Raw genomic sequence first — 57671 nt, 5'->3', positions numbered from 1 at the left:
ATCATCAAAACGTAGTTGGTTAAATCCTTCACCTTGATATTCTTTGGATTTAATCCCTGATAATTTCTTGGTATCAGGTAACTGACCTGCATTATCAAATTTTGTTGGATAGCGTTGTGCTTCGTGGATTCTTCCCACTACAAAAGGGCGATCAATATTGCCATCAAAAAAATCAATAACTACGATTTCATCAATACGTGGTAAGAACCGAGCTCCATAACCTTCACCAGCCCAAGGGGTTAGTACATCTACCCATGCTGAATCGGTGTCATTATGATTGGCACCAGCACCACCATCATGATTATGGTCTTCTTGTCTAGTAAATAGAAAACGAACTTTTATACGTCCCCATTCATCAACATGGATTTCATCTCCACTCGGCCCTACTACTTGAGCACGTTGTGGTGATACTGCTGGGCGATGTTGTAGTGGATGATATTCGGGCACAGTTTTAATACTTCGTCGTTGTAAAGACAGTGTATTTCCTTGCCGCTCTTCTGTATTTATCTTAGTAATAGAGCTTTTCCAATGACTTTGTTCAAGTAATTGCTCGATTTGTTGATTTAGTTCTTTGGGTAAATTGTTTTGGTTATAAAAGTTTTTACCTGTAATTAGAAATTCTTTGTCTGAACTGATATGTTGGTCGATTTCAGGGTGATCAACTAATGCAAACCAGTATCCAATTTGTGTATCGCGTACAGTCGTCTTTGCCGTAAAGTATTTAGATTTTAGGTTATGGTACTGTCCTAAGTTTTGGTTGAATTTCTCTATTTGTGAATTACCTGAGGTTGTAGCTCCATCTTCACCATTCAAATCTTGAATCCATGCAGGACTGAAATGCCATGCATCTTCTAATTGTAGGCTGGCATTATTATATTGATTACTGTGTTGATGTGTACTTTGAACACTACCTGCACCTTGTTCTTGTTCAAGAGCATCGGCTTGCCAGCGTTGAATATGTACCGCTGTCGGTTGTAGAGAACGTTCAGCGATAAGGCTGGTCATGCTATCGTATTGTTCTGTTGCACTACTACGATGGTAACGAATTGACCTTCTATCTAAGGCTTGGTAATGACTATTATCATCAATTAATCGTAACTTTTGGGGTTGGATTGGGCTCAAGTTATTTGTAACAATAAGTTCTACTTCATCAACAAGCCAATTGATACCTTCACTACGTAACAACCGAGTTAGAAAGTCATAATCCGTTTCATTGTGTTGCATAACAAACGGACGGACATCATATTCTTGATTTAACCCATTGAGATCAAGCACTAGTGTTGATGCAAACAAAGGACTTTTTTGTTGCCATTCTTTAAATAAGATTTCCACTACATCAATCGCAGTTTTATTCATAAATACACGGCTATTGCGGCGTTTTTTCCACAATGCAGTTGGGTCTTCTAGGGTGAGTTTATAGAGTGTGAGACTTCCATCAGATTGCCCTTGAAGTGCTTGGGTAATTATCCCTGTAGTACGAAATAATTTTCCTGCATCAGTCACCTGATCAATCGCAACATGACAACCAATAAATTGTTTTAATGGAATCATTACATTAGTTGACAAGCATAGTAGCTCAGCGATTAGCCCATCATTGATTCGATGTTCACCATCAATGCGTTGTAAAAAGACTTGGGAATTTAAATATTGATTAGAAAATTGAATATGTAAGGCACGTTTTTGTGAAGTTATACCTAGGCTTTCTAAGACACGAAATATATGATCTAACATCTCTTGTTATTAAAAATCACTCAAATTTCGGCGATCATAAACAAAACAGAACGGTTTGTCTAATTTGTATAGCTATCGTTATTCTTTGTGGAAATATAGTTTCTAATAAGTCTTTTGGTATCTATAACCACAATTTAGCAGACTAAATTCTGATAATTAAATTTTAAACTAGTAATAACAATAAAAAGCCCTAGCAATCTAGGGCATTTTTATTTCAATTTTTCTTAAACAAAACGAATCGGTTTAAATTCAGGTTCATTCTTGTGATGATCGTCATCACATTCCTCACCTTCTTCTTTTGTACCACGATCGATATAACCGCTACGCTGTTCTTCAGGTAAATTTTCCATTTCCCAAGCGTATACAGCTTGCATACAAATCTCGCGCTGCTCTTTAGTCAATGCAATACCATTTGGCCATTTACCAATTTCAACAGCTGTTTTAAGACGCTCAACGATTTCAGGATTTAAAATAGCGAGCATTTGTTCAATATTCATGATTCATCCTGTTGAAAAGATTCAAAATCTTGATTCCAACCCAGTTTAGTACGGCAAGCCATATAAAAATCATAACCAGGTGGATGTAATAAGCTTAGTTTAAACGGATGTTTACGAATATGCACTGTGTCGCCAACATTTAATGCCACACTGTGTTGTCCATCTGCGCTCACCATCGGTAATACGCGATTTTCTCGTATCGTAATTTTAACTTCACTGTGCCCACCAACGACGATTGGTCTTGATGAAAGCGTATGTGGGTGCATCGGAACTAAAGCGATCGCATCCATGCTCGGATGTAAAATAGGTCCACCACCAGATAAAGCATATGCTGTTGAACCTGTTGGCGTTGAAACAATTAAACCATCACTATGTTGTCGATAAACATACTGACCATCGATGCTCAGCTCAAAATCAATCATATGAACTGATTTTCCTGAGTGCAAAACTACATCATTTAATGCAATTGCATCATAAATCGTTTCATTGTTAGTTCTTACTTCCATTTCTAATAAGAAACGGCGATCTAACTGAAAATGTCCTTGCAAAACTTGATCAAGTTTAAAAATTGCTTCAGCAGGTTTGATGTCAGTTAAAAATCCTAGTCGCCCTCGGTTAATCCCAATCACTGGTGTGTTGTAACGAACTAAAGCACGTGCTGCATGGAGTAAAGAACCATCCCCTCCTACAACAATCACGAGATCTACAACTTCACCAAGTAAATTTCGGCTAACTGTTTGTCCATGACTATACGGAACTAGTTGTGCAGTTTCTTGGTCGAATACAGGGTTTAAACCTAAAGTGATCAAATGATCATGGATTAAACATAACGTTTCTACAACAGAATACTTGTCTGGTCGCCCAATTAGACCAATATTTCGAAAGGATTTATGTGAAATTTGCACGAATAATTCAGCTCCGTCGCGATTCCTGCCTATCATATCATTAACAGTGCAAATTTCGTTGATGATTGATTAAAAAGTATAAAAATGTATATCCGTTGTTTTTTTATACGAATAATGTCAACACTTTCTTAAAGTTTTTATTTCATGTTGCTATTTATTGACAGTTTTATGATTGCAAATTGCTTATAAGCTATCGCATCATTACCCTCATTGTTTTGGTTTTATCGCAAATCTATGAAGTGTGAACGTGGTATCGGTTTTCTAGCACTAATTTTTTCAATTTTAGTGATCGGTGTATTTATTGCTTTTAGTATCTATTTGATCCGTTTAGATAATATTATCCGCAATAAGTTTGAGGGGCAGCGTTGGGATATTCCTGCCAAAGTATTTGCTCGTCCTTTAGAAATCTATGCGAACGCGCCGATTACTCAAGAGAATTTTACTCAAGAGTTAAAACTCTTGGGCTATAAAAACACTTCTAATTACGATAAATCTGGAAGCTATGTTGTTCAAGGTAATCAAATGTATGTCCACACTCGTGGTTTTGATTACGGTGATACAACTGAACCAGAGCAAGTGCTTGAAGTTGCATTTATCGACGGTCAAGTGAGTGAAATTAGATCAACTAAACCATCAAATACGGGTGTTGCTCGTTTAGAGCCTTTATTGATTGGTGGTATTTACCCTCAACATAATGAAGATCGCGTACTCATAAAATTAAATAAAGTACCAAAACCGTTGATTGAAGCACTCATTTCAACAGAGGATCGAAATTTTTATCAACATCATGGTGTCTCGATTCGTGGTACAGCTCGTGCTTTAGTGAGTAACGCAACTGGCGGAAAACGACAAGGTGGTTCAACACTAACACAACAATTGGTCAAGAACTTCTACCTTTCTCCTGAAAAAACGCTCAAAAGAAAAGTAAATGAAGCGTTAATGGCTTTATTGATTGAACTTCATTACAGCAAAGATGAAATTCTTGAAGCGTATCTAAATGAAGTTAATCTTGGACAAAATGGCAACTACTCAATTAATGGTTACGGTTTAGCTTCACAATTTTATTTTGGTTTACCATTACGTGAACTTAATATTTCTCAGCAAGCATTCTTAGTAGGTTTGGTTCAAGGTCCATCATTATACAATCCTTGGCGCAATCCAGAATCAGCTAAAAAACGTCGTGACATCGTATTGAATAACATGTTGGTCATGGGCTATTTAACAGAAGCTGAATATCAAGATGAAATTGCACGTCCTTTAAATGTTGTCAGTAAACCAACTTTAGGACCTGCTAAATTCCCAGATTTTCTTGATATTGTTCGTCGCCAACTACGCACAGAATATCAAGAAAGTGATATTACCAATCAAGGCTTAAAAATCTTTACGACACTTGATCCAATAGCTCAAACTCAAGTTCAAAGTGCTTTTAAAAGCTCTGTAGAACGCTTAGCAGGTAGCAACCCTTCTCGTTTAAAGAACCTTCAAGGTGCTGTTCTTGTTGCCCATCCTGAAAATGGTGAGTTAATCGCAGCTGTTGGTTCTACTCAAGATTTTACTGGATTTAACCGCGCACTTGATGCTAAACGTCAGGTTGGTTCATTACTCAAACCAATTATCTATTTGAATGCAATAGAATCTGGTCGCTACACATGGGCTACCCCTATTGAAGATACTGCTGTCAATATCCCTATTGATGGAGATAAAAGTTGGACGCCTAAAAACTATAGTGGTGGCGAACATGGCGTAGTACCAATGCAACAGGCATTAGCAAATTCATACAACTTATCTACAGTACGTCTTGCCAATGAGTTTGGCTTATCAACCTTTAGTAATAAATTAAAGCAATTTGGAGTAACTTCAGACATTCCAGCTTATCCTTCAATCTATCTAGGTGCAGTCAATATGTCACCGATGGAGGTATTAAGTATTTATGGAAACTTCGCTACTGGTGGTTTCAAATATCCACCTCGCTCAATACGCACTGTTGTTGATGCTAAAGGTCGTTTATTAGAACGATATGGTCTAAACGTACAACAAACGATTGACCCTGCTGCGGCATATATTTTGAATTATGGTTTACAACAAGTAATGCGTTCAGGTACAGGTCGTTCAGCATATAGCAGTTTACCTGAGTCTCTAAATTTAGCTGGTAAGTCAGGCACAACAAATGATACGCGTGACTCTTGGTTCGCAGGATATTCTGGTAATCATGTTGCGGTAGTTTGGTTAGGTTTAGACGACAACAAAATAACAGGTTTAACAGGTTCATCAGGCGCTTTACCTGTTTGGACGAATGTCATGAAGCAACTTCGCCAAGAACCCGTGAATTTACGTCAAACAGATAATGTTCAATGGCAATGGATTGATAGTGCTAGCGGTGATTTATCTGCTCAAGGTTGTGATGGTGCAATGTATATTCCTTTGCTTCGCCAAACAGTTCCCCGTCGAGCTACTACTTGTGGTTTATCGCACTATGAAGTTGAACCGACTTACAACCCATCGACTGAAGACAATCAAGGCAATGAAAGCGATGGTATTAGTAACTACATTCGAGAAAGTGAAACAGAAATGGACAATGATTTATCAAATCACTCCTCTACAAGAATTATTTCTAGCGGTAGCTACAACGGCGAGAATTAAACTCAAAGGAATGATTTGAAATGATGAAAAAAGTAACAGTACTTACTGCTATGTTAGTTATGGGTGGCTGTACCCTAACACCTGAAAAGAGCACTTCAAAACCGACGAATCAGTCACCAACCACCACAACTCAAAAGAAGAAGGTTACACCACCTTCTTCGGGTGTAAAAATTACACCTTATGAGCAAAAAGAAATAAAACGTAAAAATGTGGAGGTTGTTGTACCACAACAAAAAGTACAGCAGAAATTTAACGACGGGAGTCAGTTACCTGCATTTAGAACATTAATGCAGAAGACTCAAGCGGCATATAAACAGAAGCAACTCGCTGAAGCTGAACGATATGCTTTGCAGGCTCAGCGTATTGCACCTCAAGCGTCTGAAACTTACCTTTATCTAGCCTTAATTGCAGATCAACGCAAACAGTATGCAAATGCTGAAGCTTTAGCACGTCGTGGGTTAAGTTATGCACAAAGCAACTCAATGAAAAAACAACTCTGGATGATCGTACTTAAAGCCAGCGAAGCACGAAATCATCCTGTCAAAGCTCAAGAAGCACGTCGAGCAATTCAAGCTCTTTAATTGGTTAAATTGAACTGAATTGTCGTATTCCAGCAAGCCCATAAGCATTGTGTTTTTGGGCTTGTTCTAAATCTGCTGGTGCAACACCTCCTAGAGCAAAAACTGGAATATCACTCTTTTGAGCTAATGCTGCAAATCCATCCCAACCAAGTACTTTGCTATTTGGATGAGTTTCTGTCGGATTTACAGGGCTTAAAAAAATCGCATCACACCCAATCTGATGCGCATGTTGTACTGAAACAGCATCATGGCAAGCAGCGATATAACGTTTAGCTACAACCAAATCACCCTTTTTCAGTTGCATTAACTGAGATTGTTTAAGGTGGACTGTTTTAATTTTTTCTTGCAACACTGTATTTAATTGTTGCCAAACATCCACATTAACAATCAACTTCAATAATTGCTGTTCAGACAATTTAATTAATTGCTGTTGAAGTTTTTCAATGTCTTTACTTTCTATACGTAAATACATTTGTGAATTAGTTTTCGGTAATTCATCAACTTGATCACTAATTTTGATCAAGTGAGACCAGATCAATCGCTCTATAATCGTTGAATTTGCTTTTGGAAAGTTTAAGTACGCGAGTTGATCTCTACTAAACCAAGACCATGGTTGATGGATTAAATTTAAAAGCTCATCAGGAACATACGCATGGAATATATGTAAAGTAACAATAATATCGTCATATTCATGTCGAATAACATCGAACTGATGCCACTCCTTTAATCCGATTCCTACCTCCTCATAGACCTCTCTGCGGCAAGCTTGTTCAGGTGTTTCACCTTCCTCAATTTTCCCACCAGGAAATTCATGCTTATTACCTTGATGTTGGTTTGCTTGTCGCCATCCAACTAGCACTTTAGATTTATGTAATAGAATTGCGATTGCAACATCAACAGTAGCTTTTGCCATAACCATCTAAAATCCTTGATATTTTAAAATTCATTCTAATGAGTTTGTAACCCAATTCACATGTCAAAGAATAAATAATTTGATCATTTTGTAAAATAATGAAATTTGCATTGACAGGCCTATTCGATAATGATTATCATTTAAAACATTAAAAAACACACCACGGAGCATAACAAATGAACGCACCTTTTAATCTTTTTACTCGCAGTACAGATTCAGCTCAATCTTTGCCAATGTTACATTCAAACAACTTGTTTGCCTTAGGACGTGAAATTCGTATCATGCATGCAGGTGAAGAGTATCGCCTACGCCTTACTCGTAACAATCGATTAATTTTAACTAAATAAGATTAATAGAAGAATAAACGTATAAGAACAATAAACGTGGGAATAGCAGTATGTCAGCGCGTACTGCTCTTTTTGTTCGTTAAATAGTTTTAGGCAATTGTATTTGTACCTTTAATCCACCAATTGATGATTGTGCAAAAGTGATCCTACCACGATGAAGTTCTATTATTTTTTTACAAATTGATAACCCTAAACCTGAACCTTGTGTTTTCGTTCCCAACACCCTAAAGAATCGCTCACCTAAACGTTCTAACACTTCTGTATCGAGTCCAGCACCTTGATTTTCGATTGTTAAATTAATGTAATCTGAATCATCATCAAATCTTATATGAATTAGATAATTTGCTTCTGAATATCGAATTGCATTATCTAAAATATTTCGCAGGCAGGTATAAATTAATTGTTCATTAGCAAAAATATCTAACTTCTTATCAATTAAGATATTTTTATAAAAAATTTCCAAATTTTTTGTTTCGATCGCAGTTGAAAAGTCAGATAAAAGAAGTTTCATCATCTCATTTAAATCAAAATATGTCTTTGGCAAATGTTCTGGATGTTCAGGATCTAAACGCGCGAGTAAAAGTAAATTTTCCAGCGTTTGAATTCCACGAGAGACATCTAATTGTATGCTATCTAGCTCTTTTGCACGTTCTGGATATTTTCGTTGTAATAATTGTAGGCGCAACTGAATCGCAGAGAGCGGTGATCTTAGCTCATGGGAAGCATCAGCAGTAAAGCGTTGTTCTGCTTTTAATGAATTATCTAAACGTTTAAGCAAATAATTCAATTGAGCTAGGATTGGTTGTAATTCTTTCACCTCAAATTCAGCAAACTTAATGGGACTTAAGTCTTCTGCATTTTTTGCTGAAATTTGCGTAGAAAGTTGATGTACTACTTTAAACTGTCGCTTAATTAAAAAATATAAGATCATCCATTGTAATGACCACACCATAAGCAGAATCAAAAAGTAAGCTGCAAAACTATGCAATAACTCCTCAAATCTTTCCTCTAACGGTTGTATCACCAATACATTCATATTTGCTTGATGATCTTTCGCAACATAACTCCGCCACAATTGATGATTCTGCCAAAAGAATCCGTACTGATGATGATCATTAGGAAAAATGTGAGGTTCTTGATCTAATGGAAAACCTTCTGATTGTGTTAAAACAAGTTGTGAATTTTTCAATCTGTATTGAATATCAAATTGTTCACTTAACTCATCAATTTGCTTCCCTGAGCTCGTGGTTAGGTCAGAAAGAAGCAGCATATCTGATATCTCATCCATGATTTCATCTTGCACATGCATGGTTTGGTAAACAGAGACAATTACAAATATGAGTAGCGCTAAGCTGCCTACCATGACTGAGCTGATTAAAGAGGTCTTAATTAATTGATTTTGCAATGAGACTGTTTTCATTGGTTCAACCCAAGTTCATTCTGTAACCTAAACCACGAATAGTTTTGATTAGTTGGCTACCAATTTTTTTTCGAATTTGATATATAAAGACCTCTATCGCATTACTCTCAATCTCCTCTCCCCAAGCATATAATGATTCTTCGAGTTGCTCACGGGTGACAATATGATTTGGATTTTGCATTAACTTATATAAAATTTGAAACTCTTTAGCAGTTAAATTTACCGTTTCACCTGCTTTCAAAACGGTCTTCGCATTAGGATCGAGTTTTAAATCAGAAAAACAAAGATATGCTCCTGTCTGCTTCTGAGATTGTCTTAGTTGTGCGCGGATTCTTGCAGAAAGTTCCTCTAAGTTAAAAGGCTTAACTAAATAGTCGTTTGCTCCTAAATCTAATCCCTCCACACGATCATGAATATGGTCCTTTGCAGTGATAAAAATCACTGGAATCAACAAATGTTGTTCACGAATACGCTTCAGAATGTCATCACCTGATGCATTAGGTAAACCTCTGTCCAGCAAAATACAATCATAGTGATGCTGTTTTACTGCCAAGATAGCGTGGTCGCCTCGTTCAACCCAATCAACACTATAACCATCCATTTCCAGCCAGTCTTTAATACTTTCAGCCTGAGAAGCGTCATCTTCTGCTAATAAAATTCGCATAATAAGGTTCTCATAATGAATGACTACAATCTATGATGCCTTGAAAAGATCAAACTAGCAAAAAGCCACATGATTTCTCATATGGCTTGTTTAATTTAATCAGTTAAAACTGCACTTGATCGACATCAACTTCAACACGTTTCATAGGCTTATAATCGATATCAATCTCACCGATCAAAGTCACAGGAGTTTTAGCAGATACTGGTTTACCTTTCCATAAATCATCATCAATATCGACAGTCATAGAACCTGTTTGGTCACTAAACTGGTATTTTTCATCACCGGTTGCTTTCACAATATAACCTTTGAGCATAACAGGTGAATCATCTTTAAGTGTCAAAGCTTGTTTAACTGATGTCGTTTGTGTTGGTGCTAAAGCCTGTTGATTAACTGCACCCGTGTTCGCTAAAGCAAATGTTGTTGTGGCAACTAAGCCTGAAATTACAGCAATTTTAGAGAACATATTCATCTATTTACCCTTGTTTATGTATTCACTTTTGATAAAGCTATTTAAACAAAGCTAGATGAGGTGAATCTTAAGATTGCTATTTTGCTTAACTCAATGGTACGACACGGAGTACTTCTTCCAAAGTTGTTACGCCTTCAATCACTTTACGTGCACCTGCAATTCTCAAAGGTTCAACACCCTCTTTTTTTGCCTGTACTTTTAAATCATTCAAAGTTCCATGTGCACTAATCAAAGATTTGAGTTCTAGACTCACTGGCATAAACTCATAAATTCCTACACGACCTTTGTAACCTGTATGACGACAGGTTTCACATCCAACCGCCTTATACATCGTTTCAGGCATTTCCATAATGTAATCAAAAGTCAGGTGTTCCCACTCTTGTTCATTCATTGAGGTTTCTTGTTTACATTGCGGACATAAACGACGGACCAACCGTTGTGCCAACACACCAAGAATGGTAGCAGCTGTTAAAAATGGTTGAACACCCAAATCATGCAGACGAGTTAAACTTGAAGGTGCATCATTGGTATGTAAAGTTGAGAGTACCAAATGTCCTGTGAGTGCGGCTTGAATTGCCATATTTGCAGTATCGTGATCACGAATCTCACCCACCATGATGATATCGGGGTCTTGACGCATCAAAGCTCGTACACCATCTGCGAATCCCAATTCAATCGTTGGATTAACCTGCATTTGGTTAAAACTCGGCTCCAACATTTCGATTGGATCTTCAATCGTACATACATTCACTTGTTCAGTAGCTAACTGCTTCAATGAGGAATATAGAGTTGTGGTTTTACCAGAGCCTGTTGGACCTGTTACTAAAATAATCCCATGACTATGTTGCGTTAATTGCTGCCAACTATGTAATAAATGTCCTTCGAATCCCAGTTGTTGAAAACTTCTAACCAATACTTCAGGATCAAAAATACGCATTACCAACTTTTCACCAAATGCTGTAGGCAAAGTTGATAAACGTAACTCTGTTTCTTGTCCTTTAGGTGTTCGTGTTTTCAAACGACCATCTTGTGGTTTACGTTTTTCAGCGACATTCATTCGACCAAGAATTTTAATCCGTGAAATCACTGCTGTGAGAGTATTTGCAGGCATATTATAAATTGTATGTAATACACCATCGATACGAAAACGTACCTTACCCTTTTCCTTGCGAGGTTCTAGATGGATATCGCTAGCACCTTGCTCGAAAGCAAATTGCAACACCCAATCCACCAATTTAACAATGTGCTGATCATTAGCATCAGGATTTTGGGTATCACCAAGCTGTAATAGAGCTTCAACACCCTTATTATCTCGATCGAAAGGACTAGAGTTTTGAGAGGAATTTACAGCTCGACTGACTTGATAATACTCAACCAAATAGCGACGAAGCTGTTCAGGATTGAGGAGAACGGGTTCAACTTTTTTAGGACTGAGGCTCCTCTCTAAATTATTTTTCCACTCCAAAGAAAATGGTTGATCCGTACCAATCAGAATACGATCTGCATGTACTTCAACAGCAAGAATATGGTTCCGTACAGCAAACTCCTGCGACATAACCCCAGTTAAAACTGCTACGTCAGCTTTTAATGGATCAATAACAAACAAAGGAACTTGAGACTTTTCAGCCAACCATAGACATAACCGATTTAGTGTTAAGGTTTGCCCAGCATTTAGCTGGTCTTTTAAATTAAAGTTTGCTATCCATTGAAGAGGATGCCATTTCAATTGTTCTTTTTGGCGATGTGTAGTTTGTACCAATAATTTATCACGCTCATTAATTCTTCCGTCTTTTTGTAATTGTTCTAAACACCAAAAAATATCGATTTCAAAGTTAAACGTCATTGTTATACCCCAACTAATTTCTATAATATAACAGAGAACCAGCAGAATCTGTCAGATCATTTTGTAGATTCCAACTCAGTAAATACGCCTTGAAAACATAGACATAAGTTCAATAATTTGACTATAAACTTTGTAAAATTGTGATATAAGTTTTAGAAACTATTAAATATTTGAAATGTTTCATCCTTCCATATCAATGCTGCATGATGAACATATAACAACAGAGATAAACTATGGCTGAACTCATGAATTATTCGATACAAAATACATCATTCAGCCAACTTATGATGATTTTTGCAGTGTCTTTGGGCTGTGGATTATTGATTGGTTTAGAACGTGAACGCAGTAAAAGTAGACATAAAACTAAAACATTTGCAGGTTTTAGAACTTTTGCAATCACCTCACTTTTAGGTACGTTGTGTTTTTTATTTAACTTAGAAATTGGAATCACGGGGGCAATTCTAGTCGGTGCAATTAGTATTGCATCGCTACGTAATCAACAAGATGATCCAGGGGTTACAACAGAACTTGCCTTTATCATGACCTATTTTATAGGTGCAGTATGTATTTGGAATATCAATTTAGCGGCAGGTCTTGCTGTCACTTTGACTATACTGCTCTTTGCAAAAGAAACATTACATGGATTAGCTAATCAATGGATTAGCGAGACTGAATTAAGGGATGGTGTTTTATTATTGGCACTTATTCTTATTGGATTACCTTTAGCACCTGATAAAGCGTATTGGGGACCCGTTTTAAATCCTTATACGATTCTCAAGTTACTCAGCTTGATTTTATTGGTTCAAGCGTTAGCTCATTTTGCTAAACGCTTGTTATCTTCTAGAAATGCGATCGTGTTTTCCTACTTAGCTTCAGGCTTTGTATCAAGTACTGCAACTGTCGCAAATTTAGGTATGGAAGTTCGTAATAATCATGCCGACCCTAAAATCAATGCAGGTGCTGCGCTCATGTCATGCGTTGCAACTTTAGTTCAAATGCTGATTATCGTCGCTAGTATCAGCATGGCATGGTTAGAGCTTCTTTTAATACCCAGTTTAATTTCGACCTTATTACTATTTGCATGGTCTATTTACCTGTTGCGTAAATCTACCAAAAATGAGCTAAATCAAAAAACTGATGAAAGTCGTATGTTTAGTTTTAAAAATGCGATTGTCATTACAGTAGCATTATCCACCATACAAGCAGCCGTCTATGGCTTAAATTTATGGTTAGGTAATAGCGGACTTATTATTGGAACATTCATCGCCTCTTTATTTGAAATTCATGCGGCAATTGCCGCAATAGTCGTCCAAGGCGATCCAAATACGGCTCAGGCAACGCCATTGCTAATTGCTTTAATGGTTGGTCTATGTGCCCACGCGATATCAAAAAGTATTAATGCTGGACTTACAGGCGGTTATAAATATGCACTTGCATTCGTTCCAGCACAGATTCTTCATATGGCTATTTTAGTTATTTTAGTTTGGGTATCCCGCTGATAAATATAATAGCCAAAGCTGACATTAAAGTTTCACAATTTCGATGGTATTCGCTATGACTTTGAAGTTTACATCGAATTGGGAAAACTTCATTTTATAAATCCGTTCAGCATCCTCATGATATGCAGGTCTTGGGTCCAAAGCCAATACTTGCTCCATTTCATTAAATATGCGAATAGGTATTTGGTCTTTTTGGATAAATTGTTGTCGTTGATGCAATGCGATCTCACTCCAAACAACTTGCTTACGCTGAGGCTCTGCTTGAGCATATCCACTTAATGCATTTGCAATAGAATCTGAATATTGAATATAAGGTTTAATGTCTACAATCGGCGTACCATCTAACAAATCTGCACCTGTAACATAAATTCGAACACGATCTGATAACTTTTCAATACGCAAGAATTGCACTACAGATAGTCCAATCGGAGATGGTCTGTACATACTTCTTGTGGCAAAAACACCAATTTTTTGATTACCACCTAATCTAGGTGGTCGAACTTGTGCTCGAAATTTATGTCCAGCATCAGTGTTGTTTGCTTGATGCTTATTGTCATGGAACTGCCAAAGTAGCCATAAATGACTAAATTCATCTATCCCTTCAAAAGCCAATATGTCGTTATAAGGCTCGATCATTTCGATATATGACTCCACCTGAACCAAATTTGGTTGTCGTGGAATGCCAAATTTTTCACAATAAGGTGAATGCATATAACCAATGATCGGAATTGTAACAACGGGATTCATCACTTTTTCTTATAAAGACAATTAAATATATTCAGTTTATAGAGAATGATTTTAGATTAGAATAGCAATCTGTTTCTTTTAACTGTGATCGAGACCTTTAATGGCTGCTTTTAACGTTGAACGCATTACTCATGTTCACCACTGGAATGACACGCTTTTCAGTTTTAAAACTACACGCGATACAAGCTTACGTTTTAAAAATGGTCAGTTTGTGATGATCGGACTTGAAGTGAATGGTAAGCCTTTAATGCGTGCTTATTCGATTGCGAGTGCGAATTATGAAGAAGAATTAGAATTCTTCTCGATTAAAGTACCTGATGGTCCTTTAACTTCTATTTTACAAAAAGTTCAGGTTGGTGACGAAATCCTTATTTCAAAAAAACCAACAGGTACTTTAGTACATGATGATCTATTGCCTGGTAAAAATTTATACCTTTTATCTTCTGGTACTGGTTTAGCGCCTTTCCTTTCACTTATTCGTGATCCTGAAACTTATGAAAAGTTTGAGAAAGTGATCGTTGTACACGGTACACGTTATATTTCTGAACTTGCATATCAAGATTTGATTCTTAATGAGCTTCCAAATCATGAATTTTTCGAAGAGCTAGGAATCAAAGATAAACTCGTATATTACCCTACAGTTACACGTGAACCATTCCATACACAAGGTCGTGTGACTACTGCTATTGAAACAGGTCAATTATTTGAAAAAATTGGTTTGCCACGTTTCAATCGTGAAACTGACCGTGCAATGTTATGTGGTAGCCCTGCTTTCTTGAAAGATGTAGCTGCACTTTTAGATGAACATGGTCTCGTTGAATCACCACGTATGGGTGTAATGGGTGATTATGTAATCGAACGTGCTTTCGTAGAAAAATAATACCTATGCATTAATAAAAAAGCCGAGGAAGATATCCCCGGCTTTTTTATTATTAAATCTTATTAATAGCTTATTTAGTGATCTTTAATAATATTATTTAGAGCAATAAAACTATTTATTAAGCAGCTTCTAAAGAAATTAATCGCTCAATATAATACCAACACTCTTCAATTTGAACATGATCTTGATTTACCTTTGCAAGTGTCGTCATCCCATCAAGAATATTGATATACATCGTAGTTAACACATGAGGTTGAAATACTTTTGCCTTTTCAAATAGATCTTCAACTAAATTCATTAACCAATTTCTATAGTCGACAATTGGACCAATAATAGATGGGTATTGTTGTAAAATTTCCAATGAAGCCTTTTGAAACATACAACCATGGAAATCATCCGAGTTAAACCATGACACATGCCAAAAATATACTGCTTTAATTTTTCCTAAATAATCACCCTCATCAATCTGATTTAATTGTTGCTCAATCGCTTGCTGAATGCTTTTATTTCTTCTAGATAAACACTCTTCGATTAGACTCTCTTTAGATGGGAAGTACTTGTAGAAAGTCATCTTAGCGACGCCTGACTCACTGATAATTCGATCAATTCCTATAGAACTATAGTTATGACGGTTAAATAAATTCAGTGCCGTTGTAATAATATCTTCTTTTTTTGACATTTTATTATCCTTTAGAATTTTATCAAAAAACTTAATGTATTATTTAGACATAGTAAATGCTGGATAATTCTGGCTACTATGCTTATTCATATTATTTTAAGAGTATTATCGAAAATATGGAAACTTTTCTTAAACAACTCATGATTAAGTTAAGCAAAAAAGTAGGAATACACAAGATAATTTGTAAAAAAATTTTTCTTATAAATAAAACAGTCATTATTGTGTGCATTAAATCACTTTTTTACAATAATAAATTAGCTAATTAAGTACATCCCTTTGTTTTCAAAAACGAGAATCAATTGCTTTCAAAAAAAATCGTCTTATATTTTATTAATCCAATAAAAAGATTTTTGGTTGAACTAAAAGATATATTTATAAGCGACCAAAAGAAATCGGCAATATATAATTGGAAAAAGCAATAATATTAATTCATTGAGTAGAAGACTATGCCAAAAAAATTTGAAGATTTTGATAACCCAAGACAGAAAGCTATAGACGGAATGAAAAATAGTATTTCTGAGGATTTATGGAATAAGAACGTGCAGTTTCTCAAAACTTTGCGCGAAGAGATTTCACAACATCCTGTGTCTAAACACCCTGCAATTCAGCTATTAAATGATGGCTCAATTGATAAAGAAACCTTAAAACATATTCATCTTGAATACCGACATGCCATAGTGCAAGTATTTACAGATGCTTTATTGATGGCTCAATTCCAAACCAAACAACTCGAACCTCGCCTGAAATCAGGTTCAAAGATGTATGCCCGCTTCTTACTCAACCTCAATGTCTTAGATGAGTATGGCTATCGTCCGGCCTTAGATATCAATGGATACTATGCTGGTAATCCTGATTATGCACACTATCCTTTATTTGAAGATGTACTCGATGATTTCGAATTAACACAAGCAGAGCGCAACAATTATCAGCCCTCGATTATTGCTCAACAAGTGAAGAACTATCTTGAATATGCTTTCGATCGTTATGAAGCCGTAACAGCGTTATTGGCTGTTGCAGAAGAAGAAGTTATTCTTTTTAGTCCTGCCTTGCGTCAAGCAACTAAAGCTGTAGGCTTTAATGTAGATAGTGGTTACTACTATGTACATGGTGTTTCACAAGATGAAACTGCTGAAGCTGCTGACGATGACCATGAAGATGATCTCTGGTTTGTTCTAGCTCAAGCCTGTGTAGAATCTGACTATCCTTATATCCGACAAATTTGTTTAGAATATTGTGATTTATGGCAACAATTCTGGGATGAACAAATTGCAACTTATCAATTTGAATCGTTTAGAAAACTTGCATAATTTTCTTCTTAATAATAAGGTCATCTCCAAATCAAGGATTAAGATGACCTTAAAACTTTCGCCAATCATAGTGAGCTTGAAGCGAATCTTTTTAGTGTTTCTGAATGATTCTGCCTTTTAACAGCGAAGTTTACATAAGCTGTCAAACTTGTAGCCAATTGCGTTACAATTCAAGTTTTATTACCTTTCAATCCAATGTTTGCACACTTCGATTTCAATCTTCTAGTTTTGCTGATCTTATTAGGATTTGGTGTTTTCAGTCAAAATACGGCTGTTATGATTGCAACAGCTGTACTAATCATCGTGAAAATCACTCCGCTCAATCAGCTTTTTCCTTACATTCAGCAACATGGTTTAAACATCGGAATTATCATATTAACCATTGGTGTTCTTTCCCCAATCGCAAGTGGAAAACTCAGTGGTGAAAGTATTTTAAAATCATTCCTAAGTTACAAATCTCTATTGGCAATTGCTGTTGGCGTATTCGTGGCTTGGTTAGGTGGACGAGGTGTGAAATTGATGAGTCACCAACCAGACGTTGTAGCAGGATTATTGATTGGAACAGTCGCGGGTGTTGCATTATTACGTGGAGTACCTGTTGGTCCCCTAATTGCAGCAGGCATATTATCGATATTGATTGGTAAGAGCTAATATCTCAAACCAATCAGATAACATGCTGTTATAAATTTACCAAATCTATAACGCAGAGTTTAAAACGATCAAATTAACGTTCGTAATACATCACACGCTTTTGTGAGAATTTTTCTAATTGCTTTAAAAAGCCTTCAAAATAGCTTTTCTCTTTTTCGTCAGTACGATAACCCGCATAGAGCGTTCTTCTCAAACCTTTTGGTGAAACACAATCTAAGCGACGACTCACCACCCATCCTTTTTGCTCATATTCATTCACAACCCAATCAGGCAAAGCTGCAATACCACGCCCACTCGCTACCAGTTGAATTAACATCTGAGTCAAATCAGTAGTCCGAATGTGTTTTGGCAAAATATTCGCGGGTAAAAACAGATGAGCCATAATATCCAAACGATGCTTATCGACTGGATAGGTAATCAAAGTCTCTTCAGCCAGATCTTGAACGGTAATATGTTCTGCTCTCACCAAATGATGTGTATTTGATAAAACTAGACGTGATTCATACTCAAAGATTGGAAAGTATTCTATACCTTTTAGCGCAATTGGATCTGCCGTGATCAGTAAGTCAAATTCAGCGTTTTGAAGAAGTTCATGCGGGTTTGACTCAAAACCTGCAGCAAAGTCTAAATCTACGTCAGGATATTGTTGACGATATTGATTTAATAAAGGCATGAGCCAATCGAAACAGCTATGACATTCAGAAGAAAAAATTATGCGACCTGTTTGCCCATGTACGATTCGAGTGATATCAGTCTGTGCAATTTGAACTTGTGGTAACACATCATCAGCTAATTTGAGGAGACGCTCACCCACATTAGAAAAACTCACAGGACGGCTACGTCGATTGACAACTTCTACACCATACCAATGGTCTAATTCTTTTAACTGATGAGAAATAGCAGATGGAGTCAGACATAAATCTGCCGCTGCGGCAACCAAAGAGCCATGCTCTCTTAAAGCGAGTAGTGTTTTTAAATGTCTAAGCTCTAACACAGCACCAACCATTATTGAATTTATTTCATCTTAGCACAAAATTAATGAGTTAGCCTCACTATATGTTCCTGCTATTCCAAATGTCTAAAAAACGTCTTATATCATATACATCATGTGTCAAATTCATGTGAACATAGGACACTAATTCTTTGAATTAACAAATGCCTTGAGTTAATTTACGTTCCTTTTCACATTTTTCAACTGTCTTGAATATAATAGTAGCGTCACTTTTTCCTTAACATGTTATGTCATCTCCCTCAGAATTGAATCAAACAAAACAATATTCCTTATTTCTTGTAATTTTCTCCTTGGCTGTTGGTAGTTTCTGTATTGGTACTACTGAATTTGTCGCAATGGGTCTTATTCAAGAAATTGCAACTGATCTTCATGTCAGTGTCCCACATGCAGGTTATTTCATCAGTGCTTATGCATTAGGTGTGATGGTGGGTGCTCCTATCATTGCGATCTTAGGTGCTAAAGTGCCTAGAAAAACTTTATTATTATCACTAATGCTGTTTTACGGTCTCGCAAATGCTGCTACTGCTTTTGCCACGTCTTCAGATGCAATGCTTATTTCTCGATTTATTGCAGGATTTCCTCACGGCGCATACTTTGGTGTAGCAGCATTAGTCGCGGCTGAGCTAGCAGGTAAACATCGTCGTGCAACAGCGATTGCACAAGTTATGATGGGCTTAACTATTGCGAATGTGATCGGTGTTCCTATAGCCACTTGGTTAGGACAACAGTTTGGTTGGAAGGCTGGATTTGAATTTTCTGCGACAATCGCTTTCATTACACTGATAGGCGTAAGTTTATTTGTACCCAATATCCCTTTGCAAAAAACAGCTAGCATTAAAGCTGAATTAGCTGGGCTAAAAAATATTAATATGTGGCTGACATTGGCAGTTGGAGCAATTGGTTTTGGTGGCATGTTCTCGGTATATAGCTATGTGTCTCCGATACTGACTGAATATACACATGCAGATATCAGCATTGTGCCAATCGCTTTAGCAATATGGGGAACAGGCATGGTCATCGGAGGCTTAGTAGCTGGTTGGTTGGCTGACAAAAACCTATTCAAAACCATGATTGGTATTCTTATAAGTTCAGCATTGGCCTTTGTATTTGCAAGCTTTATGATGACAAATCTTTATACTGCCATCCTTGCTTTATTTTTAATTGGATTCACCGTAATTGGTTTAGGCAGTGCCTTACAAACACATTTGATGGATATTGCGGGTGATGCACAAACTTTAGCAGCATCTTTGAATCATTCAGCATTCAATTTAGCAAATGCCTTAGGTGCATTTCTAGGTGGATGGGTATTGAGTCACAATATGGGATGGTTAGCGCCAATATGGGTTGGCTTTGTTCTGAGTTTAGGCGGATTAATTATTTTATTAATCGCCCTTGCCTACGCTAAATATTCAGCAAATAAACAGTCTGTTATTCTCCAATGACAGACTGACGAATTTTTTCGTTAGTGTACTAACTTATAAAGCTGTCGGTCATGCCATTTTGACAACAAAAACAAAGCACTGACCGATCCAATCAAGGCGAAAAACATATCTGACTGGGTATCCCACTCATAACCTTGTGTTCCTAAAAACTCTTCTGCACCTTCACCAAGCGTAAGTGCTGCCGCCCATTCTATTAACTCATAACTAGCACTTATCGCAAGCACAATAGAAATGACAATAAAAATCAGCATTTTTCCATGCTTCAAGATGCCATTTCTCAGCAAAATTTCACGTGCTGCAATTGCTGGAACAAAACCTTGCATAAAATGCCCAATTTTATCGTAAGGATTTCGGTCTAAACCAAACCATGCAGCCATTTCAAATCCAAATGGCACACGTGCATAGGTATATGTTCCACCAACAATCAATACCATGCAATGAATAAAAATCAATACATAGAGAAGATTAGTCAAAGGAAATCTTTTATAAGTGTGAATCAATAGTGGAACGACAATTAATACAGGTAATACTTCCATGAACCATGTACCACGGTCAAAAGGATCAATTCCTGAAATAATTAAACTCAAAACTAAAAAGAGCATCGCAAACAACAACACTAATTTTTGATTCATCATCGCCCCTCAATTCTTTAATTTTTTTAAGGACATTCTTCATGTCCATATTAATCTGTATTTAGATCGAAAAGAAAAATTTAAATGACTCAACAATCGGCGATACCACAGAGATAACCAATAATAATGCCATAGCTGTATTAAAATATTGAACCTTCTTCTGATCATTCACAATACTTTGTAAGCGTTGCCCCATATAGGCCCAGATTCCAACACAAGGAATGCTAACCAATCCGAAAATCGCACCAATAAAAACAAACTCAGCTAAATGGCTATTTACAGAGCTATAGGTTGCAATCGCACCCAATGCCATAATCCAAGCCTTAGGATTAACCCACTGAAATAAGGCAGCCCCCATAAAACTTAATGGCTTTTCAGGCTTTTCTTCTCCATCTACTCGTCCTGCACCATAAATTTTATAAGCTAGATAAAGTAAATATACGATCCCAACTATTTTCAGTATTTCATACATCAAAGGAGATTGTCCAAGTGTGGCTCCTATACCGAACCCAACAAGCATAACCATCACACCAAAGCCAAATCCGATGCCTAAAATATGCGGAATACTTCGCTTAAATCCAAAATTCAAACCTGATGCCGCCAACATAATATTATTGGGTCCAGGTGTTATAGACGTGACAATAGAATAAACAACAAAAGAAAAAAAGGTCAGTAAACTCATATACAAAATCAAAGCAATTGTTCAAATTTACACTTACTATAACAGCCAATTAAGTCAGTTTATTTCAAACAATAAAACTTTTTATTCTGGTAGCTTTTCGCCGCAATAAGGACAATAGTGTTTCTTTGAGTTTTGTTGCTCTTGTTCTTCTAAGACATGCTCTCGCAAAAGTTGGATAATAATTTCATGCATTTGCTCTTTGGGTAATCCTACTCGCTGTCTTAACTTTTCTAATTCGATCGTATTGTGAACCACCTCAAAACCCTGCGCTTGAACAAGCTCACGGAACTCTTGTTCCAAACGCTGATTTCGTTGATTGAGTTCATTAGCCAAACCAGAAGCCAAAATACCCGCAGGTAAAGCTGCAATCCCCACACCTAAAATCGTAATAATTGCACCTAAAAACTTACCCATATTTGTGATAGGCGTAACATCACCATACCCTACTGTTGTAAGCGTAACGACTGCCCACCACATCGCGTGAGGAATTGAACTAAATGCTTCAGGCTGTGCTTTGTTTTCGACTACATAGATACCAGAGGCAGCCATCACGATAAGAATCACTAAGATAAAAATAACAGCTTGGAATGATCCTTTTTCACGCTTGATGACCCTGAGTAAAATTTGTAATGACACAAAATAGCGGGTTAATTTAAGTAGTCTCAACAAACGTAAGATTCGCAGCACGCGTAAATCAATTGGCACGAAGAAATTAAGATAAGCAGGTAAAATTGCAACCAAGTCGATAATAGCCCCCCCGCTACGCATCCATTTCAAACGCTGTTGGCTTGCTGGAAGACTAGGTTCCTTTTCAACAATACTCCACAGTCTAAGTACGTACTCGATGGAGAATAGAGCGATTGATATATTTTCAAACACATCAAAATAGACTTGGTACGCCAAATACAGTTCAGTGATCGACTCCAAAATAACTGCCGCAACGTTTCCAACGATTAAAAAAATCAAAAAATAGTTTACGCACAAACTAAAGGTGCTTTGATGATCATCATTTTGTAAATTGTTATAAACAAAAAGTCTTAACCGTTTTATTGAAAGCTTTGCCATACCATACTTATAGTTATCTCAACCAAGACAAAAATGTATCATGTTGATCAAGCACTGGATACGATATTTGGGCATTTCCTGAATTATTTCGGTAAATCACATTGCTAAGAATAAAAAATAACTTTGCAGCAACAGTAGTTTGCTTGCTTATAAATTATCATTTAATCAAGTTCATATCTCAAAAATGATTTGAACCTATCACTTTTATAAAAACAAATTCCATCTTACACATGAACAGAACGAGAAATTTATATGGGCTTTAAACCTATTCCCACTTTGATTTCAATTGGTATCGCTTTAATCATATGGTTCATTATTCCTGTGCCGTCAGGTGTTAGTCCTCAGGCATGGCATCTGCTCGCTATGTTTATTGGTGTAATTGCCGCTATTATTGGTAAAGCTATGCCGATCGGGGCTATTGCAATACTTGCTATCACTTTGGTTGCCGCTACAGGTGTCACTAGCGACAATCCCAGTGATGCTATAAAAGACGCTTTAAGTAGTTTTGCTAATCCGCTCATTTGGCTGATCGGTATTTCTATCATGATCTCCAAAGGATTACAGAAAACTGGACTAGGTGCTCGCTTAGGCTATTTATTTATCGCTGTTTGGGGCAAAAAGACCATCGGGATCGGTTATAGCATGGTGCTATCTGAGCTGATACTTGCACCAGTTACTCCAAGTAATACTGCACGTGGTGGTGGAATTATTCACCCGATTGTACGTGCAATTTCTACCAGTTATGACTCTGACCCTACAAAGGGAACTCAAGGTCGTATGGGGAAATTTTTAGCTTTGGTGAATTACCAAGCCAATCCAATTACTTCAGCAATGTTTATTACAGCTACAGCACCTAATCCATTGGTCGTTGATCTCGTGGCGAAGGCAACCAATAGTCAGATTTCATTAAGTTGGAGTACTTGGGCGATTGCAATGGTACTCCCTGGTTTAGTTGCATTAATCGTCATGCCATTGATCATGTACTGGATGTATCCCCCTGAAGTGAAGGAAACTCCAAATGCAGCTCAATTTGCAAAAACAAAACTCAAAGAAATGGGCGCAGTGAGTAAAGATGAAATCATTATGCTTGGTGTTTTCGGAATCTTATTGCTGTTGTGGGCAGGTATTCCTGCCATGATCTTGGGTTCAGCGTGGGCTGTTGATCCAACTACCACAGCATTTATTGGTTTGACTTTGTTGTTACTCACAGGTGTTTTAACTTGGGAAGATATCCTGACGCAAAAAAGTGCGTGGGATACCATCACTTGGTTCGCAGCTTTAGTGATGATGGCAACTTATTTAAATAAACTCGGGTTAATCACTTGGTTTTCAGGTATCTTGGAAAATAGTATCGGTTCATTAGGTCTAGGCTGGATGCCTGCGTGTCTATTGTTAATGCTCGCCTATTTGTATGCACACTATATGTTTGCCAGTACCACAGCTCATATCACAGCCATGTTTGCAGCTTTTTATACGGCTGGACTCGCATTGGGTGCGCCACCGATGTTGTTTGCCTTAATGATGGCAGCCGCTTCCAGTATCATGATGACCTTAACCCATTATGCGACTGGTACATCCCCTGTGGTTTTTGGCTCAGGCTACACCACACTTGGTGAATGGTGGAAAGCTGGTTTTGTGATGAGTGTCGTTAATATCATCATCTTTGTGGTGATTGGCGGACTGTGGTGGAAAGTATTGGGTTATTGGTGATTTGATTTACACGAGTATTTCACTCCAATTGAAATGCCCGTATAACTAAAAAATACTATTTATATTTCAGGAAGTAACGATATTAATTTTTTCCGTGCAGCCAAAGCCGCTACTTTTCCTCTAATCGTAGATGGATGCTGTATTCTGTAACACAAGTATTTTTGATCATATATAAATTTATAGAGTTGATTTTTATCTATGCTTTCACCTTTATAATCCTGCCCTTGGGAATATAATTTTGGATCAAAAAACTCCCTTCTATAAATAGTATTCTGGCTTCCATTTGCTAAAATAATGATATTAGGTTCAAAATACTCAATTTGTGCATTTAGTAGTTCAAATGAAATACTTTTTATCTGTTCGAAATATTTTGATTTTATTGGGCTTTTTTCCTTCCATGCAAAACAAAATAAATTACAGTAAATTAATCCTTCAACACCAGATTTGTCCGCAATAGCTCGCGTGAAATCATGAAAGGTAACTTTCTTAGTTCTAGGTTCAAGCATCATTTTTTGGAAAAAGCTCTTATTCTTTTCAATTGATTTAACTATGTAGTGGTCTAAAGAATACACTTGATCTAACGTGATGTTCCATCCCCTAGTTTCAGCACCCACAATCATAATTTTATTCTTAGCAGTCCAGTAATGATCTGGCTCACTAGCAAGAAAAAGACCAGATAATCCTTCTTTATACTTACTATAATCATGTAGTGTATTAAAAAAAGACTCGTCAACTTTAGAAAGTATTTTTAAGTATTTTTGTTCTAAGTCATAAAAGTTTTTCATTCTAATTACTCAAAAATAAGGGCTGATTAATCAGCCCTTATTTTTAACTCATTAAAACTTAATTATCAATAAATTAAGTCAATTGAGCAGCTTGGATTTTCTTGGTATCAACTTGATCAGCTTCTTTTGTATATTCGCTCATCTTGTCGAAGTTTAAGTATTTGTAGATGTCAGCAGAAGCGCTGTCGATTTGCGACGCGTACTGTTGATATTCTTCTGGGCTTGGTAATTTACCAAGTACCGCAGCTACAGATGCAAGCTCAGCAGAAGCTAAGTAAACGTTTGCACCTTGACCTAAACGGTTCGGGAAGTTACGAGTAGAAGTTGATACACATGTTGTGTTCGGTGCTACACGTGCTTGGTTACCCATACACAATGAACAACCTGGCATCTCTGTACGCGCACCAGCACGACCATAGATGTTGTACATGCCTTCTTCCATCAATTGGTGCTCGTCCATACGAGTTGGTGGAGCCAACCATAAACGAGTAGATAATGAACCACTCGGTACTTTATCCAACAATTGACCCGCTGCACGGAAGTGACCGATGTTAGTCATACAAGAACCGATGAATACTTCATCAATTTTGTCACCTTGAACGTCAGAAAGAAGTTTTGCATCATCTGGATCGTTCGGGCAGCAAAGAATAGGTTCTTTGATGTCAGCAAGATCGATTTCATATACTTTCGTATATTCAGCATCAGCATCAGCTTTTAATAAGCTTGGGTTATCTAACCACTTCTGCATGTTTTCAGCACGACGAGCAAGTGTACGAGCATCGCCATAACCTTCAGCGATCATCCACTTCAACATTGTGATGTTAGAACGTAAGTATTCAGCAACTTTCTCTTCAGAAAGAGTGATTGAACAGCCAGCTGCAGAACGTTCAGCAGATGCATCAGAAAGTTCGAATGCTTGCTCAACAGTCAAGTCATTTTCCATTTCTGTTAAGTCGATCTCAAGGATACGACCAGAGAAGATGTTTTTCTTACCTTTCTTCTCTACAGTTAAGTCACCAGCTTTGATCGCATAGTAAGGAATCGCATGTACAAGGTCACGTAAAGTGATACCAGGCTGCATTTTACCTTTGAACTTAACAAGTACAGACTCAGGCATGTCAAGTGGCATAACACCAGTAGCTGCTGCGAACGCAACAAGACCTGAACCCGCTGGGAATGAAATACCGATTGGGAAACGAGTATGTGAGTCACCACCAGTACCTACTGTATCTGGAAGTAACATACGGTTTAACCAAGAGTGGATAATACCGTCACCAGGACGTAAAGATACACCACCACGGTTCATGATGAAGTCAGGTAATGTATGGTGAGTTGTTACGTCAACTGGTTTTGGATACGCAGCTGTGTGACAGAAAGACTGCATCACTAGATCAGATGAGAAGCCCAAGCACGCTAAGTCTTTTAACTCGTCACGAGTCATAGGACCAGTTGTATCTTGAGAACCAACAGTAGTCATCTTAGGTTCACAGTAAGTTCCTGGACGGATACCTTGACCTTCAGGAAGACCACATGCGCGACCTACCATCTTCTGAGCTTGTGTAAAGCCTTTACCAGTGTCAGCAGGTTGTACTGGAGTACGGAATAAAGTAGAAGGCTCAAGACCTAATTCTTCACGCGCTTTAGCTGTTAAACCACGACCAATGATCAGGTTAATACGACCACCAGCACGTACTTCGTCTAAAAGTACTGGAGTTTTAAGTTCAGCTTCAGAAATTTGTACGCCATCTTTAAACGCTGTAACTTTTGCAGCAGCGTGATCGATTTTCAATACAACTTCGTCGCCCATGTTCATGTTCGCAACGTCGATTTCAACAGGTAATGCACCTGCATCTTCCATTGTATTGAAGAAAATTGGAGCGATCTTAGAACCTAAGCACACACCACCATCTTTTTTGTTTGGAATGTGTGGAAGTTCGTCACCGAAGAACCAAAGTACAGAGTTAGTTGCAGATTTACGAGAAGAACCTGTACCAACAACGTCACCCACGTAAGCAACTTGGTTGCCTTTCGCGATCAATTCTTTGATTTGGCTTAATGGACCAACTTCACCTGGTTTTTCAGGGTTGATACCATCACGTTCGTTTTTCAACATTGCGTTAGCGTGTAACGGAATATCTGGACGGCTCCAAGCATCTTGAGCTGGAGACAAGTCATCAGTATTCGTCTCACCTGTTACTTTGAACACAGTGATTTTGATTTCTTCTGGAACGTCAGGACGGCTTGTGAACCATTCTGCTTCAGCCCAAGATTGCAATACAGCTTTAGCAGCAACGTTACCTGCTTTAGCTTTGTCTGCTACATCATGGAATGCATCAAATACAAGAAGTGTTTTTTTCAATGCTTCAGCTGCTAATTCAGCAAGCTCAGCGTTATCTAAAAGATCAACAAGAGGAGCTACGTTGTAACCACCAAGCATCGTGCCTAGTAAGTAAACTGCGCGTTCTTTAGTTACAAGTGGAGAAGTCGCTTCACCTTTCGCAACCGCAGATAAGAAAGCAGCTTTAACGTATGCAGCTTGGTCAACACCCGCTGGAACACGATTTTCAAGCAAATCTACTAAATATGCTTCTTCGCCTGCTGGTGGATTTTTTAATAAAGTTACAAGTTCAGCAGTTTGAGCATCATCAAGCGGCTTCGGTGGGACTCCGAGTGCGGCACGTTCTTCAACGTGTTGGCGGTAAGCTTCTAGCACAGTGTTATTCCTCTTTTTTAAAAAATTACTTGTAAGTTCCAGCTTTTTTCAAGCTCTACAAGTAATATGGACAGCAAAATTTTACTAGACTTCGACTTAAAAGTTAATGGAACTACCGTATTTCTACGTGATGCCCATTATTTTATAGCGAAATGTTTGTCACTTTTGAATACCGCTTTGGTCTTAGATCAAAGCCTAATAAAACAACGAATTAGGTACATAAAAAAAGACAACTCTTGTTGTCTTTTCAATGGTCAAATTAAAATGATTTATAGTTCGGTAACTTATCATGTGGTGTTACCAAACATTGATCCGTAAATTTCTTCTTTAAATCTTCACGGATCGTATCAGGATCAGACTTCATCTGATCTGCTGGAAGTCTATAAACCGTTTCAATAATTTCGAAAATAAATTTACTCGTCATTTCATCTTCAATCTTGCTCGCATGTTCTTTTGCTTGCTTTTCTTCAATTCCATTCTGACGATCTAGTGCAATAGAACGAGCTGCATTGCCAATACTTACGCAATAGCCATGCCACTGTTGTTCAGGTGTTAAAGGCTCTTTCTTACCACAACCCATCAAAATCAAACCGAGTGCAATCAATACAACCTTTTTCATCTTCATACTGCAGCTAATTAGATGTAGACATCATACTCAAACTCAAGCATTTTGCAAAAAAGATGCATTTAAAAACATCAGCTATCGCTAAAAAATTACATATCATTTTGTACACGACATGTTGTTTGATGTTTTGAGACATTTGCCACCAGTCGAAGAGAGATATGTATTGCCTTGTACTAGATTGTAAGCCTTACCTTTAGTGTCCCAACAACGAACCCCATTACAATTCTTGATCGGAATCAAAACTTCTGTTTTTGCTGTAAGTGCTACATTTTTAGTTTGAGGTGTTGTTGCAACTGCTGCTGTTTTTGTTTCTTTAACCACTTGAGCCTGTGCTTGAGTTGGTACAGCATGATTGGCTGTGTTTCCAACCGTCATATTTTGTTTGGATGTATCAAGTTGAGGCTCTTGTTTCTTGGTGGGTGGTGGTGTCGCTGAATATGTAGTTACACCCTTCGCATCTACCCATTTGTAGTATTCTTTCGCATTAAGTTGAAATGAACTACTCATCAAACCAATACTAACGATTGCCAAAAGCTGACTAAAAGTGACACATTTCATCCCCTTTCTCCAAAAAATGTCATTTATCTATATTTTTCAATTACTTATATACAATAATATCACATTTATATTGTAAAAGTACTATAAAAAAACCTGCCTTATCTAAACAAGGCAGGTTTTATAATGTTTATCTAGAAGCGCCAGTTGTAGAATAAGTCAATAGCTCGTTCTAAGGACTGACTTGCTTCCAAATAAAGTCGACGATTCATTTGATATCGCAAAGTCAATTTATTGACAGGTGTAAATACACCGATACCATAGCGAATAAATAAGTCTGGGGTAATATAACCCGTTAAACTCACTTGGGTATCATCACCAGTTCCCTGAGCATCTAATGCCAATCCACTTAAGCCAAAAGTTCGCCCAATTTGATTCGTTAAAGCTCTAGTTCCACCTAAGCCCATGCTGATTCCAGCGGCAGCGATTGTATTATTAACATCAGATTTGAATCCTTCAGTGTTACTTAAACCACTACCACCTTCATTAATACGTCCTGTTAATAAAGCATTGAGTGCTTCTTGCTCAGACAGACCTGCATCATTGTACACTTGAACATTAGGGACGGTCGCAGTACCCGTAACACGCACACCAACCATGCTTCCTTGTACAGGTTTATTTGCATCAATATCTAAGGTTGGGTTTGCTAGAGGTCCATTAAAACGAGCAATTGCACGATTCAAGTCGAGACTCTGACCATAAGCTTCAATCTTCACTTTTTGGCTTACACCAATTGCACCATTTGCTCGCATGGCTGTTTCTAAACCACGTTGTGACAGATGTAGACGTCCGACCAATGGGATATTACTTTCAAAGCCTTGGAAAATAACTTGATTACCGAGATTTACCGTCATATCAGCACGGATATCCCATGGTTTCGCTGCTTTTAAAGTAGCGAGTAGATCTTGTCCTTGATGCACCACACGTACATCAGGTGAAACATTCACCACCGTTGCTGAACTTTCTGGCATGGAAATGCGAGCACGAGGAACATCAATCGTACCTTTTAAACTTAAACGTTGAGCAAATGGATAAACATCCAAGCTTAAATCGGGTTTAACAATCGCTGTAATCATTGGTGCTTGGCGAACTAATAGATTATCGCCTTTAAGTGTTAATGCTAAATGAGGATCATTTTTCCAGTCAAAGCTACCTTTTAAACGACCTACACCTTGTCCACTATTAAATGCACCATCTATGCTTGCTGAATCTTGTCGAATCGAAGAGTAAAGCTGAATATTATTTAAATTCACAGGTAATGAAATCATACTAATAGCGCCATTTTTCAATCGCATTTCACCTGTAAATTGTGGTTGTGTTAAAGTTCCGTCCACTTTTCCAGCAAGTGATAAGGTGCCAGCCATAGAACGTACATCTTTAATAAATGGCTTAAATACTTTGAGCTGAACTTCATCAAAAGCAATTTCACCGCGCATTGGCATATTTGTTTGGAATGGATTAATAATCACATTGGCATAACCTGTTCCAATATCAGGTGTTTTCATATCCACTCTGAATAACAATCCTTCACCAACGCTTTTTGCGATCAAACTAAGTTCATCATAAGTAACCGTTGTTGCAGGATCTTGGGGATCAGCAGCAGCAAGACCAATTTCACCTTTACGGGTTACTAATGTCGCATCTAATTTTGGTCGCGTACCATTTGCCCATGATGCACGTGCATAACCATTTAACTGTCCTGTAACAGCTAAACCTTCTGGCATAAATGCGGCAAAATCATTTAAATCAAGATTTTTTGTGAGAAAAGAAACATTTCCTTTAGTTTTACTTATACGTGCAGCCTGATCAAGGCATAACTGGCTATGAGAGCTTGACCAACAATGCTGTCCCACAAACAGTTCAGCCGCAGATGAGGTATATATAATCGGCGCACTTTGATTTTGTACTAGACTAATTCTACGCGAAGTGAAATTACCTTTTTGCAACTGACCTAACCAATCGTTGTTTTGATTAAATCCACCTGCGAGTTGAACATAAAAATTAGACTGCTTATTTTTACTTTCAACTTTTAACAAATGCGCTTTGCGAGTACCAGCGAGATTCACAACTGCATTTTCAATTTCACGATTTCCATTGCGTACTTGATTTACCTTCGCAGTTAAAATCGTTGGTGTGGTCTCTGAAGTTGGTAGTTCACCTTGCACACGTAATGACTTAATACTAACTAGGTTGTTAAATGCAAAATTATCTACAGCGATGTTTGCTGTTGCTTTCAGTTTCGGTTGAGATTGTATATTTAAATTACCATACGCTCGACCTTGCAATCCCGGATAGATTTCATACAAAGCTGGTGCGTTTAATTTAACTTTCAAACTTTGTGCATTACCTGTTGCTTGTAATTGGTTTTGTGCATATGCAAAAAATAAATCATTTGCTTCAAACTGTTGTGGTAAGAACCCTTTTTGATTTGAATCAAGCAAAAGTGTTAAATTACCTCGTCCTCGAACAGGTTTATTGTTAATAAAACCTGCGGCATTGAGTTGACGTATATCAACTCGTTTTAGATCATCAGACCACACTCCCTGTGATTTGACATGTCCTGAAATTTCACCTTTGACACTAGAAACAAAATATTGGGGCTTGAAACGAACTAATGAAGTTTCGATATTCCAACCTAATTTATCTTTTAAATTGACTGAACCTGTTGCAAATAATTTACCTGCCACACCATCATGCTTTAACTCATTAATTTTCACGTAATCAGGCGTGCCAGCAACATCAATTTTTAATAATCCATTTGCCTGATTTAAAGCATTTAATGAACCATCATACTGAACCGCATAACTCTTAAATCCACCACCATTTTTTTGATCATGAAAAAGTAAAGCCGCAGTACTTTTCCCTTTAAGTGCAATTTTTTCAGATGTATTTGATTGGGCTAACTGACCATTTAGATCAATATTATCAAATTGAATAATCTGCTGATTCGGTTTAGCAAAACCTTTAGCAACAATTTGTCCATTTAATAAATTTACTGGTGCAGCTGTAGCTACAGTTTGTGGATTGAAATTATCTGCTTTAAGCGTTGCACTCCATGAGAGTTGCTGTTTTTCAGTCGGAAGTTTAATTTTTGCTAGACCCGATAAGCTTCCATTTTCTGCCTGATAACGAAAATTTTCGATATCTAACAAACTACCTTTAACATCTAAGCGAGCATCATATTTACCCGTTGGCAATACTGTTTTTTCATGTGGCTTTACAGTAGTCGAAACAAAGATATCCTGCTGACCTTCTTTAAGTGTAATGTTGGTTTGACCATTATCACTACTTAGCCAACCAATATATGGCACTGCTCGATCAATTCCTTGCCAAGCAATATCAACTAACATCGGTTGAGGTTTATTGGATATCGCTTTTGCTTGATTAAGTTTTACATTCCAAGTCTCGTATTGATCAAAAGCTAGTTGTGCATTCAATGCCAACCCTTTTTCCATAGAACCAATTGAACTCAGATTTGCGTCCAACGTTGGTGGCAAAAAGTCCTGAGCTGCCTGAGGGATGATTTTATTTTTAGGATTAAGTCGATCAAGTCGACCTTTAATGTCCCATGCAACATGATCTTTCCAACTTACAATCCCTTTTAGTGAAACGCTACCATTCATCACCTGACCATTAAAATCCTGAATATTTAACTGGTTTCTAAGGTCCGTTTCCATCAAAGCATTATATTTCCCTTCAGGAATTTGCTCACCTTTAAGATCGGTATCTAAACTTAAAATAAGTTTTTTGATGTTACCGTTAAAACGTGCAACACCATCTTTAGCAAATAATTTTTGTTCTTTTAATAAAGGCAAATGATAGTTTTTGAATAAAAGCTCACCCTGCATTGGCACACCATCACGTACTGGATGTAAAACAGTCCAGCCTGTTAGCAAATCTGGTGTTTGCGTTGCTACACCTGCTTTTAGCGTATCTAATGTACCTGAAGCAACTACCTTTATGACATTGATATCTAAACTTTTAAGAGATGGAATAATAAGATCAGCTTTTGCATCAATCGGATATTTACCACTAAAATCCATCTGACCTGTCGCATTTTTTACAGCCAAATATCCCATGTCCATATGTGAGTCTTCAAACTCTAATTTGGTACCTGACCATAGGGCATCTTTCAAATAAATATCATTAAACTTTACTTCAGATGTTGTTGTCTTAATGACTAAATGATCTAAATTCGCCTCATCAACTCTTAAAACAAAAGGAAGCTTGATTGCATCAAATGCAAATGGTTTTCCTGATGGTGGCTTTTTATTAATAACTTTTAGATTTTGAACATCAGCATGGCTTAAATGTATTTCTTTTTTGAATACTGCACGCCAACCCAAAGATACATCAGCACGATCAAGCGAAACATCTACAGCTTTCAGTTGGACAAGAACATTTTTTAAAATGATTCCTGAAAGTAAATTACCACTTTCATATTCATAACGAATCATCTTTTGACTTTGCAAAACACGATCAAGTAGAAAACGGCTGCCTTTATCCGTAGACATCATGACAAGTAATGAACTGATAAGTACTACAAGCGTCATTAACAGGACTAAAACAATAGTTCTAATCGTATGACGCTGTTTTTTCGGTCCATTTGAAGGCGTTAATTGCTGTTCTACTTCCGACATAATCAACCTGATTTTTTAACCTTTGAATAGGTTTTGTTTAAGATTATTAAAGTTGTGGACCAATAAAAAAGTGTAAACGAATTGGATTATTGTCGTTGGATATACCAGAAGCGACATCCAGTCGAATTGGACCAATTGGTGAGCGCCAACGTATACCAACACCTATACTATATTCTGTAGGGTTGCTAAATTGTTTATCATAAGCATTACCAAAATCGGAAAATACGGCTGCTCGCCAACCATCTTTAAATTGATAATTGTATTCAAATGAGCCAACACCTAGGGCTTGACCACCAATTTTATAGCCATCTTCTTCAGGTGATAAACTTTTATAGTCAAAACCACGTAATGATTGATCACCACCTGTAAAGAATCTTAAATTATAAGGAACTTTATTGAAATCATCGGTAAAAATATAACTAGCATCGCCACGACCTACAAACTGATGGTCTTCATTTTTACCTAATGAATAAATAAATCGCCATCCAGCAGTTAAAATAGCCATGTTAGCATCAGATAATAAGGATTCTGATCCCAATTCGACTTTATAAGTTTGCTTAAATCCTTTTGTCGGATTTAACCGAGAGTTTGCATTCGTTTTCGATGCCTCATAACCGAATAACAATGACTCTTGTTCTGAATCAATACCTGAAACTTTAAATGCATCAGGTAATTCGTCAACATTGACATCACCTTTTTTTGTTAATCGATCTAGACGATAACGAAAACCCATCGTATGTTGCCAATCACCAAGAGGATTCTTAATGATTCGCTCTCCACCTAAAACTGCTGATTCAACCAAAAGATTTACATCAGGACCAATATCGTCACGCTCTTCACGCTCATAACCACCAACTAAGTTGAAGTAATCGTTGAGTGGATGTTTATATGGAATGCTATAACGACCATCGATTGATTGACGAATTTGTGAAAGCTCAATATTGGCATCAAATGCATGACCATATTTATTTACGATTGCACGTCTGTATTGACTACGAATACGGGCACCTGTATCAGTTCCGTAACCAATACCTGTTTCTAAGCTATTCAATCGATCTGCATTTAAAGTCACGACTACAGGAATTTTTTTCTCAATACGAGTTTGTTCTTCTAATTTTTGACGTTCTTCCTCTTCATCATCATGGTCATGAGCAAGTGGCATCGCTCTAGCCAATGCATAAGGCTGTGCAGCTTTCCCCCCAGAGAACTGGGATTCATCAACTACATCTTGTGTAACCTCTTGAGAGGATGTGACTTTTTGCCTAGCTAAATCTGCTTTTTGTTGACTATTTAATAACTGAGATTCTTGAATACGTTGCTGATCGACTAAAGCTTGCAAATCAGGAGGAAGCTCTAAAGGTGGTTGAATTGGATCAGGCTTAATTGTGTCAACCAAGGTATAGTTAAAATATCGTGTATTCGTTAAGTTATTTGCTAATAGATTCACACGCCAAAAAGCATAATCATCACCTTCTTTCCAAGGTGCCAAACTGTCTAATACTTTTTGTGTGAGTGGTAAAGGCTTACTTGGATCACTCATGCGATATTCAACTTTCTTCAGTTTATATCGCTCGCCTGTTTCATATTTTAAATTAATATCTGCAATTTTTTCTGGTTGACTAATCTTCACATCATGGAGTCGCCAGTATGCATCGAAGAAACCATTATCTGTAGCAGTATTAACAATTTTGCTTTTGGTCTCTTCATATTTTCCATGATTAAAAATATCTTTTTCATCTTGGATCGGAACTAAGCGAATAACTTGAAACTGAGGTAAATTTTCACCTGCTCCAGTAAAGTCTATATTTTGCTCGTTGATAATTACAGGTTCATTTGGTGTAACATTGACTTTAACTTTATTTTCACTGACTTTTTCAAACTTAAACTCTGCATTGTAATATCCTACAGCTTGAGCTGCTTGATTTGATAATGCACGTAATTGAGGTAAAGCTACTGCAAAATCATCAAATGATTCTTGCGTAAAACTCGAAAGTTTCGCTTTGATATTTGCTGCCAATTCAGGTGGCGCACCAGATACATCTGCACTAATACGAGGAACTTTGTCCGTATTTAAAATATTTTCTGGTTTGAATCGATTAATAATTTTCTTAAAAAATCCAACTTTTTCAGGTGCTGGCTCAGATCTAGCTTGGAAGTCAGCTAATGTTCTCCCTGTTTCATTTGCTTCTACAACAATCTTACTATCAGCCTGAATTTCCTGCATTAATTGATTGATGTTTACAGGTGCTTTTGTTATTTCTGTCAGTTCTGCTTGAGAAACATCATTGACTGTGGTTTGTGTGGCATTTGCTCGATAGTTTTTAGCTTCATTTTTCGCTTCTTCTGCAACACGATAGATTTCGTTTGCCATGTTCTGATCAACTGGAACTACTGGCAAATCCTCTAGATTTTCATCGAACTGTATAGGTTTTAATTCTTTAATTTGATTGATTGTCTGTTCTTGTTGTTTTAATGCAGCGAGACTATCTAATTCTGAAACAGTTACAGTCGATGGCTCTACTGTTGCCGATGCATTCACATCAGCCGATGCTAGAGTTTGTAATGTTTGATCAGAAGATGATGGTGTCTCTATTGAATTAATTTTAGACATATCAGCAATTTGCTCTTGAGCACAAGCAACTGATATAAAAGAACTAATTATAAAACTACTACAAATAAGTTTAGGAAATCCCTGCATTTTAAATATTAAATGCATAGAATGAACCAGTGTTGACTGTTTAAACTTATCTTTAGATAGCATGTGAAACTCTAAACTTATTTTTAATTTATCTTTTTTGATGGGTGAAAATTTCTTCAAATCTTTGATTTTCATCCAATCAAACATTGAAAGTATCATACATGCATTTTCTAGTATTTTTACAGTAAGTCACATTTTTTTTATAAAACACAATGAAGTGAACACATGATGAAACAAGATGACCACTTAATGACATCACGTCGGTTTGTCCCGATGTTTTTCACTCAATTTTTTGGGGCACTGAATGATAATGTATATAAGCAAGCACTGCTTTTGGTCATAACTTATGGGTGGATCCAACAACAAAGCGCACCGATTAGCACTTTAAATAATTTAGCTGCCTTGCTATTCATCTTACCCTATTTCTTCTTCTCTGCTACAGCAGGACAAATCGCGGATAAATACGAACGTTCACAACTAATTCGTTTTATTAAAATCCTTGAAATCGTGATCATGTTGATTGGTACAGCAGGTTTCTTGCTCGGAAACTTATGGCTTTTGCTTTTTGCTTTATTTTTAATGGGTACACATTCCACCTGTTTCGGTCCCATCAAATATGCCATTTTGCCTGAAATATTAAAACCGAATGAGTTAATGTCAGGAAACGCACTGTTTCAATCTGGAACCTCTATCGCAATTTTACTCGGCATGATCTTAGGTGGTGCTGTTATTGCATCTTCAGAAGGTAATTTATTGTGGATTAGTGTCACAGTTGTTACCATTGCCTGCTTAGGCTATTTAAGCAGTCGCTTTATTCTTCCGCAAAAGATTGCATCTCCTGATTTAAAAATTGATTGGAATTTTATTAGAACCAGTTTTCAGACATTGAGTTATGTAAAAAAAATTCCTGTTGTATTCATGATTCTACTTGGAAACTCTTGGTATTGGTTTTATGGTGCGACGTACCTCACTCAAATCCCCCAACTCACTCAACAAAATCTTCATGCATCTGAAAATGTCGTAAGCTTATTACTCACCTTCTTTTCGGTCGGAATCGGTGTCGGCTCATTACTATGCCGCAAGATCGGTGGCAGTGACATCAATATCAAGATGGTTCCTTATGGCGCAATTGGTTTGACTGTATTTGCACTTTACTTAGCTGCAAGTCTTGCATTTGTACCTGAACGCACTGGTGAACTTCTTAATTTAAAAGATATGTTTACTCAAGGTTTGGTTTACTACCACGTCATGATCGCTGTAACCCTACTTGGGATTAGTGGTGGATTTTATATCGTTCCTCTATATGCCATGATGCAAGCGTATTCACCACGTTCACATCGTGCTCGTGTCGTTGCTGCAAACAATATTCTGAACGCTGTTTTCATGGTCAGTTCAGCAATTTTTTCAATTTTAATCTTAAGCATTTTAAAAATTGATATTAAAATCTTATTTATCATCACAGCCGTTTTAAGTGCTTTTTTCTCAATTTGGTTATTGAAGCGCTTACAACCTCTGTTAGCGAATGCTCCCCATACTCTAGAGGATTAATATATGCGTCATTACACAGGTCTCGATAAGATGATCAATTCATTTGACCAAGCATTACGCAGCTTAGTTCCTGGTGCTACGACATCACAACGCAACAATCCTGCAGAAGAAACCCCTTCACAGTTATGTGTTAGCGATGCTCGTCATGTTGCGGGATTAATGCGTGTTAATCATAGCGGAGAAGTCTGCGCTCAAGCGCTTTATCACGGACAAGCACTGACAGCAAAGCTTCCACATGTTAAACAAGAAATGCAACAAGCAGCACTAGAAGAACAAGACCACTTAGCATGGTGTGAAGATCGTTTAAAAGAATTAGACAGTCATACCAGCATTTTAAATCCGATATGGTATGGTTTATCTTATGGTATGGGTGCAATTGCAGGCATTGCAGGTGATAAATATAGCTTGGGGTTTGTTGCTGAAACAGAACGTCAAGTCAGCCAACACTTACAAGAGCATATACAGCAGCTTCCAGCTCATGATGAGCGTTCACGTAAAATTTTAGAACAAATGAATGAAGATGAATTGCATCATCGCGAAACAGCATTAAATGCTGGCGGCGTAGAACTTCCTGTGCCTGTTAAAATCACGATGACGGCCATCTCAAAATTGATGACTAAAACAAGTTATTACCTTTAAAATTTGAGTAATTCGGGGAGTTGCGATGATGTAACTCCCTGCACTTCATTAAAATAGTACTAATTATTGCAAAACAATTTTTCCTTTATCTTTTGAGTAACGGTCATACCAGAAACTTTCAGATCCTTTTTCCAGATCCGTGAAAATCGTGTAATTAATTTTTCCCTGCCTAAAAGTTAATTGACCTTTTTTCTTAATTGCAATGACTCGATAATCATTCACCCATACTCGCTCTTTATCATCAATTTTGATACGAGCAAGTATCTTCCCATCCGTTCTTTCAGCGATCCACTGTGGTTCAATACTTCTTTTACCTTCCAGTGCATCCTGTGTATTATTTTCTACAAATCCTGCTTTTATATTCTCTTGTTTAGATTTTCTTATATCACAACCTTGCAATTCACTCAGCTGAGTACAACCTGATTGTTCTAATTGGTGTCTATATTTTTCATCAATTGCAAAAGCTTGATTAGCGATGAAGATACTCGGAAGAATTGACAAAACAAGAAGTATATTTCTCATATTATTACCGTTTAAAAGCTTATAAGATTTATTCAAACACTGATAAACCCAACATGTATGTATCACAATTGTTGAATCAAAAAATAAAACCCATTTATTCAATGGGTTTTATTTATATATACCAAGTTTTCTTGAGTGAATTACTGTAATCCACGCTCTACTTTGAATCGCTCGAGATTTCTTACTGCATCTTGATAACGATACTGAACTCTACTGCTATTTAAACGCAAATCATATAAACGCTTTTTGTAATCATCCCGATCTTTTACTGATAAATCTTTACGCTCTAATTCTTTTAAATAATAACTCATATCTGTCTGTGAACGTTCAAACTCAGAATTAGCTTGGTAGTATTCATGTGCGACTTGATAATATGTACGTAATGAATCACGTTTTTCAATCGGACAAACACGATAATCTCCACGTCCTTCCAAAGCTTCATCAAAGATTGTCTCTGGACGGCAATAAAAATTCAATCCTTTCTGATAACCTTTTTCATATAGGTTTTGATTCGGAGTAATGTTTGCTTTTTGACACGAAGAATAATATTGATCAAGTCTAGATTCACGACCTGCTGAACCATCTTTCTCACCAACATTAAACCAATTTGCAGTTTTACATTGCTCAACACTCATTGCTGCGCAGCCAGAAAGCAAAAATGATAATGTTGTAAGCAGGAAAATGACTTTCATAAATGAGTCCTTTTATTATCGTAATCTTTAAAATTATATTTTGATGACTGGATATTGTAGCTTGTCATCATAATTTAATGCTTCATGCTGCCACAATTCAAGCAATGGAATTTTAACATCATTTGCTAATGGTAATTTTTTAGGATTGAATTGCATATGCTCTAAATCTTTCCCCCAAGCAATAACGTCTATATCCAAACTAATATGATGAGATGGACGAACACGACCTGATTGGGTTTCAAGATTCTTTAGAATATCCACGACTTCATCCACAGTCAGCACACTTTTTAATAAGCATGCTGAATTCCAGTAATCTGCCCCCACGGCATCTCTACAAGGAATTTGATAAATCGCTGAAAATTCCACTTTTCCTAATTGCGCAAGCTGAGCATATGCAAAAGTGAAATTCTGCTGCTGTTGAACATTACTCGCCAGTGCGAGCGCAAAAATCGTTTCTGTTGCGTTCAAGGCGAATTCCTACTGCATTGGCTTGTGCAATAATTGCGGGTTTACGAATTGTTATAATAATTGACTCAATCGAGGGAAATACTAAAAATAATTTTTCAAGAACTAACTGTGCTGCATGCTCTATTAACTTAGGTTTTGCTTGTTGAATCACTTGAGCAGCTAGTTCACATATTTGTGCATAGTTTAATGTATCGTCTAGCTCATCAGATTGTGCAGCCTGATTAAGATCATTATGAATGGTTAGATCTAACATTAAAGGTTGAATGATTTGGCGCTCCCAATTGAAACACCCTATTACCGTATCAACTTTTAATCCTTCTATAATAATGGCATCCATAATGACCCAATAAACTGATAATTTAATTAATGCTTTAGAAATGAAGCAGGTTCAATATTGTGAACCATTTTCAAACGTTGGTCAGCATAAATATCAGTATAAGGCGCTAAAACTCGCATGAAACGATCAAAATATAACATTTGTTTGAATAACAAAGCGAAGTCACGCGGGAATTTGATACCATGACGCTCACCAACTCCAATCATATCCATCATGATGTCATTCAAATCAGCAGGGTTAGAACTTAAAATTTCTTGAGGGTCTGCTAGTAGCACACCACTAAATAGACGTTCTAAATCATCAGCTAAGACTTGAGTATCGATCTTGTGATGCGTCATCCCCATCTTAAGCATATTTTCAGCCATCGCAGCGTAATTGGTATGCTGTAAAGCATCCATAAATGCCATGCAAGCCGTCCATACTTCAGGCTTTAGTTGACCTACAATCCCAAAATCGATGAAACCAACACGACCATCTTCAAGCAGCATTAAATTTCCAGCATGTAAATCAGCATGGAAACTCTTACATAGCATTAGACTACCAAACCACGTATTCATCGCTGTAATTAATACTTGAGTTGGATCTTTAGCGTATTTTTTTACCACATCAAAATCAGTCAAAGATACGCCATATAAACGTTGCATCGTTAAAACACGGCGCGTTGAAAACTGATGATAAACTTTTGGCGCTGTTGCAGCTTGATTGCCCGAAACATTGAGATACTGTACAAAGTCATCCAAGTTTTGTGCTTCTTCAATAAAATCCACTTCACGCACCATGCGTGTTTTGATTTCGTCTACTATTTCAGATAATGACGCAAATTTAATTTTTGGAACTGCACGCTCTAACAGCTTAGTCGCCCAATGTACGACGTTTAAGTCAGTATAAAGAATGGTTTCAACACCTGGTTTTTGTACTTTTAGTACGACATCTTCACCTGTCACAAGTTTTGCAGCATGCACCTGAGCAATAGAAGCTGAAGCTAATGGTTTTTCATCAATTAAACTAAAAATTTCATTCAAGTTTTTACCTTCAAACTCTTCAGCAAGTACCTCTTGGATATAGCTAAACGGTAAAGTTGGTGTTTGATCTAAGCACCCTTGGAATTCCTCAACATATTCACGAGGAAATAGTGATGGTGTACTTGCAATAAACTGACCCAATTTAATATATGTAGAACCTAGCGACTCAAATGTCTCACGCATTAGTTTTGCGTTACTTGGCTTCTCAGTTGCATATTTCACACCTGCCTGTGCAGCAACAATCACTGTTTCACCTATCCGTGCAACAGAACGCAATCCATCAAATAAGATATTTCTTTTCATAATCTTTCATTGCCTCATAGATGGCATTAGTTTAGCAAATTTCAGAAACTTTACTGTTTAAGTTGCCCGACAAACTGGACAATTTGCATCTTTTTCAAATTTAAGAATACGTTGCGACAAATTTAAACCATTCCAGAGTAATAGTTTTTGCTTCAGTGGGGTTAATCCCAAGCCTAGAAATAACAATGTGTGATGTGCTTGTAATGACGCTATCATTACAGGAGTTGTTGCCAACACGCCTGACTCTGCACAACGCATACCCTCATTTGCGTGATCTTCTTTAGGAAATAGACATTCATAACAAGCAGAATCTGACTCCACCATGAACATTTGTCCTTCAAATCCGATTGCAGAAGCGCTAATTAGAGGGACTTGATATTTCTTACAGATCGCATTGGCTAAATAACGTGTCGTAAAGTTATCACACCCATCCAACACTACATCTTGATGCTGTATTAAATCATCAGCATTCGTTTCATCAAATCGTATGTTTTTATAGCTAACATGTATGTGCGGATTAATCACTTGTAAGTGTTTTGCTAATATTTCGGCTTTGTAGCGACCGATATGATTTGGAGTGAACGCAATTTGACGTTGTAAATTACTCATTTCAATTGTATCAGCATCTACAATCGTGATTTTTCCAACGCCTGCTCGTGCGAGTAGCTCCGCACTAGTACACCCTATTCCACCAGCTCCAATAATCAGGACATTTGCTAATTTTAATTTTTCTTGAGCTTCAATATCCCAACCATCAAGTAAGATTTGACGACTATAAAGATGCATTTCATCATTAGTTAATTCAAATTCGTTTTCTGGATGAATTGACACACTGATTCTCTTGCTAGCTCTAAAGACTTTAGATTTTAAGTATATGAATGTACTAATGGAAGATAATTTTTTTCATACATGCATTTTAGCTTTGACTATATCTAGGTTTTAACCCAATATTGTAGGCACTCTTTAACAGCATAATAAAATCAATTACTTATGAATTGAGATTAAAACTTTGGTTATTTATTTTTTTAGAAATAACTCTATGTTTTATTTTGAAATTTTAGATATATTTTATTGTTCACTACCGCATAGGTAGCTTAGAAACAACCCCAGTAGCGTAATTAACGGTACCAGTGGTTCAATACCGCATAGGTAGCTTATGAGACTTTTAAAAGATGCCACCAATTGATTTGGTTAGGCTAGGCACTTATATTCTTAAGAATCAAATTCGCTACGCCTTGTGGATCTTTCCACATTGGGACATGTCCCCAATCTCTAGGTTCTAGCCAATTCACATGGTCTGGCAGCTCAGATTTATTTTGACAGTCCTTCTTTCTCAAAAGCCAATCTTTTGTACCAAAGGCAATAGTTAAAGGAACTTGAATATCCTTACCCCCGATAAAACGTCCAACATTTGCGAATGTTCTATCGAAATCTGTGGCTTTGGAAAAATCATCAATCGAGTTCAAAGCATCTTTTCTAGAAATGTTTCGACCACCAGTTCCTATCGGGATAGCTAAAAGCAACTCTCGAAACAGTGCAAATCCCATCATCTGTCTTGATATATTAGGCATGAATTTAATCGCATTTCTTAAACTAAAAAATACCATCTTTACATGTGCTGGGGATTCATCCCACAAACCTGCGGGTGAAATTGCGACGACGGCACTTGCCAATCCAACACGTGCAGCTTCTAGTGCCATCCATCCCCCCATTGAATTTCCAACAATATCTACAGGTTCATGTATACCTATAGTTTTCAACTCACGTTCTAAAGCACTAACTAAATTATGAATTGTAGGTTGAACCGATGCACCAAGACTTGGACTATCGCCAAAACCAGCTACATCAAATGCAATGACTCGTCTAGATTTACTTAAATGCTGAATTACGGGACTCCATGCTTTATGAGACATACCAATCCCATGTAACAAAACCAATGGTTTGCCTGTTCCTGCTTCTGCTCTATTCCACATTCGGAGATCCTTCTCTATCAACTTATGTAATTGCTGTACGAAAACGTAGTCTTTTCATTTACCCGACTCATCCTATCTTTTCTGATCATGCATAATTTCATAGGATTGAGCACGAAGTAATTCTTCTTTACTTTGAAACGAACTTGTACGTAACTGATTAATCGCTTGTTGTTTATTTAAGTCTGTCATTTCGCTTTTTAGAATCTGATCACGTTTTATTAAATAATTATTTACCTGACTTTGCCAAACAGCTTCCTCCTGATCAACTTTTTCCAAACGATCAGCAGCTTCTGGCCCCAATAAGCTTTCTCTCATACTACGTAATTCTTGCGGAGAACCACCCTTGTCTTTGATTTCTTGAGTGAGCTGTTGCAATTCTGAAAACTGCATAGACACTCTAACTCCGTCAGCTAAAGTTGGTGGAAGTTGGTCGATTAACTTGGCAAGCTCAATTGCCTTTTGTTGAGTAGATAAGTTTTTATTTGCATGAATTCGTAATTGCTCGATATTAAATTTATTTAAATTACGCTCATTACCAAACAAAGCTTCTATCTCTTTAGCATTAAAAAATTGCTGTTGAATTTTATGCATTTGGTTAATTATCTTTTCTAATTCTTCAACATCAGTCGTTTTGAAATTTCCGCTGGGTTTTGCATTTTGTAAAGTATGCATATATACAACATATTGCTCTAATAAATATGCTGCATATTTCGCTGCTGGAGCTGGTAACGTCGCAGACAAATATTGTCGTATATCTGCAATCAGTTCAGTTTCTGTTTTCTCCCCTAAACTTGAAAAAAAATAGTCAAAACAACTGCGAATACCCACTGTTAATACCAAGTTTCCATTAGCATCTACTTGTATAGGACAGTCTATCTCCGTTCCTTTTAAGGAAGGTGCTAGTGTAGGAAGTGTCGTATTCTTTGAGTCATTCATTGCTAATGCATAATTTTCTGTGACGTTTTGGGATTGACTGTCACTATTTCTAGATTGTGCTAATCCTGCTTCGGGTTTAAAAAACCAATAAATCAAACCTAGAACGATCAACAAAATGCTAATCAAAGAAAAGATTAATAGTTTTGAATTTATACGTTTACCAATCATCATCCATGCTCTTGCTAAACTTTATTAAAAAATGTGGAGGAATGAATGATCATTCCTCCCTTAAATTTAGAGACCTTGATTTTTGAGACGATTTGCCTGAATTCGATATGGTGTTACAGGATTTTGTAGAAAACCCACTAGTCCTAACACTTGATTAACTTCATCTAAATGGTTAAACGCATAGTTATCACGAATAACCGTTCCTAAGTGACTTGAACATCTTGGAACAAGACCATCGTTTTCACTTGGTATCAGTAATGATGTTGCTGCCAGTGCATAATCAAATGGGTCAAGAACATTTGTAAGTACCCCTGTGCCACTCCATGAATAATAACGAACACCATTTACTAACTCTGTCCCAGTACCACAAGCTGTTGTTGGTACTCCATCAGGAAAACGCTGGTTAAATTCAGCAGCTCCACGAGTGGTCAATGAATACATTCCCGCTAAAGCATCTTGTTCGTAATAATGCCCAGAACCAATCCCGACCAACGAGAAAAATGCATTTACACCAGCAGCAATAATTGGTGTTGCTATAGTTCCAACTGGTGATTTTGAAAAGTCATATACCACATCTGCAACATCAGAACCTTTAGTAGGTCCGCCAACAGCAGTCACAGATGCAATTTTATTAGGTAAAAGACCAGCCACATAACGAACTGATTGCGTACCATGACTATGACCAATCAAGTTGATTTTTTGTGCACCAGTTATTGCTAATACTTGTTTGGCTTGTATAAGCAATTGCTCTCCACGCACTTCAGAAGAGTTAAAAGATGCCTGTTGCGCGACAAAAACATTAGCTCCATTTCCAACTAGATCTTCAGTAATCCCATTCCAATATTGCAGCGGGCCTACAGCAGAAAAACCAGCCATACCATGTGCCAGTAGAATTGGATATTTTGTTTTTGCATAACTAGACGTGACATTGGTACTGCCACCAACCGTACAAGAATTTACATCACAGTTTTGCCATGAAGCTTTAGGCGCTAAGAAATCAAATAGACCTGCATGAACAACAGATCCACTGCTTATTAGCATACCCGCCATTAACGTCATCGCACTTAAATATTTTTTCTTCACTTTTTGCTCCTAGCATTTTTCATTTTTATTACAACAAATACGTCCATAGACTTCGTTGCTAGATCCATTCTAGCGAAAACGAAAGAACAGCAGAATTATACTCCCTATACATATTGTGTGATTTTTAGACTAAAACAAAATGCGCCAAAATCATAACAATTGACGCCAAAAATTAATCTCAATCGTAAAAATCCGATGAATGTACATTTTCAAAATCACTAAGCTCTATTAAGGTCACTGCTTAGTAGATGAGTTTTAAAATGGATTTTGAATAACATCATGAGCATTCCTCGCCTTTATAATCATCACTTTATCAGCAGTTCTTATGTGCATTTATTAAGCGAAGTTGTATCGCATTGGAATATATCTGCAGAAGAGTTATTTTGGGGAACTGGTGTAGATGTAGAACAACTCAATGATTTCAATCATAAAATAAGTTTATCCTCATTTAAAAAAGTAATTGCGCGATCAATCGAGTTAACTCAAGAGGAAGGTATTGGCTTTTATGCAGGAAGTCATCTAAAAATCAGTTCTCACGGATTATTAGGTTTCACTGCTGCGATTTCAAAGAATGCCTTTGAAGCGATTCAAACAATCAATCAATTTGTCCGTATTCAATGCTCATTTGTTGAATTAGACTTTAAAATCCACGATGATTTAGCTTACTACACGATTGTGTATGAACCTTCTCTGCTTAATTTCTCAGATATATCAGATCGCCAATCGTACGAATTTAGCTGTATTTTCTTTTTAACGGGTTTTGTGCATCTAGTTCGTTTTTTTATTCCAAGCTTTAAACCTAGTTTGAGTTTGCAATGTAAATATCCTGCTTATTTTTCAAGGTTTAAAGACATTTTAGACTCAACTTTTGAAGTCATTACTTTTGAAGAATCTTGTACTCGATTAATTGCTTCAGCTAAATTTCTAGAAATGCCATTGAGTCTTTCGGACCCTTTAACTTCAGAAAAGTTTAAACAACTTTGTCAAAAAGAACTCGATGAATTAGTTACTACACAGGATATTTTATATCGCGTAAAACAGCTAATCGATGATCCAATCGAGGGCTTGATTGGAATTGATCAAGTTGCTCAAAAATTAAACCTTACCAAAAGAACTTTACAACGAATGCTTCAAGAAAAATCTGTAAGTTTTCAGAGCTTATACGATGATGTACGCAAAACAAAGGCACAAAAATTGATGTTAAGCCCCTTCGCCTCAAAAGATCAAATCGCAAAACAATTAGGTTATGCTTCAACTTCAAGTTTTAATCGCGCAGTTAAACGCTGGGCGCTTGAATAAGCCTTCATTTAAAATCAAATATAGATACATTTGAATTGCTGTTTTAGGACATGAAGTAATGAATCAATACATTGCACCCGTCGAGTTATCTAAATCATATCGTTTACTTAATCATGGTCCAACTGTACTTGTTTCTGCTCAGTATAATGATGAAGTCAATGTTATGGCAGCAGCATGGGCATGTGCTTTAGAATTTTCTCCAGCAAAGGTTACTGTGGTTTTAGATAAAACTACAAAGACGAGAGAGCTCGTGGAGAAAAGTGGCTATTTTGCATTACAGGTTCCGTGTTATGAACAACTCAACATGGTTCATCAGCTTGGAAACATCAGTCAATTTGATGATCCTGAGAAATTACAAACCTGTAAAACTGAAGTCTTTTATCAAGAAGATTATTCTGTACCATTAGTCAGTGGAAGTATTGGTTGGCTAATATGCAAGCTGATACCAGAACCGCACAATCAGCAAACCCATGATTTATTTATCGGCTCTGTTATTGCTGCTTGGGCTGATACGCGTGTTTTCCGCGATGGTCACTGGCATTTTTCGGAAGAGCATAAAAACCTGAAAAGCCTACACTATATTGCTGGCGGTACGTTTTATTTAATTGGCGAAGAAGTGAAAGCAGAGTAAATCAAACACAGAAGCGATGCACTTAACAGCGCTTCTCACATGAATTATATAAAGACTATTTAATTGCAGCATCATAACGCTGATTTACAGTATTCCAGTTTACAATAGACCAAAAAGCTTTGGTGTAGTCTGCTCTGCGATTTTGATATTTAAGATAATAAGCATGTTCCCAAACATCCAAACCTAAAAGTGGCTGTCCTTTCTTCTCCGCAATATCCATCAAAGGATTATCTTGATTTGGCGTTGAAACAATCTCCAATTGACCTGCATCATTCAAGATTAACCATGCCCAACCCGAGCCAAAACGACCTGTTGCAGCCTGATTGAATTTATCTTGGAAGGCTTCAAATGAGCCGAAATCTTGATTGATTTGTTTTAGTAGCTTTGCACTAACCTTACCAGTTTTATTAGTCGGTGCTAAACTTTCCCAAAAGAAAGCATGGTTAAAATGCCCACCACCATTGTTTCGTACTGCTGAATTATATTTAGAAATTTGTGCTTGGACTTGTTCAATACTTAATTTATCTAGCTCTGGATAGGATTTAATCTGAGCATTTAAATTATCAACATAAGCTTTGTGATGCTTTGCGTAATGTATTTCCATCGTTTTTTGATCAATCGCGGGTTCTAGTGCATTACTTTTGTAAGGCAATGGTGCTTGCTTAAATTCCGCATAGGCAGGCACACTTAATCCTGCACATAACATCAATGAAAATAGGCTTTTATTTAACATCCGCATCATTATATCCCATAAATTGATAATCATTTTCATTATCAAAAATATAAGCAAATCTAAAGCAGGTCAAATCACTAAATACTAAAGATACATTTTACTACTTATTAAAAACATAAAAGCGATGAACCAATCATCGCTTTTATTTACATAAAGATATTTTTATTTTGCAGCCATACGAATCGAACCGTCTAAGCGAATTACTTCACCATTTAAATATGAGTTTTCAGCAATATGTGCAACCAAGCGCGCAAATTCTTCAGGACGACCTAAACGCGATGGATACGGAACCATTTGACCTAATGCATCTTGTACATTTTGTGGTAGACCTTTAAGCATCGGTGTTTCCATGATACCCGGTGCAATCACCATAATACGAATTGCATGACGTGCTAACTCTCTTGCAATCGGCAAAGTCATAGCTACTACTGCCCCTTTTGAGGCTGAATATGCAGCTTGACCAATTTGACCATCAAACGCAGCAACCGAAGCTGTATTAACGATTACTCCACGATCTTCATCACCTTCTGCAAGTTCATTTTTACTCATGGCTTCCGCTGCTAAACGCAGCATATTAAATGTACCAGTGACATTAATCTGAAGCGTTTTTGAGAACATACCTAAATCGTGTACACCGTCTTTACCAACAACTTTCGCTGATGGTCCGATCCCAGCACAGTTAACTAAACCATGCACTGCACCATGCTTAACTAATACATCTTTAAAAAATTGCTCAGCAGCTTGCTCATCCGTAACATCGAGTTGGACAAATTCAGCTTTTTCACCCAATGCTTGTGCCTGCTGAGTTCCAACTTCAGCATTCATATCAACTAAAGTGACGGATGCACCTTTCTGAACCAAATATTCAGCTGTCGCTGCGCCTAAACCAGAACCACCGCCAGTAATAACAAAGTGTTTTCCCTGAATTTTCATTTACGTTTCCTATCAAATTAAAGTGATAAATTTTTATAACAAAGAGTAAAGGCAACTTTTTTCCGATACAATTCCAAAAAGTAGCAAATTTAATGCGATTTTTGAGCATTTATTTCATTCACTCTCCTGTATTTCATCTTTTATGAGCAAACTTCCAAATCAAGATATCAATTCTGCAAAGGATACGATTTCAAATGCACTTATTCGTGAAGCATTGAGTGTTGCAGCTAGCCGCGGCTTAAATATCGTCAATATCGCTAACAAAGCAGGTATTTCAGCTGAATTATTAACTTCAACCAAAGCACGAGTCCCTGTTAATCAATCTGCACAGCTTTGGGTTGAACTGGCAAAAAGTATGAATGATGAATTTCTCGGCATGGATACTCATCCCATGCGCCGAGGAAGTTATAAAGTATTGGCGAAACTTGCTTTTGGTGCGGATACATTAGAACAAGCTATACAAGATATCTTAAAATTTTTAGCTTTGATTTTGGATGACATTCATGGGGAATTAGTCCATGAGGGTTCGAAAGCATTTCTTATCTTACATGACCGTGATCAACCCAAACGAATGTTTACCTATTCGACTTTTTTAATGCTGGTACACAGTTTGATGTGTTGGTTGAGCGATCAGCGTATCAGTTTTCACCGAATGTCATTTAGGTGCCACCAACCTGTTGAGATACAAGATTATCGAGTACGCTTTTGTGAAAATATAGAATTTAACGCTGAACACAATAAAATTGAATTCGATGCTCATTATCTCAAGCACAAGATTAAAAAAGACAAACAGGCATTAAATGAATTTCTAAAACATGCCCCATATAATTTAATTGTGCGCTTTAAAAATGAAAACTCATTAAGTCTACAAATCCGCAGACAATTGATTCTCCAACCACCTTCTGAATGGGCTGAGTTAAAAGATATTGCACAACAAATGAATATGTCCACAGCAACTATTCAACGTCGACTAAAACAAGAAGGTGTCAGCTATCAACAGCTTAAAAATGATATTCGATGTGATATTGCAATTGAACGTCTGAGCAAAACGAATGATTCAATTCAAAGTATTAGTGATGATCTAAATTTTCACGATCCAAGTGCTTTCCATCGCGCTTTTAAAAAATGGAGTGGTGTAAGCCCTGGTAGCTATCGAAAAACATCCCCAAGCAAAAAACTACTTGTTAACCAATTTGAAGACTGAATGGTTTAAAAAATGTATTTACCTGAAATTTTTGAAGAAAAAAATACTGAGAAATTATATCAACTTATTGAAAAATATCCGTTAGGTACATTAGTCACTCACAGCTCCAATGGTATAGAAGCAAATCACTTACCCTTTAAACTTTTACATGAGCCTAAATCTAATCACGCCATTCTTATCGCTCATATTGCACGAAATAATGAATTGCATACTTTGATTGAGAGTGGTACTGATGTTTTAGTTATTTTCCAAGGTGAACAAGGCTATATCTCCCCCAACTGGTATCCAAGCAAACAATTGCATCACCGTCATGTACCAACATGGAATTATCAAGTCGTACACGTAAAAGGAAAAATTAGATTTTTAGAAGATGAAAAATCCTTACGGGGCATACTCGCCAAACTTACTCGGACACATGAAGCCAAGCAAGAAAAACCATGGAAAATGTCTGATGCACCTAGCGATTACATCGCAGCAGAACTCAAAGAAATAATTGGTATAGAGATTGAAATCCAGCACATGATTGGAAAATTCAAACTTAGCCAAAATAGAGACCAATTTGATGCTGTAAACGTGGTAAATAATTTAGAAAAACAGGGGCAGATTCAATTAGCTGAAGCAGTCAAACAATACATTGAAGATTAATTCAACTTCTGTCCAAGGCTGACACGATCATTGCCACCATAATCTTTAATGGTATGAATTTGGCTAAAACCCTCTTTCTCAAACATAGTACGGACTGCTCCACCTTGATCATAACCATGTTCAAGCACAATCCATCCATTTGGATTTAACCAACCTTTACCTTGAACAATAATAGTTTCTAGATCCGCCAATCCTTGCTTATCAGCAATAAGTGCTCGTTCAGGTTCTGATTTAAGCATTTGCATATGCACATCATCTGGATCGATATACGGCGGATTTGAAACAATAAGATCAAAAAATTGTTTTTCTAACGCATCAAACCAAGCACCACAAGCAAACTTAATATGCGTTAAACCATGACGAATGGCATTTTCCTGTGCGACTTCGAGCGTAGGTTGATAAATATCTGTTGCCATGACTTTCCACTGAGGACGCTCACTTGCTAGAGCCAATGCAATAGCACCCGTTCCAGTACCTAAATCAACGACATTAGATGTTGAATCAAGTTCAAGCTTTAACACAGTTTCAATCAATATTTCTGTATCTGGACGTGGCACCAATGTGTCATGTGTGACTTTTAAGTCCAGAGTCCAAAACGGTTGTGAACCTGTTACATAAGCTAGTGGTTCACCATGATCAATACGAGCAAGCCCATTCAAATAAGCTTGCTCTTGAATTTCAGTTAACTCTTGCTCAAGTCTTAGTTTTAACTCTAATGAATTGATACCCAGTATATGTTCAAGCAGCCATGCAGCTTCTTGACGTTCATAGCTATCAATTTCACCTTTAATTTCTAATGCCTGAGCAATATTCATTAGCCGCCATTTTCCTGAGCAAGCATCGCTAATTGATCCGCTTGATATTCACGATGCAAACTATCCAGCAATTCAGTTAAATCACCTTCCATGATCGCGTCTAATTTATATAACGTTAAATTAATACGATGATCCGTCATACGACCTTGAGGATAGTTATAAGTACGAATACGCTCAGAACGGTCACCAGAACCAACTAAGTCACGACGCATTTCAGAAGTAGCTGCATCCGCTGCTGCACGTTTTGCATTTTCTAAACGAGATACAAGTAATGCCATCGCTTTGGCTTTGTTTTTGTGCTGCGAACGTTCTTCCTGACATTCCACAACCACACCCGATGGAATATGAGTAATACGAACAGCAGAATCGGTTTTGTTAATGTGCTGACCACCTGCACCTGATGCTCGGTAAGTGTCAATTCGGAGATCAGCTGGATTGATTTCGACTGTTGTATCTACATCTACTTCAGGCAAAATAGCGACTGTACATGCAGAGGTATGAACACGACCTTGTGATTCAGTGGCAGGTACGCGCTGTACGCGGTGCGCACCACTTTCAAACTTTAAGCGACCATATACACCTTCACCATCAACACGACAGATTACTTCTTTATAACCACCGTGTTCACCTTCATTTTCAGACAGGACTTCAATTCGCCAACCCTGACTTTCAGCATATTTACTATACATACGGAATAAATCGCCAGAGAAAATAGCAGCTTCATCACCACCCGTCCCTGCACGAATTTCTAAATAAGCAGCATTCGCATCATTAGGATCTTTAGGGATCATTAACACATTGAGTTGTTCTTCAAGCTCAACTAAAAGTGCCTTGTTTTCTTTAATCTCTTCTTCTGCCATGTCTTTGAAATCTGGATCAGATTTCATCATTTCAGCAGTTTCAATATCCTCTTCAGCTTGACGATATTTACCCCAAACTTCTGTAATTTCAGTTAAATCATTATGTTCTCGTGACAATTTACGAAAACGTTTGTTGTCAGAAATAACTTCTACATCAGCAAGTAATGCCGTCAGCTCTTCATGACGATCACAGAGTTGATCTAGTCTTAAGCGGAGTGATGCTTTCATGGGCGGAATATCTCGAAATCCAAAGACTCAATGCCATTCAAAGTTGAAGCATGAGTAAAATCAAAAAATTGCGCATAGTTTACAGATTCTACCGCTTAAATGACATAGTGAAACTTCACTACTGCGTGATCAAGTTTCGTTTCATCATAAATTGTTCATTTTTAGTTGTAGGCTCTTGTTCTCTTTTTTGCCGTTCTATATAAATATGAGAGACAAATAAAATGATAAAACAATAGGATAATCAATATGAGTAATTTAATTAACCGTCCAACATTGGCATTTATTGGGGCAAGTTGGCTTGCAGTCGTGATCGGTGCTGTTGGTTTTATGATTGGCTTATGGAATGCTTCAATGCCTTTACATGAAAAAGGTTTTTATCTCGTTATTTTACTTTACGGTCTTTTCTCTGCTGTATCCCTACAAAAAACATTGCGTGATAAGTTAGAAGATATACCTGTGACTGCAATCTACGTTGCACTTTGTTGGACCTCAGTCGGTATTTGTATTGGGTTACTATTATTTAGTTTATCGAATGCGACACTTAGCCTGAGCGAAAAAGGTTATTACATTATGTCCTTTTTATTGAGCTTATTTGGTGTTACGGCTACCCAGAAAAATATTCGTGATCTTGAACATTTACGCTTACAGAAGCGAGAGTCTACAAATCAATTAAAACTTGAAGATTCTTCTCATCAAGATTCATAAATGACATCAGCACTATAATTTCATATTGGCTTAATCATTAATGAAAATTGAATTTATTTGATTAATCTTAATACTGATTTAAACAAAACCATACAATCAACTTACCAAATCACAATAATAACAGGATGCATCTCCACAATTTCACTCCACAAGCTTTGTTACATTTGCTTCCATTACAAAAGATGCCTGAACAGCGGGCACATGGAGTCAAAATGAAAGCGCATTTTATGTTACTGAGTGCAATCCTTGCAGGTTCTACTGTTGCAAGCACTGCATATGCAGATAATGCAACACGTGTTGCAGCCACTTCAGCTTTAGGTAGTGTTGTTGGTACAGCAATCGGTAAAGAGATTGGTGGTCATAGTGGTGCCATGATTGGTTCAGCTGTTGGTGGTGCTGGTGGTGCAGCAGCTGCTAGCAGTAAACGTACGCGTACCGAAGCTGCAATTGGTGGTGGTTTAGGTGGTGTAGGTGGTTATACTGTTGGTCGCAATATTGCTGGTACAACTGGTGGTTATATTGGCGCAGCTGCGGGTGCAGCAGGTGGTGCCGCTTTGGGTCGTAAAGTAGGTCAAGATCGAGACTACGACAACTATCAGTCAAAAAAATATAAGAAAAAACGTAAACATCGTCATCATTGATAAAAAGCACCTTCGGGTGCTTTTTTATTGACACTTAAATTGGGGCTAACACATTAAAAATCCTGAGTAAATTACTTGGTTGAATCTATAGTTTGAACTTCTTAAAATAATCCCTTATTTTAAATATGCCTTTATTGCATCATGAATACTGAATTACTCTCTCCTGCTGGTTCAATAAAAAATATGCGTTATGCTTTTGCTTACGGAGCAGATGCTGTCTATGCAGGGCAACCACGTTATAGTTTACGTGTCAGAAATAATGAGTTTGATCATGACAATCTTAAAATTGGCATAGAAGAAGCTCACTCTCTTGGTAAAAAATTTTATGTCGTCGTCAATATCCAGCCACATAATAGTAAATTAAAAAATTTCATACGTGATCTATCCCCAATTATTGAAATGAAACCAGATGCATTAATCATGTCCGACCCAGGGTTAATCATGATGGTTCGTGAGCATTTTCCTGATATGCCAATTCACCTATCAGTACAAGCAAATGCCATCAATTGGGCTACAGTTAAGTTTTGGAAAGACTATGGCTTAAGCCGTGTAATTCTTTCACGTGAGTTATCTTTAGACGAAATTGAAGAAATTAAAAATAACGTGCCAGATATTGAGTTAGAAGTATTTGTACATGGCGCGTTATGTATGGCCTATTCTGGTCGATGTCTACTATCGGGTTACATGAATAAACGTGATGCCAATCAAGGCGCATGTACTAATGCTTGTCGTTGGGAATATAAAATCCATGACGCACAAGAAGATTCAAATGGAGATGTTATCCCTGTTCAACAGTTCGAAAATTCAAAAGCATGTTGTTCTAAATCATCACATGAGCGTAATACTATCAATCCAGTATTAGTACAACGCAACGATGAGGATATGTTTGCTGCCGAAGAAGATGAGCATGGTACTTATTTCATGAATTCTAAAGATCTTCGCGCGGTGCAACATGTCGAGAGACTGAGCCAAATGGGCGTCGCTTCACTAAAAATTGAAGGTCGAACCAAATCTTACTTTTATTGTGCCCGCACCGCACAAATTTATCGAAAAGCAATTGATGATGCATTATCGGGTAAATCTTTTGATCAAAGTCTAATGACACAACTTGAAGGTTTAGCTAACCGTGGCTACACAGAAGGTTTTTTACGTCGCCATACTCACAGTGAATATCAAAATTATGAAGATGGCTCATCACATTTTGACTTTCAACAATTCTGCGGAGAAGTATTAGAAAGGAATGGTGACTTCATCCGAGTTGAAGTCAAAAATAAATTTATTGTCGGGGACTCACTTGAATTAATGACACCGAAAGGCAATGTCCACTTTGTGCTCGAACAAATGCGTGATCTCAAAGGTAATCTTATCGATAATGCCAAAGGTTCAGGTCATACGGTTGAAATACAATTTCCACAAGAAATTGATATTCGTTACGCATTGCTGATTCGGAACTTACCTCAAGCAAAACAGCAATTATCATCAGCCTCTTTAGCATACTCAGCACATTAATTCATGGCTCTTATGATTACAACCGCATGTATCAACTGTGATATGTGCTTACCAGAATGTCCAAACGAAGCAATATATGAAGGTGCTAAAATTTATGAAATCGATACCGAACGTTGCACAGAATGTGTCGGTTTTTATGATGCACCGACCTGTATTGCAGTTTGCCCGATAGATTGCGTTAAACCTGATCCAAAACATAATGAATCAAATTCAGAGCTTTTAGAAAAGTTTCGAAGATTAAAATCACAGTAAGTTACAAATAAAAAAAGCGCCTTACGGCGCTTTTTTAGATATACAAATTAGTTTGCATATACTGGGAATTTTGCACAAACAGCTTCTACTTTAGCTTTCACTTCAGCGATAACTTTTTCATCACCTTTACTGTCGATGATGTCAGCAATCCAACCTGCAAGTTCACGAACTTCAGATTCACCAAAACCACGAGTTGTAACAGCTGGAGTACCGATACGGATACCAGAAGTGACGAATGGAGAACGTGGATCATTTGGAACTGCATTTTTGTTTACAGTAATGTGTGCTGCACCTAACCATGCATCAGCATCTTTACCCGTTACGTCTTGTTTGATTAAAGACAATAAGAATAAATGGTTTTCTGTACCGCCTGAAACAACATCATAACCACGTGAAATTAATACTTCAGCCATAGCTTGAGCATTTTTCACGACTTGTTGTTGGTAAGTTTTAAACTCATCAGACATCGCTTCTTTGAAACAAATTGCTTTAGCAGCAATTGCATGCATCAAAGGACCACCTTGGTTACCAGGGAATACAGCAGATTGAAGTTTCTTCTCGATTTCTTCATTTGCTTTTGCAAGGATTAGACCAGAACGTGGACCGCGAAGCGTTTTATGAGTTGTAGTCGTTGTTACATCAGCAATTTGAACTGGGTTCGGGTAAACACCAGCAGCAACTAAACCTGCAACGTGAGCCATATCAACAAAAAGATAAGCACCAACTTTATCAGCGATTTCACGGAAACGCTGCCAATCAACGACTTGGCTATACGCAGAGAAACCAGCAACAATCATACGCGGCTTGTGTTCCAAAGCTAAACGTTCAACTTCTTCATAATCGATCTCACCCGTTTCAGGGTTTAAACCGTATTGAACAGCGTTGTATGTTTTACCAGAAAAACTTACTTTAGCACCGTGAGTCAAGTGACCACCGTGAGCTAAGCTCATACCAAGTACTGTATCACCTGGGTTGAGAAGCGCTAAATACACAGCAGAGTTTGCTTGTGAACCTGCGTGTGGTTGAACGTTTGCATAATCAGCACCGAACAATGCTTTCGCACGGTCAATTGCAAGTTGTTCAATTACGTCAACATATTCACAACCGCCATAATAGCGTTTGCCAGGATAACCTTCTGCATATTTGTTCGTAAGTTTTGATCCTTGAGCTTCCATAACTGCTGGAGAGCAATA

At 37.3% G+C, this 57671-nt stretch carries 53 protein-coding genes (2 of these 53 cut by a window edge); 19 read left to right on the top strand and 34 right to left on the bottom strand.

The annotated features are described in order from the left end of the window. The 3 genes from H2677_RS07100 to H2677_RS07090 all read right to left on the bottom strand — a co-directional run. Positions 1-1731, bottom strand: the 5' portion of a protein-coding gene (locus tag H2677_RS07100) for a type VI secretion system Vgr family protein (protein WP_212639471.1). It extends 1032 nt beyond the left edge of the window; only the first 1731 of its 2763 coding nucleotides appear in the window; its start codon is at positions 1729-1731; its stop codon lies off the left edge, out of view. A 224-nt stretch (positions 1732-1955) separates the two neighbouring features. Continuing rightward, positions 1956-2228, bottom strand: a complete 273-nt coding sequence (locus tag H2677_RS07095; RefSeq protein ID WP_004911635.1) for a YeaC family protein — start codon at positions 2226-2228, stop codon at positions 1956-1958. Further along, positions 2225-3133 carry an NAD(+) kinase gene (locus H2677_RS07090; RefSeq protein WP_005402512.1) on the bottom strand — a complete coding sequence of 303 codons (909 nt, stop codon included), beginning with the start codon at positions 3131-3133 and terminating at the stop codon, positions 2225-2227. The genes H2677_RS07095 and H2677_RS07090 overlap by 4 nt, the downstream gene beginning before the upstream one ends. A 234-nt stretch (positions 3134-3367) precedes the next feature. On the opposite strand from H2677_RS07090, the gene mrcB reads away from it, so the two are divergent. Next, on the top strand, positions 3368-5773 hold the full coding sequence (gene mrcB, locus H2677_RS07085; RefSeq protein ID WP_112986731.1) for a penicillin-binding protein 1B: 2406 nt from the start codon (positions 3368-3370) through the stop codon (positions 5771-5773). A gap of 20 nt (positions 5774-5793) precedes the next feature. Further along, on the top strand, positions 5794-6354 hold the full coding sequence (locus H2677_RS07080; RefSeq protein WP_004953994.1) for a tetratricopeptide repeat protein: 561 nt from the start codon (positions 5794-5796) through the stop codon (positions 6352-6354). Between the two features lie 4 nt (positions 6355-6358). On the opposite strand, the gene H2677_RS07075 is transcribed toward H2677_RS07080, so the two are convergent. After that, the gene (locus H2677_RS07075; RefSeq protein WP_212639470.1) at positions 6359-7267 is read right to left on the bottom strand and encodes a thiamine phosphate synthase; all 909 of its coding nucleotides are present in this window, start codon (positions 7265-7267) and stop codon (positions 6359-6361) included. 176 nt (positions 7268-7443) lie between these two features. Between H2677_RS07075 and hemP the strand changes: the two genes are divergently transcribed. Then, entirely contained in the window at positions 7444-7614 is a 171-nt protein-coding gene (hemP, locus tag H2677_RS07070; protein WP_004638676.1) for a hemin uptake protein HemP, read from the top strand. Between the two features lie 79 nt (positions 7615-7693). Here hemP and H2677_RS07065 read toward each other — a convergent pair whose 3' ends face one another. From H2677_RS07065 to H2677_RS07050, 4 genes are all read right to left on the bottom strand, one after another. Then, entirely contained in the window at positions 7694-9034 is a 1341-nt protein-coding gene (locus H2677_RS07065) for a sensor histidine kinase (protein ID WP_212639469.1), read from the bottom strand. Between the two features lie 4 nt (positions 9035-9038). Next, positions 9039-9698 (bottom strand): response regulator transcription factor, encoded by a 660-nt coding sequence (locus H2677_RS07060; protein WP_099948562.1) that lies wholly within the window; start codon positions 9696-9698, stop codon positions 9039-9041. 103 nt (positions 9699-9801) lie between these two features. Beyond that, positions 9802-10167, bottom strand: coding sequence for a NirD/YgiW/YdeI family stress tolerance protein (locus H2677_RS07055; RefSeq protein ID WP_099948561.1), 366 nt, complete (start codon positions 10165-10167; stop codon positions 9802-9804). 85 nt (positions 10168-10252) lie between these two features. After that, positions 10253-12010, bottom strand: coding sequence for a GspE/PulE family protein (locus H2677_RS07050; RefSeq protein WP_004962328.1), 1758 nt, complete (start codon positions 12008-12010; stop codon positions 10253-10255). A gap of 233 nt (positions 12011-12243) precedes the next feature. Between H2677_RS07050 and H2677_RS07045 the strand changes: the two genes are divergently transcribed. Then, positions 12244-13509: an MgtC/SapB family protein gene (locus tag H2677_RS07045; protein ID WP_212639468.1), complete on the top strand. Its 1266-nt coding sequence runs from the start codon at positions 12244-12246 to the stop codon at positions 13507-13509. Positions 13510-13533: 24 nt separating this feature from the next. Here H2677_RS07045 and tsaA read toward each other — a convergent pair whose 3' ends face one another. Beyond that, positions 13534-14256 carry a tRNA (N6-threonylcarbamoyladenosine(37)-N6)-methyltransferase TrmO gene (tsaA, locus tag H2677_RS07040; protein WP_212639467.1) on the bottom strand — a complete coding sequence of 241 codons (723 nt, stop codon included), beginning with the start codon at positions 14254-14256 and terminating at the stop codon, positions 13534-13536. A gap of 100 nt (positions 14257-14356) precedes the next feature. Here tsaA and H2677_RS07035 point away from each other — a divergent pair, with 100 nt between their 5' ends. Further along, a complete protein-coding gene (locus H2677_RS07035; protein ID WP_004911671.1) occupies positions 14357-15136 on the top strand; it encodes a ferredoxin--NADP reductase in 780 nt (259 codons plus the stop codon). A 118-nt stretch (positions 15137-15254) separates the two neighbouring features. On the opposite strand, the gene H2677_RS07030 is transcribed toward H2677_RS07035, so the two are convergent. Then, positions 15255-15815, bottom strand: coding sequence for a TetR/AcrR family transcriptional regulator (locus H2677_RS07030; RefSeq protein WP_004953978.1), 561 nt, complete (start codon positions 15813-15815; stop codon positions 15255-15257). A 446-nt stretch (positions 15816-16261) separates the two neighbouring features. On the opposite strand from H2677_RS07030, the gene H2677_RS07025 reads away from it, so the two are divergent. After that, on the top strand, positions 16262-17122 hold the full coding sequence (locus H2677_RS07025) for a heme oxygenase-like domain-containing protein (protein WP_005402503.1): 861 nt from the start codon (positions 16262-16264) through the stop codon (positions 17120-17122). Between the two features lie 195 nt (positions 17123-17317). After that, positions 17318-17773 carry a DUF441 domain-containing protein gene (locus H2677_RS07020; RefSeq protein ID WP_005402502.1) on the top strand — a complete coding sequence of 152 codons (456 nt, stop codon included), beginning with the start codon at positions 17318-17320 and terminating at the stop codon, positions 17771-17773. 73 nt (positions 17774-17846) lie between these two features. Here H2677_RS07020 and H2677_RS07015 read toward each other — a convergent pair whose 3' ends face one another. Then, complete coding sequence (locus tag H2677_RS07015; RefSeq protein WP_005402501.1) at positions 17847-18767, bottom strand: LysR family transcriptional regulator; 921 nt, start codon at positions 18765-18767, stop codon at positions 17847-17849. A 245-nt stretch (positions 18768-19012) separates the two neighbouring features. Between H2677_RS07015 and H2677_RS07010 the strand changes: the two genes are divergently transcribed. Continuing rightward, on the top strand, positions 19013-20227 hold the full coding sequence (locus H2677_RS07010; RefSeq protein ID WP_212639466.1) for an MFS transporter: 1215 nt from the start codon (positions 19013-19015) through the stop codon (positions 20225-20227). Between the two features lie 20 nt (positions 20228-20247). On the opposite strand, the gene H2677_RS07005 is transcribed toward H2677_RS07010, so the two are convergent. The 3 genes from H2677_RS07005 to H2677_RS06995 all read right to left on the bottom strand — a co-directional run bounded on the left by H2677_RS07005 (position 20248) and on the right by H2677_RS06995 (position 22606). Continuing rightward, a complete protein-coding gene (locus H2677_RS07005; RefSeq protein WP_212639465.1) occupies positions 20248-20859 on the bottom strand; it encodes a DUF2238 domain-containing protein in 612 nt (203 codons plus the stop codon). 61 nt (positions 20860-20920) lie between these two features. Next, the gene (locus tag H2677_RS07000) at positions 20921-21541 is read right to left on the bottom strand and encodes a LysE family translocator (protein ID WP_004953966.1); all 621 of its coding nucleotides are present in this window, start codon (positions 21539-21541) and stop codon (positions 20921-20923) included. An 81-nt stretch (positions 21542-21622) separates the two neighbouring features. After that, the gene (locus tag H2677_RS06995; RefSeq protein WP_130576245.1) at positions 21623-22606 is read right to left on the bottom strand and encodes an ion transporter; all 984 of its coding nucleotides are present in this window, start codon (positions 22604-22606) and stop codon (positions 21623-21625) included. A gap of 252 nt (positions 22607-22858) precedes the next feature. Between H2677_RS06995 and H2677_RS06990 the strand changes: the two genes are divergently transcribed. Continuing rightward, positions 22859-24316, top strand: coding sequence for a DASS family sodium-coupled anion symporter (locus H2677_RS06990; protein WP_212639464.1), 1458 nt, complete (start codon positions 22859-22861; stop codon positions 24314-24316). A gap of 59 nt (positions 24317-24375) precedes the next feature. On the opposite strand, the gene H2677_RS06985 is transcribed toward H2677_RS06990, so the two are convergent. The 6 genes from H2677_RS06985 to H2677_RS06960 form a co-directional block, all read right to left on the bottom strand. Beyond that, positions 24376-25101 carry a hypothetical protein gene (locus tag H2677_RS06985; protein ID WP_212639463.1) on the bottom strand — a complete coding sequence of 242 codons (726 nt, stop codon included), beginning with the start codon at positions 25099-25101 and terminating at the stop codon, positions 24376-24378. Positions 25102-25174: 73 nt separating this feature from the next. Continuing rightward, a complete protein-coding gene (locus H2677_RS06980) occupies positions 25175-27814 on the bottom strand; it encodes a bifunctional aconitate hydratase 2/2-methylisocitrate dehydratase (RefSeq protein ID WP_004911724.1) in 2640 nt (879 codons plus the stop codon). A gap of 259 nt (positions 27815-28073) precedes the next feature. Further along, complete coding sequence (locus H2677_RS06975; RefSeq protein ID WP_212639462.1) at positions 28074-28433, bottom strand: hypothetical protein; 360 nt, start codon at positions 28431-28433, stop codon at positions 28074-28076. Between the two features lie 102 nt (positions 28434-28535). Continuing rightward, on the bottom strand, positions 28536-28997 hold the full coding sequence (locus H2677_RS06970; protein WP_168153732.1) for a DUF4124 domain-containing protein: 462 nt from the start codon (positions 28995-28997) through the stop codon (positions 28536-28538). 131 nt (positions 28998-29128) lie between these two features. Next, entirely contained in the window at positions 29129-33634 is a 4506-nt protein-coding gene (locus H2677_RS06965) for a translocation/assembly module TamB domain-containing protein (RefSeq protein ID WP_212639461.1), read from the bottom strand. A gap of 46 nt (positions 33635-33680) precedes the next feature. Then, positions 33681-36395 (bottom strand): autotransporter assembly complex protein TamA, encoded by a 2715-nt coding sequence (locus tag H2677_RS06960; RefSeq protein WP_212639460.1) that lies wholly within the window; start codon positions 36393-36395, stop codon positions 33681-33683. 162 nt (positions 36396-36557) lie between these two features. On the opposite strand from H2677_RS06960, the gene H2677_RS06955 reads away from it, so the two are divergent. Continuing rightward, the gene (locus H2677_RS06955; protein WP_004953941.1) at positions 36558-37880 is read left to right on the top strand and encodes an MFS transporter; all 1323 of its coding nucleotides are present in this window, start codon (positions 36558-36560) and stop codon (positions 37878-37880) included. A gap of 3 nt (positions 37881-37883) precedes the next feature. After that, entirely contained in the window at positions 37884-38519 is a 636-nt protein-coding gene (gene coq7 / locus H2677_RS06950; RefSeq protein ID WP_004911746.1) for a 2-polyprenyl-3-methyl-6-methoxy-1,4-benzoquinone monooxygenase, read from the top strand. A gap of 63 nt (positions 38520-38582) precedes the next feature. Here coq7 and H2677_RS06945 read toward each other — a convergent pair whose 3' ends face one another. From H2677_RS06945 to H2677_RS06905, 9 genes are all read right to left on the bottom strand, one after another. After that, complete coding sequence (locus H2677_RS06945; protein ID WP_212639590.1) at positions 38583-39041, bottom strand: hypothetical protein; 459 nt, start codon at positions 39039-39041, stop codon at positions 38583-38585. A gap of 140 nt (positions 39042-39181) precedes the next feature. Then, positions 39182-39733, bottom strand: a complete 552-nt coding sequence (locus H2677_RS06940) for a DUF2799 domain-containing protein (protein WP_212639459.1) — start codon at positions 39731-39733, stop codon at positions 39182-39184. A 33-nt stretch (positions 39734-39766) separates the two neighbouring features. Next, complete coding sequence (locus tag H2677_RS06935) at positions 39767-40201, bottom strand: 2-amino-4-hydroxy-6-hydroxymethyldihydropteridine diphosphokinase (protein WP_212639458.1); 435 nt, start codon at positions 40199-40201, stop codon at positions 39767-39769. Beyond that, on the bottom strand, positions 40158-40538 hold the full coding sequence (gene folB / locus H2677_RS06930; protein WP_004911755.1) for a dihydroneopterin aldolase: 381 nt from the start codon (positions 40536-40538) through the stop codon (positions 40158-40160). The genes H2677_RS06935 and folB overlap by 44 nt, the downstream gene beginning before the upstream one ends. A gap of 26 nt (positions 40539-40564) precedes the next feature. Further along, positions 40565-41863 (bottom strand): ABC1 kinase family protein, encoded by a 1299-nt coding sequence (locus tag H2677_RS06925; protein WP_212639457.1) that lies wholly within the window; start codon positions 41861-41863, stop codon positions 40565-40567. 57 nt (positions 41864-41920) lie between these two features. Continuing rightward, positions 41921-42649 carry a HesA/MoeB/ThiF family protein gene (locus H2677_RS06920; RefSeq protein WP_171500880.1) on the bottom strand — a complete coding sequence of 243 codons (729 nt, stop codon included), beginning with the start codon at positions 42647-42649 and terminating at the stop codon, positions 41921-41923. A 410-nt stretch (positions 42650-43059) separates the two neighbouring features. Then, complete coding sequence (locus H2677_RS06915; protein WP_212639456.1) at positions 43060-43836, bottom strand: alpha/beta fold hydrolase; 777 nt, start codon at positions 43834-43836, stop codon at positions 43060-43062. 72 nt (positions 43837-43908) lie between these two features. Further along, on the bottom strand, positions 43909-44940 hold the full coding sequence (locus tag H2677_RS06910; RefSeq protein WP_212639589.1) for a lipase secretion chaperone: 1032 nt from the start codon (positions 44938-44940) through the stop codon (positions 43909-43911). A gap of 66 nt (positions 44941-45006) precedes the next feature. Beyond that, positions 45007-46023 carry a lipase family alpha/beta hydrolase gene (locus tag H2677_RS06905; protein WP_099948542.1) on the bottom strand — a complete coding sequence of 339 codons (1017 nt, stop codon included), beginning with the start codon at positions 46021-46023 and terminating at the stop codon, positions 45007-45009. Positions 46024-46302: 279 nt separating this feature from the next. On the opposite strand from H2677_RS06905, the gene H2677_RS06900 reads away from it, so the two are divergent. Both H2677_RS06900 and H2677_RS06895 read left to right on the top strand, forming a co-directional pair. Continuing rightward, entirely contained in the window at positions 46303-47322 is a 1020-nt protein-coding gene (locus H2677_RS06900) for an AraC family transcriptional regulator (protein ID WP_212639455.1), read from the top strand. Positions 47323-47380: 58 nt separating this feature from the next. Then, positions 47381-47953 (top strand): flavin reductase family protein, encoded by a 573-nt coding sequence (locus H2677_RS06895; protein WP_099948540.1) that lies wholly within the window; start codon positions 47381-47383, stop codon positions 47951-47953. 55 nt (positions 47954-48008) lie between these two features. On the opposite strand, the gene H2677_RS06890 is transcribed toward H2677_RS06895, so the two are convergent. Further along, positions 48009-48692: a superoxide dismutase gene (locus tag H2677_RS06890; protein ID WP_328706007.1), complete on the bottom strand. Its 684-nt coding sequence runs from the start codon at positions 48690-48692 to the stop codon at positions 48009-48011. A 156-nt stretch (positions 48693-48848) separates the two neighbouring features. Next, entirely contained in the window at positions 48849-49619 is a 771-nt protein-coding gene (locus H2677_RS06885; RefSeq protein ID WP_125299326.1) for a 3-hydroxyacyl-CoA dehydrogenase, read from the bottom strand. Between the two features lie 142 nt (positions 49620-49761). Between H2677_RS06885 and H2677_RS06880 the strand changes: the two genes are divergently transcribed. Together H2677_RS06880 and H2677_RS06875 are read left to right on the top strand one after the other, a co-directional pair. After that, on the top strand, positions 49762-50823 hold the full coding sequence (locus H2677_RS06880) for an AraC family transcriptional regulator (RefSeq protein ID WP_099948538.1): 1062 nt from the start codon (positions 49762-49764) through the stop codon (positions 50821-50823). Positions 50824-50835: 12 nt separating this feature from the next. After that, positions 50836-51468: an FMN-binding negative transcriptional regulator gene (locus H2677_RS06875; protein ID WP_212639454.1), complete on the top strand. Its 633-nt coding sequence runs from the start codon at positions 50836-50838 to the stop codon at positions 51466-51468. On the opposite strand, the gene prmC is transcribed toward H2677_RS06875, so the two are convergent. After that, on the bottom strand, positions 51465-52283 hold the full coding sequence (gene prmC, locus H2677_RS06870; RefSeq protein WP_212639453.1) for a peptide chain release factor N(5)-glutamine methyltransferase: 819 nt from the start codon (positions 52281-52283) through the stop codon (positions 51465-51467). The genes H2677_RS06875 and prmC overlap by 4 nt on opposite strands. Further along, complete coding sequence (prfA, locus tag H2677_RS06865) at positions 52283-53371, bottom strand: peptide chain release factor 1 (RefSeq protein WP_039048041.1); 1089 nt, start codon at positions 53369-53371, stop codon at positions 52283-52285. Before prfA ends, prmC begins: the two co-directional genes overlap by 1 nt. Positions 53372-53617: 246 nt before the next feature. On the opposite strand from prfA, the gene yiaA reads away from it, so the two are divergent. The 4 genes from yiaA (at position 53618) to H2677_RS06845 (ending at position 56478) form a co-directional block, all read left to right on the top strand. After that, positions 53618-54076 (top strand): inner membrane protein YiaA, encoded by a 459-nt coding sequence (gene yiaA, locus H2677_RS06860; protein WP_004915237.1) that lies wholly within the window; start codon positions 53618-53620, stop codon positions 54074-54076. A gap of 212 nt (positions 54077-54288) precedes the next feature. Continuing rightward, on the top strand, positions 54289-54717 hold the full coding sequence (locus H2677_RS06855; protein ID WP_212639452.1) for a hypothetical protein: 429 nt from the start codon (positions 54289-54291) through the stop codon (positions 54715-54717). Between the two features lie 141 nt (positions 54718-54858). Then, positions 54859-56226 carry a prephenate-dependent tRNA uridine(34) hydroxylase TrhP gene (trhP, locus tag H2677_RS06850; protein ID WP_212639451.1) on the top strand — a complete coding sequence of 456 codons (1368 nt, stop codon included), beginning with the start codon at positions 54859-54861 and terminating at the stop codon, positions 56224-56226. A 3-nt stretch (positions 56227-56229) separates the two neighbouring features. Then, positions 56230-56478: a YfhL family 4Fe-4S dicluster ferredoxin gene (locus H2677_RS06845; RefSeq protein ID WP_125299831.1), complete on the top strand. Its 249-nt coding sequence runs from the start codon at positions 56230-56232 to the stop codon at positions 56476-56478. 47 nt (positions 56479-56525) lie between these two features. On the opposite strand, the gene glyA is transcribed toward H2677_RS06845, so the two are convergent. Beyond that, positions 56526-57671, bottom strand: the 3' portion of a protein-coding gene (gene glyA, locus H2677_RS06840) for a serine hydroxymethyltransferase (protein WP_004915215.1). Its footprint extends 108 nt past the window's final position; 1146 of the gene's 1254 nt are visible here — the last part of the coding sequence; its start codon lies beyond the right edge, outside the window; it ends in the stop codon at positions 56526-56528.

The organism is Acinetobacter junii, from assembly GCF_018336855.1.
In the GTDB taxonomy this organism is placed as follows: domain Bacteria; phylum Pseudomonadota; class Gammaproteobacteria; order Pseudomonadales; family Moraxellaceae; genus Acinetobacter; species Acinetobacter junii.
The sequence above is the reverse complement of the archived record's forward strand: the minus strand, read 5'-3'. Positions and strand labels throughout refer to the sequence as shown.

Bases quoted from the DNA above. Each gene is read 5' to 3' on its own strand.
- H2677_RS06960 (WP_212639460.1), bottom strand. From the start codon at position 36,395: ATGCTATCTAAAGATAAGTTTAAACAGTCAACACTGGTTCATTCTATG.
- H2677_RS07020 (WP_005402502.1), top strand. From the start codon at position 17,318: ATGTTTGCACACTTCGATTTCAATCTTCTAGTTTTGCTGATCTTATTA.
- H2677_RS06985 (WP_212639463.1), bottom strand. From the start codon at position 25,101: ATGAAAAACTTTTATGACTTAGAACAAAAATACTTAAAAATACTTTCT.
- H2677_RS07025 (WP_005402503.1), top strand. From the start codon at position 16,262: ATGCCAAAAAAATTTGAAGATTTTGATAACCCAAGACAGAAAGCTATA.
- H2677_RS06880 (WP_099948538.1), top strand. From the start codon at position 49,762: ATGAGCAAACTTCCAAATCAAGATATCAATTCTGCAAAGGATACGATT.
- mrcB (WP_112986731.1), top strand. From the start codon at position 3,368: ATGAAGTGTGAACGTGGTATCGGTTTTCTAGCACTAATTTTTTCAATT.
- H2677_RS06915 (WP_212639456.1), bottom strand. From the start codon at position 43,836: ATGTGGAATAGAGCAGAAGCAGGAACAGGCAAACCATTGGTTTTGTTA.
- H2677_RS06845 (WP_125299831.1), top strand. From the start codon at position 56,230: ATGGCTCTTATGATTACAACCGCATGTATCAACTGTGATATGTGCTTA.
- H2677_RS06855 (WP_212639452.1), top strand. From the start codon at position 54,289: ATGAAAGCGCATTTTATGTTACTGAGTGCAATCCTTGCAGGTTCTACT.
- H2677_RS07030 (WP_004953978.1), bottom strand. From the start codon at position 15,815: ATGTCAAAAAAAGAAGATATTATTACAACGGCACTGAATTTATTTAAC.
- H2677_RS06940 (WP_212639459.1), bottom strand. From the start codon at position 39,733: ATGAAAGTCATTTTCCTGCTTACAACATTATCATTTTTGCTTTCTGGC.
- tsaA (WP_212639467.1), bottom strand. From the start codon at position 14,256: ATGAATCCCGTTGTTACAATTCCGATCATTGGTTATATGCATTCACCT.
- H2677_RS06895 (WP_099948540.1), top strand. From the start codon at position 47,381: ATGAATCAATACATTGCACCCGTCGAGTTATCTAAATCATATCGTTTA.
- H2677_RS07045 (WP_212639468.1), top strand. From the start codon at position 12,244: ATGGCTGAACTCATGAATTATTCGATACAAAATACATCATTCAGCCAA.
- H2677_RS06995 (WP_130576245.1), bottom strand. From the start codon at position 22,606: ATGGCAAAGCTTTCAATAAAACGGTTAAGACTTTTTGTTTATAACAAT.
- H2677_RS07060 (WP_099948562.1), bottom strand. From the start codon at position 9,698: ATGCGAATTTTATTAGCAGAAGATGACGCTTCTCAGGCTGAAAGTATT.
- H2677_RS06900 (WP_212639455.1), top strand. From the start codon at position 46,303: ATGAGCATTCCTCGCCTTTATAATCATCACTTTATCAGCAGTTCTTAT.
- H2677_RS07035 (WP_004911671.1), top strand. From the start codon at position 14,357: ATGGCTGCTTTTAACGTTGAACGCATTACTCATGTTCACCACTGGAAT.
- yiaA (WP_004915237.1), top strand. From the start codon at position 53,618: ATGAGTAATTTAATTAACCGTCCAACATTGGCATTTATTGGGGCAAGT.
- H2677_RS07080 (WP_004953994.1), top strand. From the start codon at position 5,794: ATGATGAAAAAAGTAACAGTACTTACTGCTATGTTAGTTATGGGTGGC.
- H2677_RS07065 (WP_212639469.1), bottom strand. From the start codon at position 9,034: ATGAAAACAGTCTCATTGCAAAATCAATTAATTAAGACCTCTTTAATC.
- H2677_RS06970 (WP_168153732.1), bottom strand. From the start codon at position 28,997: ATGAAATGTGTCACTTTTAGTCAGCTTTTGGCAATCGTTAGTATTGGT.
- H2677_RS06965 (WP_212639461.1), bottom strand. From the start codon at position 33,634: ATGTCGGAAGTAGAACAGCAATTAACGCCTTCAAATGGACCGAAAAAA.
- H2677_RS06990 (WP_212639464.1), top strand. From the start codon at position 22,859: ATGGGCTTTAAACCTATTCCCACTTTGATTTCAATTGGTATCGCTTTA.
- H2677_RS06975 (WP_212639462.1), bottom strand. From the start codon at position 28,433: ATGAAAAAGGTTGTATTGATTGCACTCGGTTTGATTTTGATGGGTTGT.
- H2677_RS07050 (WP_004962328.1), bottom strand. From the start codon at position 12,010: ATGACGTTTAACTTTGAAATCGATATTTTTTGGTGTTTAGAACAATTA.
- folB (WP_004911755.1), bottom strand. From the start codon at position 40,538: ATGGATGCCATTATTATAGAAGGATTAAAAGTTGATACGGTAATAGGG.
- H2677_RS07075 (WP_212639470.1), bottom strand. From the start codon at position 7,267: ATGGCAAAAGCTACTGTTGATGTTGCAATCGCAATTCTATTACATAAA.
- H2677_RS06945 (WP_212639590.1), bottom strand. From the start codon at position 39,041: ATGAGAAATATACTTCTTGTTTTGTCAATTCTTCCGAGTATCTTCATC.
- H2677_RS07055 (WP_099948561.1), bottom strand. From the start codon at position 10,167: ATGAATATGTTCTCTAAAATTGCTGTAATTTCAGGCTTAGTTGCCACA.
- prfA (WP_039048041.1), bottom strand. From the start codon at position 53,371: ATGAAAGCATCACTCCGCTTAAGACTAGATCAACTCTGTGATCGTCAT.
- prmC (WP_212639453.1), bottom strand. From the start codon at position 52,283: ATGAATATTGCTCAGGCATTAGAAATTAAAGGTGAAATTGATAGCTAT.
- H2677_RS06920 (WP_171500880.1), bottom strand. From the start codon at position 42,649: ATGCATCTTTATAGTCGTCAAATCTTACTTGATGGTTGGGATATTGAA.
- H2677_RS06910 (WP_212639589.1), bottom strand. From the start codon at position 44,940: ATGATTGGTAAACGTATAAATTCAAAACTATTAATCTTTTCTTTGATT.
- hemP (WP_004638676.1), top strand. From the start codon at position 7,444: ATGAACGCACCTTTTAATCTTTTTACTCGCAGTACAGATTCAGCTCAA.
- H2677_RS07095 (WP_004911635.1), bottom strand. From the start codon at position 2,228: ATGAATATTGAACAAATGCTCGCTATTTTAAATCCTGAAATCGTTGAG.
- H2677_RS07010 (WP_212639466.1), top strand. From the start codon at position 19,013: ATGTCATCTCCCTCAGAATTGAATCAAACAAAACAATATTCCTTATTT.
- coq7 (WP_004911746.1), top strand. From the start codon at position 37,884: ATGCGTCATTACACAGGTCTCGATAAGATGATCAATTCATTTGACCAA.
- H2677_RS07000 (WP_004953966.1), bottom strand. From the start codon at position 21,541: ATGAGTTTACTGACCTTTTTTTCTTTTGTTGTTTATTCTATTGTCACG.
- H2677_RS06890 (WP_328706007.1), bottom strand. From the start codon at position 48,692: ATGCGGATGTTAAATAAAAGCCTATTTTCATTGATGTTATGTGCAGGA.
- H2677_RS06875 (WP_212639454.1), top strand. From the start codon at position 50,836: ATGTATTTACCTGAAATTTTTGAAGAAAAAAATACTGAGAAATTATAT.
- H2677_RS06885 (WP_125299326.1), bottom strand. From the start codon at position 49,619: ATGAAAATTCAGGGAAAACACTTTGTTATTACTGGCGGTGGTTCTGGT.
- trhP (WP_212639451.1), top strand. From the start codon at position 54,859: ATGAATACTGAATTACTCTCTCCTGCTGGTTCAATAAAAAATATGCGT.
- H2677_RS07005 (WP_212639465.1), bottom strand. From the start codon at position 20,859: ATGAATCAAAAATTAGTGTTGTTGTTTGCGATGCTCTTTTTAGTTTTG.
- H2677_RS06955 (WP_004953941.1), top strand. From the start codon at position 36,558: ATGATGAAACAAGATGACCACTTAATGACATCACGTCGGTTTGTCCCG.
- H2677_RS06925 (WP_212639457.1), bottom strand. From the start codon at position 41,863: ATGAAAAGAAATATCTTATTTGATGGATTGCGTTCTGTTGCACGGATA.